Origin of the sequence: Sphingobium sp. TB-6, assembly GCF_012927365.1 — a bacterium.
Classification (GTDB): Bacteria; Pseudomonadota; Alphaproteobacteria; order Sphingomonadales; family Sphingomonadaceae; genus Sphingobium.
Genome location: NZ_JABBGL010000016.1, coordinates 1 through 57,671, shown reverse-complemented (window position 1 = coordinate 57,671; position 57,671 = coordinate 1). Strand labels below are relative to the sequence as shown.

Genomic DNA, 57,671 nt, shown 5'->3' with positions numbered 1-57,671 from the left:
GAAGCGCGCGAGCGCCGCGTTCTCGGGCTACTCAAGCTGGCCGATCCGGGCGGCAATCCGACCGAGATCTTCTTCGGCCCCCAGGTCGATACGCACAAGCCGTTTCATCCTGGCCGTCCGATGTTCGGCAAGTTCCTGACCGGATCGCAAGGCGTTGGGCACTGCATTCTGCGCCAGGACGATGTCGAGGCGGCGGCTCGTTTCTATGAACTGCTGGGTCTGCGCGGTTCAGTCGAATACCACCTTCATCTGCCGAACGGCATGGTTGCCCAGCCCTACTTCATGCACTGCAACGAACGACAGCATTCTGTTGCTTTCGGTCTTGGGCCGATGGAAAAGCGCATCAATCACCTGATGTTCGAATACACCGAACTCGATGATCTCGGCATGGCCCATGACGTTGTGCGTGCGAAGAAGATTGACGTCGCGCTCCAGTTGGGCAAGCACGCCAACGACCAGGCCCTGACGTTTTACTGCGCTAACCCGTCGGGTTGGCTGTGGGAATTTGGCTGGGGTGCGCGCCAGGCGCCGAGCCAGCAGGAATACTACACCCGTGACATCTTCGGTCATGGCAACGAGGCTGCTGGTTACGGAATGGACGTTCCGCTGCTGTGACAATCTTCGTGTAAATCAATTCTTGACAGGAAAACAACCCCATCATGTCGAACCAATTGCGCCTTTGTGAAGTTGCCGGCGTAAAAGACGGCGAGCCGGTCGCGGCGTTCGCCGAAGGAATGCCCGCCCTCGCAGTATATAATGTTGATGGCGAGATTTTCGTTACCGACAATCTTTGCACTCACGGCAATGCCATGCTGACCGACGGATATCAGGATGGCGACATCATCGAGTGTCCGTTCCATGGCGGCTCGTTCGACATCAAGACCGGCGCAGCCAAGGCCTTTCCCTGCCAAGTGGCGATCGCGTCCTATCCGGTCGAAATCGAGGATGGTTGGGTCTGCATCACGAAGCCCGAAGGAGCAGCCTGATGGGCCTTCCCACCCTTGAGCAGATGCAGTTTCAGCATGCCGCTGCGCAACTTAATGCGCTTCATGCGGAACTGATCGATGACGACCGGTTGGAAGAATGGCCTAACCTGTTTGAAGAAAAGTGCCAGTACAGTGTGATCTCAGCGGAGAACCACAATCGTTCGCTGAACCTGGCTGCGGTGTTCTGCGACAGCCGCGGCATGCTGGTCGATCGCATCGTCTCTTTGCGCCGCGCCAATATCTTTCCCGCGCACAGCTACCGGCATATTCTCGGTCCGACCCGCGTGAAGTCGACCAGCGGGCAGATCGTCACCACACAGACCAACTATGTGGTCCTGATGACGCGCAACGACGGTCAGACGTCGATCTACAATTCCGGAAAATATGTCGATCAAATCGACGTTTCCGGCGCTGGCTCGCGCTTCCTTTCCAAGACCGCAATCTTCGACACCCACCTCATCGATACGATGATGGTCCGCCCGATCTAGCTGCAAAGTTGAAAGCACCCAATCATGTCCATTGCCCAGCAACAAGACACCTTGGATCAAGCCCCGTCCACTGCCGGATGCCGGGTTCCGTACCGCGTTTTCACCGATCGCCAGTACTATGATCGCGAACAGGAGAAAATTTTTAAGGGTGACTGCTGGTCCTTCGTCGGACTTGAAGCTGAAGTTCCGAAGGCAGGTGATTTCAAATCGACCTTCGTGGGCGAAACGCCGGTGATCCTCACGCGCGACAGCGACGGCTCGGTGCATGTCGTGGTCAATCGCTGCGCCCATCGCGGTGCCCTGGTCTGCCGCGAAATGCGCGGCAACCGCTCAAGTCTGGAATGCGTCTACCACCAGTGGGCCTACGACCTGAAGGGTAAGCTGATCGGCGTGCCCTTCCGCCGCGGCCTCAAGGGGCAAGGCGGGATGCCTGGCGATTTTGACATGAGCCAGCACAATCTGAGACAGTTACGCACCGAATCGGTCAACGGTCTGGTCTTCGCTTCTTTCTCCGAAACGGTTGAATCCTGCCGTGATTTCCTCGGTCCGATCGTGGTCGAGCAGATCGAGCGGATCATGTGCAAACCCGTCACCGTTCTGGGCGACCAGCGCCAGCGCATCCGCGGGAATTGGAAGCTTTACGCGGAGAACACCCGCGATCCCTACCACGCGAGCCTGCTGCACCTATTCCACAACACGTTCGGTCTGTATCGCTCAACCCAGACCGGTAAGGCGCTTATGGATGCCAACAAACGCCACTCGCTGCTCTATTCGATCGCGGCCAGCAACGACGATGCCGCCGACAAGCAGGCCTACGGCGATTCCCGCACCTTCGACACCGAATTCAAGCTGCAGGACATGTCGCTGCTGAAAGGTCGGCAGGAGTTCGCGGACAATGTCACTCTGGTGATCCTCGCGGTCTACCCCAACCTCGTCCTCCAGCAGATCCAGAACACGCTCGCCGTACGCCAGACCGTGACTTACGGCCCAGACGAATTCGAATTGGTCTGGACCCATTTCGGCTACCAGGACGACGACGAGGAAATGCAGGCCATCCGGCTAAAACAGGCTAACCTGATCGGACCTGCAGGACTCATTTCGATGGAAGACGGCGAAGCGGTGGAAATCGTCCAGAACGCCATCGTCGGCGAGGCAAGCGCGACGTCCTACATCGCGATGGGTGGCGGTCGAGCCGAGGATGCCGACCATCTCGTCACCGAGGGCGCGATCATCGGGTTCTGGGACAATTATCGCAAAATGGTCGGCTTTGAGGTGGAACCGGCATGACCCGCACGATCGACTTCTACTTCGATTTCATCAGCCCGTTCAGCTACCTTGCCCAGCTCAAGCTGCCGGAGATCGCGCGGGCAGCGGGAAGCACGGTGGAATACTGGCCGATTGACATTCCTGAAGCCAAAATTGCCGCCGGCAACTATGGCCCGTCCAATCGCGAAGTCTTGCCCAAGATCAAGGTCATGAAGGCAGACCTTGAGCGCTGGGCCGAACGTTATGGGGTGCCCCTCACCTTCCCGGCGAGCTTCGCTTGCGCAGACTGGAATTGCGCGGTGCTGTTCGCCCGCGAGCACGGTAAGGCCGAGGCATTTGTGACCGATGCCTACCGCCGGATCTGGGGCCAGGGGATCGATCCGGGCGACCGCAACGAGCTGGCCGCATGCGCCAAAGCAGCGGGTCTCGACGCTGAGGCGCTGATTGCCTTCGTTGAATCGCCGACTGGCCAGAACGAATATCGCAAGGCCCGGAGCCAGGCGATCCAGCGCGGCGTGTACGGTGCGCCGCTGATGTTCGTTGACGACCAGGTTTTCTGGGGGAATGACCGATTGGATTTTCTTGCCGAGTATTTGAACAAGTCAAAATAAAAAATTCGATTACACAAGGGGGGATGCATGAAAAGGTATGATTGCTTTTTTGTCGCCTTGTTGGGAGTGACCGCGCTGACGCCGCAGATGGCCTTAGCACAAGACTTCACAAGCGAAACGGACGAATCCCAGCCTGCCAGCACGGGTCTAGGTGACATTATCGTCACCGCCACTCGGCACGAGGCCAAGCTGCAAACCGTGCCGGTTGCAGTTACTGCGGTTACCGGCGATGCTCTTGCTTCCGCCGATGTTTCAACGGTCCGCTCCCTCACTCAGGTTGTGCCAGGCTTCATCGGCAGCCGTAATATGGGTGTCTTCCAGCCGGTCGTACGCGGCGTCGGCTCAACCGGCATTTCGGTTGGTGATGAACCCAATATCGCAACCTACGTCGACGGCGTCTACCAACCGGAATCGGCCGCCAACTGGATCGACCTGGTCGAGGTCGAGCGGGTCGAGGTGCTGCGCGGGCCGCAGGGCACGACCTTCGGTCGCAATGCCACCGGCGGACTGATCAACGTCATCACCCCCGATCCCAGCTTCGACTTCCGCGGCAAGGCTTCGCTGCGCTTGGGCCGGATGAGGCGCGATGCCGGCGATTACGACGCCCGGCTCTATTTTACCGGGCCAATGAGCGACAAGGTCGCGGCTGACTTTGCCGCGCTTTTCCGCAAAAACGACGGATACATCGACGATCTGGTCCGTGGAGGCACTCTGGGCAACCAGCGCGTCATCGACCTGCGCAGCAAGTTGCTGTTCAAGCCGACCGACAATTTCAAGGTTGTTCTGACCGGGGAATACTTCAACCAGGAAAGCACCACCAATTCGCCGCAGCCGCTGGATGGCAACACCGCAGGCAACAATTGGCCGGGCGTGATCGTACCGACCCGTGCCTGGCAGGCCTCGTTGACCGAGGTGCCGTTGCTCAACCTCACACGTTGGAGCGCGGCACTGCACACCCGGCTCGATCTGGGTAGCGTCCTGCTTGAAACCACCACCGGTTTTCTCAACCTGCGCTGGCGGCAGACGACCGATGGCGATGCCTCGAACATAAAGCTGTCGAACTTTCCGGCAGTGTTTGAATCGGAGTCGGGCAGTCAGGAAATCAAGCTGAGTTCGGCCAATCCCGGCCGCTTCCAGTGGCTGGTCGGCGGGTACTTCTACCAGTTCGGCGGTGGTGCCCCGGTCCTCGAGCCTTGGACCACCACCAACCCAGCTCTGCCCTTGGCAGGGCCGTCGTTGACACCCAAGCTTGATGGACGCTCATTCGCGGTCTTTGCCGAAGGCACCTATGAGGTTCAGCCGAACCTGTTCATCACGCTCGGCGGCCGATACACTACCGAGACGCGCTGGTTTAGCCAAAGTAACAATGGCGTATTGCTGGTCAATGACGTTTCAAAAACGTTCAAAAAGTTTAACTACAAAGTCGGTATCCGTTATGAGGTGACCGACAAGACTAACGTCTACGCCACCTACAGCACCGCGTTCAAGAGCGGGGTATACAACATGGCGGGAATCAGCGGCACCCCGGTCAATCCGGAGAACATCAAGGCGGCTGAATTCGGGATCAAGTCCGATCCATTGGAATGGCTGCGCACCAACCTTGCCGCCTATTATTACGACTACAAGGGCCTCCAACTTCAGTCGAAGGCTCCGACCGGTCCCGGATACATCCTGCAGAATGCAGCCAACGCCGAAATCTATGGCGGCGAGTTTGAGACCATCATCAATCCGGTCCGCGACCTAAGGCTGCGTGCGGCGGTTGCCTATACCCATGCCCGCTACAAGGATTTCCCCAACGCCCAGGGCTTTACGCCGATCGTGAATGGCAACGGCAACTACGCCGGCAACGTGGCTGCTCCCTACGATGCTTCAGGCAAGGTCATGACCCGGGCGCCTGAATGGTCGGGCAATGTGGGGTTTGATTGGAGCCATGACGTCGGCAACGGGCGCGTCACTCTGGCCGGAAATCTGCTGTGGAGTTCCAGGGTATACTACGACTTCGCCAACATATTCTCGCAGCGCCCCTACACCCTGTCTAACCTCTCGATCAATTGGCAGCCTGGAAGCGAAGCCTTCAAGGTCGGCCTGTGGGTGACGAACCTGACCAACGAGAAGGTGCTGCAAACCGTGCGCCCCGGAACGTTGGGAACCGACGGGTTCTATGAACAACCTCGTAAGATTGGAATAACTATAGAAACGAAAATTTAAACAATAACTTTAATCAAGGAGGATGCCATGAAGAAAATTAATCATCCAAAAATAAAAAATCTACTGCTGTCGAACGCGCCCCCGATGCTCGCGCTCTTACTGCTAGCGCCGACCCATGTGTATGCACAAGACAGATCGGATAGTAACCCACAATCCGAGACAGCAGTTTCAGGACTTGGTGATATTATTGTTACAGCTCGGAAACGCTCTGAAAATCTGCAGGAAACACCCATCGCGATCACGGCGATGACTGGTGAGATGCTCGAAGAAAAGCAGATCGTCAACGTAGCGGAAGTTGCCAAGTTCGCTCCCAATGTCAACATTTCGCCGGTTGCTAACATCTCGGGTTCGAGTGCCTCGATTACCGCTTTCATCCGCGGCGTCGGACAGACCGACTTCAACATCACTGTCGATCCCGGCGTTGGCGTCTATGTAGATGGCGTATATGTCGCGCGTTCCGTCGGAGCGCTACTCGACATGGCAGACGTTTCAAGCGTCCAGGTCTTGCGCGGTCCGCAGGGTACGCTGTTTGGCAAGAACACGATCGGCGGAGCGATCGTGGTCAATTCGGTTGAGCCGCAGAAGGATTTCGACCTGAAGCTCGAAGCGGCAACCGGCCGGTTCAATCGCGCCGATTTCAAGGGCATTATCAATGTACCGCTGAACGACAACCTAGCGATGCGGGCTGTTGCTTCCTATGAAACGCGCGACGGCTATCAGAAACGTCTGTTCGATGGCGGTCGCCAGGGTAACAAAGATAGCTTTGGTGGGCGTGTCGCCTTTAAATGGGAACCGACAGACAAACTCACGGTCAATCTCAGTGGGGACATCAACATCCGCCGGGAGGAGATGGCCGCATCTACTTTAGTTAACCTTTTTGAATCGCCCAACCTGCTTCAGATCGTCAATCGGAATGGGCGGATCTTAGCATTCCCAAGCTCTACATATGCATGGAACAAGCTACAGGGGGGGGCCGGTGTTTGTGGCGCGGACGGTCAGCTTGCCCCAGTCAACAATCCCCTGTGTGCAACTACCCAATGGGTAACTGGCAATATCGACTCGACTTGGTCGGGCACGAAAAACCAGTCGGATTTCGATTTGTGGGGCACCAACCTGACACTCGACTATGATTTCGGTGGCATTAACCTCAAATCAATCAGCGCCTATCGCGACCAAAAGGCAACAATCCAGTTCGACTTTGATGGCACGCCCCATCCCTATCTGCAGCTGACCAACAATATCGACTTATGGCAGGCATCACAGGAGTTGCAGCTGACCGGCAGTTTGTTGAACGACCGGTTAAAGTTTGTGCTCGGCGGATACTATCTGAAAGAAAAAGGACAGGACAAGAATGATCTGCGCTTCGGGTTTGCGGATTTCTTCAGTGGTGGCAAGATTGACAACGACAGCTATGCCGCTTACCTGCAGGCCACTTTCAAGGTAACCGACCGATTTTCCATAACACCGGGAATTCGTTACACGGACGAAACAAAGCGTTTTGACCCGTCGTTCCAGACTATTAACCGTGATTACACGGCACCTCTCGGGCAGGCAGGAATTCTTCCCTATCCAGATGGTGTATTCATCGCTTTCAGCCAATGCGTTACTGGCCAACCCACGCCATTGCTAGTGACCGACCCAGCCAGCCCACTATTTGGTTTCCCACTACCTGGTGGATGCGCTCCTGCCGCCACCAACCCTGGCGGAAACCACACGATGCCGGCTGTTCAAGTTGCTGTAAAGGCGAAGGAGTGGACACCGGCAATTTCAATGGACTATAAGATTAGCGATGATGTTCTCGCATATGCATCATATTCTAAAGGCTTCAAAAACGGCGGATTTACTCAACGAATATTTCCTGCTGAGCAAGTTGCCCCTTCTTTCACTCCTGAATTTGTAGAATCTTATGAGATAGGTCTTAAAACAGAGATTTTTGATCGTCGACTTCGCGTTAATATCGCTGCGTTTCTTTCCGACTACAGCGACATCCAAGTTGTTGTAAACGAAGGCATCGCGCCTAGGGCGCGCAATGCTGGCACTGGTCGAATTAAGGGCTTCGAGATTGAAGGCGAAGCAGCTCCTGCCGATTGGTTGCGACTGACATTCGGTGTTGGTTATCTGGATGCTTATTTTCGTGAAATCGATCCGGCGGCATTCCCGATAGGCCTCAATTCGAAGTTTGCCTTCGTGCCGGAGTGGACTGGCTCGGCTTCTTTCAACGCCGATGTTTATCGAGGAGACAGGGGCAAGCTGACTCTTCGTGGCGATTGGTCGTACCAGAGCACAACGTACAAAGATGCGCTAAACAGTTCTGAATTAAAGCAGCCTGGCTATAGCGTATTCGGCGCAAGCGCATCATTTACTGAGAGTAGCGAGCATTTTACAGTGACAGCTGGTGTAACTAACCTGACCGATAAGCGGTATATTCAGGGCGGATATGTCGACCGTGACGTCGCGGGGACAGCGCTGGCAACTTACTCACGTCCGCGTGAATGGTTCCTTAAGCTGGCCTACAAGTACTAACGCAAGAGCAGAGGGCGGCGGTTCGCTGCCGTCCTCACCGTTTCGGACGTGCTTGCTTCGGAAGCACCGCCTAACCGACCAACATCCGCTTGGCATCTGGTCCTGCGGCCACAGGAGTTCAGACATTGGCTGTCACAATCCCTCCACTCCACCGCAGCGATTTTCTGACCAACCAGTCGATCATCAACGGGAAATCAGTAGAAGCCAGCTCCACCTTTGATGTCACGAACCCCGCCACCGGCAAGACGCTCGCAACAGTTGGCCTACTGGGCGAAGCCGAAACTCGCCAGGCGATCGAAAGCAATTCCCGCACCTATGCCGATTGGCGAAAGCGATCCGCGCAAGAGCGTGTCCGACTGCTGCAGGGCTGGCTAGCACTGGTCCAGCTGCATCGCGAGGATCTGGCCCTGCTGATGACCGCCGAACAGGGCAAACCGCTGGCCGAAGCGCTGGGCGAGGTCGATTACGCCGCAAGCTTCATCCAGTGGTTCGCCGAAGAGGCGCGCCGTGTCTATGGCGAGGTCATTCCGGCCAGTTCCGAGCGGCGGATTATCGTGATCCGTCAGCCGGTCGGCGTGGCTGGCGCCATTACGCCGTGGAACTTTCCCGCCGCGATGATCACCCGCAAGGTCGCGCCTGCACTGGCGGCGGGCTGCACCGTGACCCTCAAACCGTCCGAACTCACCCCGCTGACCGCTTGCGCTCTGGCAAAGCTCGCTCTCGAAGCGGGCATTCCGCCCGGCGTGTTCAACGTGGTCTGCGGGGATGCACCCGCGATCGGATCGGTCCTGACCAGCCATCCCGATGTCACCAAGTTCACTTTCACCGGTTCGACCGCGGTTGGCAAGCTGCTGACTGCGCAATGCGCCACCACCCTGAAACGGGTTTCGATGGAACTGGGCGGCAATGCCCCGCTGCTAGTGTTCGACGATGCCGATCTCGATCAGGCGGTCGAGGGGGTGATCGCATCGAAATTCCGTAACACCGGACAGACCTGCGTTTGCGCCAACCGGATCCTGGTGCAGAGCGGCATTCATGACCGCTTCGTCGAGGCGCTGGCCGCCAGGGTCTCCGCGTTCCGGGTCGGCAACGGCCTTGAAGGTGCAACCGACCAGGGACCGTTAATCACCGCATCAGCCTTGGCCAAGGTTCACGGGCATGTCGCCGACGCCGTGGCGCAAGGTGCCCAGCTGGTCACAGGCGGCAAGGGACACGAGGCCGGAGAGCTGTTCTTCCAACCAACTGTTCTGACCGGAGCGAGCCCGGCGATGCGGCTAGCGGACGAGGAGACTTTCGGGCCGGTTGCCCCGGTGTTCCGTTTCGAAACCGAGGTCGAAGCGCTAACGCTTGCCAACGCCACGCGCTCGGGGCTGGCGGCCTATGCCTTCACCCGCGACATTGACCGCGCCTGGCGGGTTTCCGAAGGACTTGAGACCGGGATGGTCGGCTTAAACAGCGGCATCGTCTCGACCGAGACCGCACCGTTTGGCGGCATCAAGGAATCGGGACTTGGCCGAGAAGGTTCGCGACACGGTATTGAAGAATTCTTGGAGATGAAGACCATCAGTGTTGGGGTCCGGAACGAGAGTCCGGTGTAAGCGGAATGCGGTCCCGAGGAGTCAAGATTTTCGTTGCTCAATGCGGAATGCATTGTATGATGTCGGCAAAAGAGTGGGAGACGGAATTCAGCATGCCCTTCAGGGTTAGGCCTTATGCTACCTTGACCGCCCAGAACGCGCAGGAAAGTGTCCTGCCGTGAAGCGCATGGTCGTGGGGATGACCGGCGCAACCGGCTCGGTCTATGGCCTTCGCCTGCTTGAGCTACTGCGCGAGACGGGCGGTTGGGAAACCCATCTGGTGATGTCTCCGGCGGCGCTGCTCAACATTCGCGAGGAACTGCCCGAAGGCAAGGCCCGGCTCGAAGCACTGGCCGATGTGGTGCACAACGTCCGCAACGTCGGCGCCTCGATCGCCAGCGGTTCGTTCGTGTGCGAAGGCATGGCGATCGCGCCCTGTTCGATGCGCACGCTGGGCGCGGTGGCGCACGCCCTGTCCGACAACCTTATCACCCGTGCGGCCGACGTGATGCTGAAGGAACGGCGCCGCCTTGTGATGATCACCCGCGAAACGCCGCTCAACCTGGCGCACCTGCGCAACATGACGGCCTGCACCGAAATGGGGGCGATGATCTTCCCCCCGGTGCCGGCTTTCTATGCGCGGCCGACCTCGCTGGCCGACGTGGTCGATCACAGCTGCATGCGGGTACTGGATCTGTTCGGGCTTCATTTGAAGTCGGAGAAACGCTGGCAAGGCCTTAGCAAAGAGGCGGCAAGCCTTGTTTCGGGTGCTGGGCAAATGGAAGGGAATTGAGAATGGCGTGGGATGTCAGCCGTCGCACCGTCGTGAGCGGTGGCGCCGTGGGTGCTGTCGTTGCCGGTCTGGGAATCGGCCGCAGCGCTTTTGCTCAGCGGCCGCGCAAGATCATCGTCATCGAAGAGACGCACGTTCCCGAAAGTCGACTATTTGCCGAAACCTTTATCAATTCGGGGCGCGCAGCGCAGGTTGTCCGGATCGACCGGAGCTTCAACGGCCTGCTGCATGAACTTGAAGCGGTTGAAGGCGTGCTGGTCGGCCTTACTTCCGATCCCGCGGCGATGATCGCCGGGCAGATCCTTGTGGCCGGCGGCGCCCGCCCGCTACTGCAGTGGACCCATCAATACCGCAAGCTGCGCTGGGAACACCAGACTGTCGGCGCGCCAACGCTGCTTGCGCGGGCCAGCGTCGGCTGGCCCAGCGTTCTTGCCCACCACATGCAGGATGCGCTCGTCGGCGATCGCCAGGATGCCGAACTGCGGTGCCAGTCAGGACATTGCGGCCTCGGTGGCAAGAGCCCCGGCATGCTGGTTTCATGGGCATTCGAAGTGGGAGTACAGCAGTCGTGAGTACGCGCATGCCACAAGGGGTCGACGCCGCAACCTTTACCAAGGCTCTGGACGAATTAGCGGCTATCGTCGGCAAGGAATGGGTCTTCGTCGATGAACTGCCGCTGTCGGCCTATCGCGACGCCTATTCACCGCTGGCCGATGGCGAGATGCTGCCCTCGGCTGCCGTGGCACCGGCCAACATGGAACAGATTCAGCAGGCGCTGAAGGTATTCAACGCTTACAAGCTGCCGATCTGGACATTCGGCAACGGCCGCAATTTCGCTTATGGTGGCCCGGCCCCGCGCCAGTCCGGTTATGTCATGTTCGACCTCAAGCGGATGAACCGCATTCTCGAAGTCAACGAGAAATACGGCTATGCGCTGGTCGAACCAGGCGTGTCCTATTTTCAGCTTCACCGCCATCTGCGCAAGATCGGCAGCAAGCTTTGGGTCGATCCTGCGGCACCAGGTTGGGGCGGCGTCATGGGCAACGCGCTTGAACATGGCGCGGGTTACACCCCCTACGGCGATCACTTCGTCATGCAGTGCGGCATGGAAGTGGTCCTTGCCGACGGTAAGGTCGTCCGCACCGGTCAGGGCGCGATCGAGGGGTCGCAGCATTGGCAATCCACCAAGCATGCCGCCGGTCCGCATTTTGATGGCATGTTCACCCAGTCCAATTTCGGCATTGTGACCAAGATGGGTATCTGGTTGATGCCCGAACCGCCGGGCTACAAGCCGTTCATGATCACTTACGAGCGCGAGGAAGACCTTGCCGCAATCTTCGATGCGGTGCTGCCGCTGAAAATCAACCAGGTTATCCCGAACGCCGCTGTGGCGGTCGATCTGTTGTGGGAAGTGTCCGCCAAGACCACGCGTCGCCATTACTTCGACGGCAAGGGCCCTATCCCGGATTCGATCCGCAAAAAGATCGCGTCGGATCATGGGTTAGGCATGTGGAACTTCTACGCAGCGCTCTATGGCCCGCCACCGATCATCGAGAACAACTGGAAGCTCGTCGAGGCAGCGATGATGAGCATTCCGGGTGCCAAACTGCACCTTGACCGCGAGAACGACCCCGCCTGGGACTATCGCGTCCAGCTGATGCGCGGTGAACCCAACATGACCGAGTTCAGCATCATGAACTGGATCGGCGGCGGCGGGCACATCAACTTTTCGCCAATCTCGGCACCCGACGGCAAGGAAGCGCTGAGCCAATACAACTTGATCAAGCAACGCTGCCACGATTTCGGGTTCGACTATATCGGCGAATTCCTGGTCGGCTGGCGCGACATGCACCACATCCTGATGATCATGTACGATCGCGCCGACGACGGCATGCGCAAGAGCGCCTATGACCTGTTCGGCAAGCTGGTAGACGAGGCAGCCGGTGCGGGCTTCGGCGAATACCGCACCCACCTCGCCTTCATGGACCAGATCGCCAAGACCTATAAGCACAACGATGGGGCGCTGTGGGACCTGCACCACCGTCTCAAGGACGTGCTAGACCCCAACGGCATCCTCTCCCCCGGCAAGCAGGGGATATGGCCCCAGGCGATGCGCAACCAAGCGCAATCACACGGCCGGCTGAACAAAGACTTCAAGGATTGACGACCATGACGCAAATTGAGCACTGGATTGGCGGCACCGCCGTGGCTGCAACGGGCGGGGCCTATTTCGACGATCTCAACCCGGTCGACGATTCGGTCTATTCCCGGGTCCCCGCCGGCACCGCGGAAGACGTGAACCGCGCCGTGGAGAACGCGCATCAGGCCTATCTCCAGCATCGCGATCTGCCCGCCGCAGTGCGCGAAGGGTGGATCGCGAAAGCCGCCGAAATCATGGAGCGCGATACCGCCAAATTCGCCGACGTGCTGGTCGACGAAATCGGTTCGCCGATCGCCAAGGCCGGGTTCGAAACCCGCTTCGCGGTCAGCTTCCTGCGCGCGGCGATCGGCGTGCCGCGCCGGATTCGGGGGGAAACGATCCCTTCGGACACCCCTGGGCGGTTCAGCATGAGCCTGCGCCAGCCGGTCGGTGTGGTCGCCGGGATTACCCCGTTCAACGTGCCGCTGATCAAGGGGATCAAACAGTCGGCCATGGCCCTGGCCACAGGCAACGCCTTCGTGCTGCTACCCTCGGAAGCCGCGCCAATGATCGCCGATCTGCTCGCTAAATTGTGGAAGGAGGCCGGCGTTCCCGACGGCTTGTTCAACGTGGTCTACGGCAATGGCGCGGAGATCGGCGACGTGCTGACCGGCCATCCCAAGGTCGCATCGATAACCTTCACCGGGTCCTCGCGCGTCGGCAAGCACATCGCCGAAATCGCGGCCCGCAACCTCAAGAAGTACACGCTGGAGCTGGGCGGCAAGAGCCCGCTGGTGATCTGCGCCGATGCCGATCTGGACAAGGCGGTCAACGCCGCGCTGTTCAGCATCTTCATGTACCAGGGCCAGGTCTGCATGGGGGCTTCGCGGATCTATGTGGAACAGTCGATCTTCGACCAGTTCGCCAAGGCCTTCGCCGCCGCGACAGGCCGCGCCAAGAGCGGCGACCTGCGCGATCCTACCACCATGCTGGGCCCGATAATTTCCGAACGCCAGCGCGACCGGGTCTGCCGCCACATCGACGATGCCCGGTCCAAGGGCGCAGAACTGCTAGCCGGTGCTGAGTGGAACGGAAACGTATGCTCAGCGACGGTACTGCGCGGCGTTACAGCCGAAATGACCGTGTTCGAGGAAGAGACCTTCGGCCCGGTCACCTCGCTCTTTCCGTTCAACACACTTGAGGAAGTGCTCGAACTCGCCAACAACACCGAATACGGCCTCAGCGCGTCGATCTTCACCCGCGATCTCGACAAGGCTCTGGCCTTTGCCCAACGTGCCGAAGCGGGGATGGTCCACATCAACGCGCCGACCCTTCACGACGAGCCCCACGTCCCGTTCGGCGGAACCAAAGCGTCAGGTTTCGGGCGCGAAGGGACCGAAGCCGATCTCGAGATCATGACCGAATGGAAATGGGTCACGATCCAGTCGGCGACTGAGGGCGGACACTGACAGGCGGGAACGAATGACCATGAACGATCTCCCTAACCGCGCCCGCTCGATCTCGTCGCTGCGCGACTTCCTCGAACTGCTCGAGGATGCCGGCCAGGCGATCACCTGGAGCGATGCGGTGATGCCCGAACCCGGCGTGCGCAACATAGCCGTCGCCGCATCGCGCGATGCCAACGGCGCGCCGGCGATCGTATTCGACAATATCACCGGTTACCCCGGCAAGCGCTTGGCGGTGGGCGTCCATGGTTCGTGGGACAATATCGCCCTGCTGCTGGGCCGACCTAAAGGCACGACCATCCGCGAGCTTTTCTTCGAGATCGCCGGCCGCTGGGGCGATCAGGAAGCGCAAATCAGCTTTGTCCCAGAAGCCCAGGCCCCGGTGCACGAATGCCGGATCGAACAGGACATCAACCTTTACGATGTCCTGCCGGTCTATCGGATCAACGAATATGATGGCGGGTTCTACATCGGCAAGGCCTCGGTCGCCTCGCGCGATCCGCTCGATCCAGACAATTTCGGCAAGCAGAATGTCGGCATCTATCGCCTGCAGATCCAAGGGCCGGACAGCTTCACCCTGATGACGATCCCCTCCCACGACATGGGACGTCAGATCATGGCGGCCGAACGGGAAGGCGTTCCGCTAAAGATTGCGGTCATGCTGGGTAATCATCCCGGCCTTGCGGTGTTTGCTGCCACCCCGATCGGCTACGAGGAATCGGAATATTCCTATGCCTCGGCGATGATGGGCGCGCCAATCCGGCTGACCAAATCGGGCAACGGGATCGACATCCTGGCCGACAGCGAAATCGTGATAGAGGCCGAACTGCAACTGGGTGAACGCGAGCTGGAAGGGCCGTTCGGCGAATTCCCCGGTTCCTACAGCGGCGTGCGCAAGGCGCCGATCTTCAAGGTCACGGCGGTGTCGCACCGGCGCGATCCGATCTTCGAGAACATTTACATCGGGCGCGGCTGGACCGAGCACGATACGCTGATCGGCCTGCACACCTCCGCCCCGATCTATGCCCAGCTGCGCCAGAGCTTCCCCGAAGTCACCGCGGTCAACGCGCTTTACCAGCACGGACTGACCGGGATCATCTCGGTCAAGAACCGCATGGCCGGTTTTGCCAAGACGGTCGCGCTGCGCGCGCTGAGCACGCCGCACGGCGTGATGTACCTCAAGAACCTGATTATGGTCGATGCCGATGTCGATCCGTTCGATCTCAACCAGGTGATGTGGGCGCTTTCGACCCGCACCCGTGCGGACGATATCATCGTGCTGCCCAACATGCCTGCCGTGCCGATCGATCCTTCGGCAGTGGTCCCGGGCAAGGGGCACCGCCTGATCATCGACGCGACCAGCTATCTCCCGCCCGATCCGGTGGGTGAAGCGCACCTTGTCACCCCGCCGACCGGGGACGAGATCGACGCCCTGAGCAAGCGGATCCGCGAAATGCAGCTGGGAGCCCTGTCATGACCACCACCGTCTGCGGGCGCTGCAAATCGAGCGGCGCTGTCACCGATCATCAGGGCAGGCAGGACGGCGCGGTCGTGTGGACGATCCTGCGCTGCCCGACCTGCAACTTTTCCTGGCGCGACAGCGAACCGGCCCGCGCTATCGACCCGGCTGTGCGCTCGGCCGATTTCGCCGTCGATGCCGGCGATCTCCAGCGTTATCCCAAGATTCTCCAGCAATAAGGCTCCCAACGCCATGATCGATCAAGCCCGCCAGACGGCCACGCTCGGCACCCTCGCCCAGGCACTCGGCAAGGCCGCCGTCGATACCAGCCCGCAGACCCTGGCCCGCTATGCTGTCCCAGGGATGGCACCGGCAGGCGTGGTGCTTCCGGCCGATGAAGCCCAGCTCGCCAAGGTGCTGGAAGCTGCGCGCACCAGCGGCGGTGTGGTCCAGACGGTCTGCAACGGCGCCTACGGACTTGAAAAAGCCGTACAGGACAAGGTGATCGTGCTTGACCTGCAGAAGATGAACAAGGTCCTCGAGGTCAATGACGAACTGGCCACCTGCCTTGTCGAACCGGGCGTCACCTTCCGCCAGCTCGATGCCCACATCAAGGAAAAGGGAATTAAGTTGTGGGTCGACTTTCCCGGCAATCCCGATGAAAGCGTGGCCGCCAGTTTCATCAACCGCCGCCCCGGCTACACCCCCTATTCCGATCATTTCCTGATGCAGTGCGGGCTCGAGGTCATGCTGGCTGATGGCAAGATGGTGCGCACCGGCATGGGCGCCATGCCCAAGAGCACCTGCTGGCAGCTGTTCAAGTTCGGCTATGGCCCTTGGGTCGATGGCCTGTTCACCCAGTCCGATTTCGGGGTGGTGACCAAGGTGGGCATGTGGATGATGCCGCAGCCCCCGGCGCACCAGACCTTCATGGTCTCGGTCCCCAAGGAGGACGATCTGGGCGCGTTGTTGGACGTGCTCGGGCCGCTCAAGCTCAACATGGTGGTGGCCAATGGCGTCGCGGTGGGCAATGCGCTCCACGAAGCGGCCCTGCTCGGCAAGCGCCGCGCCGATTTTGAGGGCCAGGGGCCGATGGCGGCAAGCGCGGTCAAGGCCGCTGGTGAGGTGCTCGGACTAGGCTACTGGAACCTTTACGGCTCGCTCTATGGCCTGCCCGGCAACGTCGCGATCCTGTGGGACATGGTCAAGGGCGCGTTCTCGTCGATCAGCGGCGCAAGGGTGATTACCGATGGCAAGGGCATCGATCCCAAGCTGTGGGCCTGGCGGATGGGCACTATGACCGGTGTGGTGGCCGATCCCCCGGCCAGGACAGCAGGCTGGAGCGGCGACATGGCGCTTACGGTCAACCCGGTCAGCCCTGTGGATGGCGAGGAAGCCGTCAAGCTCTATGAACTGTCGCGCGATATCTGTGCCAAAAACGGCTTCGACTTCGTTGGCGAAACCACCGCGATCTGGCGTTCGGCCAACCATCGCCAGGTGCTGCCCCATGCCGCCGGGAAGGGCGAGGATGCGGTACGGGCCAAGACCTGCGCCGAAGCCCTGATCGCCGCGCAGGCCGAGGCCGGCTTCGGCCAGATCCTGACCGACCCCGGGCTGGGGGCGGCGGTTGCCAAGACCTATGAAAAGGGTGGCCGCTCGGCCCTGCATGCGCGGGTCAAGCAGGCGCTTGATCCCAACTCGATCTTTGCCTCGGTCTGAGCCGATGCGTCGCCATGCCTGCGGAGGTAAAATGAATAAGTTCCTCGCCCTTTCGCTTTTCGCTGCACTTGCTGCCTGTTCGTCCGCACAAGGCGAATCAGTGGTGGACGGTGCGGAGAATTATGAGCGTTACTGCGCAGGTTGCCACAACCCCGGCCCGGGCCACGGTGGCACCATGCTGCTGGCCGAAAAAGGTGCTCCGGTGCCTTCGCTCATCGGTCGCAAGGACTTAGATTACGATTACCTACATTCGGTCGTTCGCCAGGGCCTGATCGAAATGCCGCCGTTCCGACCGACCGAATTGTCGGACGCGGAGATCAAGCAGATCTACGATCACATCGTGGCGCAGAAGCTTCCCCCCGCAAAGGCCGAACCCGCCAAAAACAAGGCACTTTGAGGTCAAATCAAGCTGGGCGGAAAAGGTCGACAGGGTTCGTAAGGCTGAAATTGCTAGGGTGCCAACGGAGTATGCGGATAGCTGGTTGCTTTGGTGAGCACGCACCTTGTGTTTGATAGTCGTCATTATCGATAGCTACGGTACACAAGTGATCGCTTAGTTACGCTGTTGTCTGGTTCCGCTCGCCGCACCACAAAAGCGCTTTCGGTCCAGCTTTCCTCGCTGGCCCGGTTGGCCTTGTGCTCGGCAGCGTAGCCTTCCTGGGAATTTCAGCTCGCTACAACCGCATGCGGGTATTTGCGTGGATTGTTTCACTTTCAGTCTTATCGCCCAAATCACAAAACTCGCGGTAACGGTTGAAGAACTCCTCGCCATTACGGGATATGAACTTAATTTCATTATATGACGAGCTGAATGTATGACTGAAATGGCACGCTTTAATTGGAGCGATCCCTTCAACTTTGACGATCAACTGACTGAAGAAGAACGAATGGTGCGTGATGCGGCTCATGGCTTCGCGCAAGGGGAACTTCAGCCCCGGGTCATCAATGCCTTCCGCGAAGAGCTGGATGCAGCAGAGTTGTTTCCACTCATGGGACAAGCCGGCTTGCTTGGAGCGACGATCCCACAGTCTTATGGCGGTGCTGGAGCTGGCTATGTCTCCTACGGCCTGATCGCGCGTGAGATTGAGCGCGTGGATTCGGGCTATCGGTCAATGGCATCGGTGCAAAGCTCGCTCGTCATGTATCCGATTTTTGCTTTCGGCTCGGAAGAACAGCGGTTTAAATATCTGCCTGGCCTAGCCGCAGGCTCGCTGATCGGCTGCTTCGGCCTGACAGAACCTGATGCGGGATCTGATCCTGCGGGCATGCGCACAATCGCGAAGAGGATTGATGGTGGCTATGTCCTTTCCGGCATAAAAACATGGATTTCGAATGCTCCTTTCGCCGACGTCTTTGTTGTCTGGGCAAAGAGCGAAGCACATGATGGGGCCATTTGCGGCTTCGTGCTTGAAAAGGGCCTGAAGGGGCTTTCCGCTCCCAAGATCAAGGGCAAGCTCAGCCTGCGTGCCTCGACCACCGGCATGATCTTGATGGACGAGGTTGAGGTTGACGAAGAAGCCTTGCTCCCCGGGGTCCAGGGTCTCAAGGGCCCCTTCGATTGCCTAAACCGCGCACGCTATGGGATCAGTTGGGGAGCGCTCGGCGCCGCGGAATATTGCATGCACGCAGCCCGCCAATATGGACTTGATCGGCACCAGTTTGGAAAGCCGCTTGCCGCCAACCAACTTTATCAAAAGAAGCTCGCCGATATGCAAACGGACATTGCGCTAGGGTTGCAAGCCTCATTGCGTGTCGGCCGCCTAATGGACGAAGGCAGGTTCGCGCCGGAGATGGTCTCTCTCGTCAAGCGTAACAATGTCGGAAAATCGCTTGATATTGCGCGCCATGCCCGAGACATGCACGGCGGTAATGGCATCAGCGATGAATATCAAGTCATGCGGCACATGGTGAATCTGGAAACCGTCAACACCTATGAAGGCGCGCACGATGTACACGCGCTCATCCTTGGTCGAGCACTCACTGGCATTGCCGCATTCTAGGGTAGGCCACCTTTCTTCTTCAGTGTTGCGCTGCCTGGTCGCAGCAACAGTCGTTGTGTCGAGTGAGCGGAAACGACGGAGCGTGGTGGCCGCCTCAATAGCTTCGCGGTAGTTTCAGGACATGCTCTGCGATGAATGACAATATGAGATTGGTCGAAACAGGTGCCACCTGATAAAGGCGGGCCTCTCGAAATTTCCGTTCGATGTCGTATTCCTCAGCAAAGCCATATCCGCCATATGTCTGGATGCAGGCGTTGCCCGCTTCGACTGCTACGTCCGCGGCAAGCATTTTTGCCATGTTCGCCTCGGGTCCATGTTCAAGCCCCGCTTCGTAAAGGCGCGCGGCCTCATGGACCATGAGCTCGGCAGCGCGCATATTTGCGTGGGCTCGCGCGATCGGAAAAGAGACGCCCTGGTTCATGCCAATGGGGCGATCGAACACCACCCGTTGATTGGCATAAGCAATGGATTTTCGGGTGAACCATTTCGCATCACCGACGCATTCGGCAGCAATAAGAACTCTTTCCGCATTCATGCCCGAAAGGATGCAATGAAAGCCCTTGCCTTCTTTGCCTAAGAGATTGGCGACCGGGATGCGCATCCTGTCGAAGAAAAGTTCCGTCGTGGCATGGTTCATCATGGTGCGGATAGGCCGGATCGTTAGCGAACCCGCGGTGCGAGCCTGGTTCATATCGACGATGAATATGGAAAGACCGTCGGTTTTCTTCGTCACTTGATCGCGCGGCGAAGTCCTCGCTAGCAGCAGCATGAGATCGCTGTGTTCGGCGCGACTGGTCCAGATTTTCTGGCCGCTCACCACGAAATAGTCCCCATCGCGAACTGCCGTCGTCCTTAACGCAGTGGTATCGGAGCCGCTTCCCGGCTCGGTTACGCCGAAAGCCTGCAAGCGCAGTGCGCCGCTTGCGATCGCGGGCAGATAAAGGCGCTTTTGCTCATCCGATCCATGTCTAAGGATGATGGCCATGTTATACATCTGGGCATGGCATGCCGCTCCGTTGCAACCCATCGCTTGAATCGTCTCAAGGATGGCAACTGCAGCCGAAAGGCCCAGACCTGATCCGCCATATTCCTCGGGTATAAGTACCGAAAGATAGCCAGCGCTCGTCAACGCATCGACAAAAGAAGTCGGATATTCGCGATCAGCGTCGAGCTTGCGCCAATATTCACCCGGGAACTTTTCACAAAGCCGGCGCACACCGTCGCGGATTTCGTGAAAGTGTTGAGGTTCGAAAGGACTAAGAAACTGCATCGCCCTCATCCGGAGAGATTGTGAAAAACCCTTGATCTGCAACGATGACGTCGCGCTCGAGCACCGATGCCCGAAAAGCGCCGTTATTCCAGATTTCGGTTCTGATGGTTTCACCAGGGAACACCGGTGCGGCGAAACGCAGTTGCACTGCGCGCAGGCGCTCGGTCTGGTAGCCGAGCCGCCCGCGGAGGATGGCGTGAACGATGATGCCCATCGTGCCCAGGCCGTGCAATATCGGCATCCTGTACCCGGCGCGCGCCGCGATTGCTGGATCGCTGTGCAGCGGGTTGAGATCTCCATTTAGACGATAGATCAGGGCCTGTTCGGGACCGGTCGTCAGGTCAATGACAAGAGCGGCATTGCCTTCCGCCACGGGTACCGGCGAACTTCGCGGAGCTTCGCCTTCCCCTCCGAACCCGCCGCCGCCGCGAATGAAGATCGTACGTTCAAGACAGGCAAAGCAGGTGCCGCAATCATCGCGGATATTGGTTTCGGTGAATATCAACGCGGCCTTGCCCACGCCTTTGTCGACAATGTGGGTGACGCGGGTTGTGCTTTCGACTTCGCCAGTTGCCGGAACCGGGCCAAGCAGTACCATGGATTGACCGGCATGCAGGACGGAAACCGGATCCACACCGGAATCAGGGTGCCCCAGCCAGAACCCGGGACTCGCGAGAACGAGCGCCATGCCGGGCATGGCAACCGGTCCACGAAGGGGATCCACGAATGGCAGCTGCGCGAGGTCGGTAGGATCTCGCCCCATCCCGATCGATAAGGCGTAAAATGCAGCATCGCGTGGAGTGACGGTCTGACGAACCGCAGGAATACGAAAGTTGAGCAATTTTTGCGGATCGATTGTCACTTTCAATTTCCCTGGAAGGTGGTCAAAGGGTGGCGCTGGCAACCATGATCGGACGGCCGTCGCGCGCATGGGCGACGAACTGAACACTATTACCGTTCGCGCGAAGCGCCAAATGCAGTTCCTCGCCGCAGATCGCGGCAGACACCGCTCGGCAATCGAAGCACCGAAGCGCATTGTCGCCGAAGTGCTGCTGGGCGAGTTCCAGCAGCAGTGTCGCCGTCAACGGACCGTGAACGACGAGGCCGCGATACCCCTCGATTTCGCAGGTGTAGGCCCGATCATAATGAATCCGGTGACTGTTGAAGGTCAGCGCCGAAAATCGGAACAGCAAGGCTTCCGAGGGGACCAGCGCGCGGTGCGCAACCCATCGAGATCCGTCGAAGGTCATGTCAGGCGGCCGCGGCAGCTCTGCGGGCCCCAAAGGCATGGGATCCCGATAAACGATCGCTTGGGTTTCGCGAACGAAGATTTCGCCTTTGCAGTGGATTTCCTGTGCCATCTCGACAAAAACAAGCTTGCCGGTCGCGCCTTGCTTTTCGGCGATGGAATTGATCCGCGATCTGCGCTGCACCTTCTGGCCGATGAGCAACGGCGAAAGAAATTCGATCCTGCTCGATGCCCACATCCGGCGCGACTGAGGAAGTGGTGGCATGAAGCTGCTTTCGCCGCCGCGCACCGGATGTCCATCCACGCTCAATGCGGCTGTTGGCGCGTCTGGCAGGCAAAGGCACCAATGATAGCCTTGCGGCACGCTGCCATCTGCCGGCGCAACGCGGTCGAAAGTCGCCAGCCACCGTCGTGCGGCAGCGGGTTCCAGATAGTCGTGACGCAATTCTTCACGACCAATCCAGCTTTGCCATTGTACGTACGGCTGGGTGGTCATATATCATCCCCGGTCAGGCCGCGGGCAATCACCTGAGCCTGAATTTCCGCAGCGCCCTCGAAAATGTTGAGGATGCGCGCATCGCAAAGGATGCGACTGATCTCGTATTCAAGGGCATAACCATTGCCGCCGTGGATCTGCAGCGCAGCGTCGGCGTTCGACCAGGCGGCGCGAGCGGCAAGCAACTTTGCCATGCCGGCCTCAATATCGCAGCGCTTGTCCGAATCCCTGGCTCGCGCGGCAGCATAGCAGAGTTCACGCGCCATCACAAAATCGACAAGGCTCATCGCCAGCTTGTCCGACACGCGCGGAAACCCGACGATGGCCCTGCCGAATTGCTTGCGAACCAAGGCATAGTCGAGGCCCAGTTCGATGGCCCGCCGCGCGACGCCGATAGCCCGCGCGGCGGTCTGGATGCGTGCGCCCTCGAAGGTACGCATGAGCTGCTTGAACCCTTTCCCCTCCTCGCCGCCCAGCAGGGCGTCTGCCGGCGCGGTCATGGCATCGAACTGCAGGGCATATTCGCGCATCCCGCGATAACCGGGGACCTCGATCTCGCTTCCGGTCATGCCAGGGGCTGGGAAACCGTCATCGCTCGTGCCCCGAGGCTTGGGCACCAGCAACATCGACAGCCCGGCGTAACCCCTGGCTTCAGGTAATGTTCGCACCAGCATCGTCATCAGATCTGATCGGCTGGCATGGGTAATCCAGTTTTTCGCCCCGTTGATGACCCAGTGATCGCCGTCGTGCCGTGCGCGGGTTTGAATGGAGCCAAGATCCGATCCGGTGTCGGGTTCGGTGAAGGCTGCTGACGGCAAAACCTCGCCGCTTGCGATCCTGGGCAACCACCAGGCCTTTTGCGCTTCGGTGCCGTTCAAGCCGATCAGTTCGCCGGCGATTTCCGACCGCGTGCCAAGCGAGCCCGCGCCAATCCAGCCCCGCGACAATTCCTCGGTTATGATGCACATCTTTAGCTTACCGAGGCCAAGTCCCCCATAGATTTCGGGTATGCAGACTCCGAATGTACCGAGATCGGCCATGGCCTGAATCACTGCCTCGGGGATCAGATCATTCGCCAGATGCCATCCGTGAGCCTGGGGCACGATGACAGCATTGGTGAAGCGACGGTATTGCTCGCGGATCGTGTCGGCTTCGGCATCATCGAGCGACTCGCTTGGCCATTGCCCCTGGGCCAGGGCTGCAGCCACTTCGCCTCTGGTTGCAGCATAGTCCACATCGAGTAGGTCCACGCACCGGTCGAAAAGCGTGCGGGCAGCGCTGCCAAGTCCGAGGTCGCCGGGGCGGAAGATTTCGTTCTGGCCCATCGGCAGGCCGCCACCGATCTGGCCAATGCATTCAGCGAAGGCCAGAGTGGCGATCCTGGCGTCAAAGTCATTCTTGCTGCCCCTGGCTTCGGACCATTCGAGCACCGCTTCAAGCGCAGCCACAAGCGTGGCCACCCAGGCATAACCGTGCGCGGCCCGCTGCTCCTCATCAATCCTTCCGGACACCAAGCGCGCGCCCAACGCTGCCTTGACCGAGTCGCGATAGTCTCTCGCGGCGTTCAGGGCCTGGCGCAGATCAGCCACCTTCAGGCCGCGCGCTCGAAGATTGCGGCGATGCCTTGTCCGCCGCCGATGCACATCGTCTCAAGACCGTAGCGGCCTTTCGTGCGCACAAGTTCGCGGGTAAGGTTGGCAAGAATACGACCACCGGTTGCACCGATCGGGTGGCCAAGCGATATACCCGAACCATTGACATTGAGGATTTCGTTCCGGCCGTCGTCATCCGACCAGCCCCATCCTTTCAGAACCGCCAGGACTTGCGGTGCGAAGGCTTCGTTCAGCTCAACCAGATCAATATCGCCCCAGCCAAGGCCGCTGCGGGCGAACAAGCGTTGCACTGCAGGAACGGGACCAATTCCCATACGACTGGGATCACAGCCCGCCGCGGCCGAGCTATGATAAAAGGCGATCGGTTCCACCCCCAGTTCGTCGAGTTTGTCTTCGGCCACCACAAGGCAAGCGGCAGCGGCGTCGTTCTGCTGACTGGCGTTGCCAGCGGTTACGACGCCGCCCTCAATCGCCTTCAGCGCGCCGAGCGAAGCCATCGTCGCGTCGCCGCGATAACCTTCATCGTGTGCGAAGATGGCAGGCGCGCCCTTTCTTTGCGGCACCACAACCGGCACGATTTCGTCGTCGAACATTCCATTCGCCCAGGCGGCCGCGGCCCGCTGGTGGCTGCGCACGGCATAGGCATCTGCCTGTTCCCGGCTGATGTCATAATCCCTGGCAAGATTTTCGGCCGTTTCGATCATGCCGGAGATAACACCAAAACGCTCCGTCGGCTGAGACATAAGGCGTCCGCGCGTCAACCTGTCGTGAAGGGTGATACTGCCGGAACGTTTGCCCCCGCGAAGGTCGGTTGAATAATGTTCGACGTTGGACATTGATTCGACCCCGCCGGCGACAACAACGTCGGACATCCCCGTCTGCACCATCATCGCGGCGTTGACGATCGCCTGTAGCCCCGAACCGCAGCGCCGGTCGAGCTGATAGCCGGGGACTTCAAGCGGCAGGTCGGCAGCCAGCCATGACCAGTGGCCGATGGCCGGCGCCTCGCCGTTGCCATATCCCTGACTGAACACGACATCGTCGACCCGGGCGGGATCGATCTTCGTGCGCTCGATCAGGGCCTTGAGGATGACTGCGCCAAGCTCGCCTGCAGTCATCGGCGAAAGAGAGCCGCCAAACTTGCCCACCGCAGTGCGGATCGGCATGACAATGGCTGCGCGACGAAGGGTCATTTCGGGTCTCCACTCGCCATGTTGCCCACAATACCTGCGTCGATCAGGCGGGCGATTTCGGCGGCAGGCAGCGAGAGCAGATCCGCCAGGACTTCTTCGGTATGCTGGCCATTGCACGGCGCGGGACAAGGATCCCGACGGTGCATTTGGGGAACGGTGGCGAATGTGCCCGCGGCGGGATAGTCGAAGCCGCTGGGATTTGGCACCATCCCGAAAATCGGATTGTTCGCTACCAGCGCTGGATCGTGAACCGCATCAAGCATCCTGCGATAGGGCGAAAAGACGATTCCCCCCGCATCGAAGGCAGTAGACAGATCGGCGTAATCACGCGACCGGATCGCCCGTTCAAACAAGGGATAGAGCATGTCACGCAAGGTATATCGGAGGCCGTCATCCTGTTCGAAAGAAACACCGCGCTCTTGTTCGATGGCCGCAACATCTTCGGAAAGGCCCAGCGCCCCCAGCAAATGGGCCCACTGGCGATGCGTGGCAACGACAATCATTGTCCGCACCCCGTCGCGCGTGGTGAAGTCGCGACCGAACAAACCATAAACTGCATTGCCAAGGCGCGGACGATCCCGGCCCGTATAGAGCATTTCTGCAAGTCCACCGAGGTTGGCGACCGTGCCAATCGCCACGTCTGACAACGGCAGCCGGATCTCGCATCCTTCGCCACTGGTGCTTCGCCACTGCATCGCGGCAAGCATGGCGAATGCTCCGTATGCGCCGGAAATGAGATCCCATGCGGGCAGGACATGATTGACCGGATCGGGGCCCGTTCCAGTCAGCATAGGGTATCCCACGGCATTGTTTATGGTGTAATCGAGCGCGGGCGAGCCATCGGCCCATCCCATTATCCGCAAGGTGACAAGATCCGGACACCCCTGCGCGAGGAGGGCATGGGACAGGAAACCATCCACCGGAAAATTGGTGATGAACTGGCCGGTTGCCCTCACGAGTTCCTGCACTATTTCACGCCCCTCAGGCCTGCGAAGATCAACCGCGACTGACTTTTTTGCACGATTGAGATTCTCCCAATAGAGCGAATCATTCGCCGCCGTCACAGGCCAGCGCCGGTAATCGGGGCCGCCGCCAATCTGGTCGACGCGTATCACCTGTGCGCCAAATTGCGCGCAATAAAGGCCCGCCGTGGGAGAGGCGACGAATGACGATGCCTCAATGATCGATAGGCCATCGAGAAAATTATACATGGCGTTTGATCCGGCCCGCAGGCGAATTGGCCATGCGCCAGGGCGGGGCGGAATGAACCCCCTGGCCGCCCATGGTGCAGCCTGCGGATGAAGTGCAACCCACGAAGGTCAATTCGCCGCCGCAAATTCACGCAGCATGTGCTTAGCGATCTGGAGTTGCAGGATCTGGGTCGTGCCTTCATAAATCCGATATATGCGCGCATCGCGGAAGAAACGTTCGGCATCGTATTCGGCAAGATAGCCGGCACCGCCGTGGATCTGGACGCAGGCATCCACCACGCGGCCGCACATTTCTGTCGCGAAAACCTTGAACGCCGCTGCTTTGCGCAAGATGTTCTCGCCTGCGTCGGCGCGCCGAGTGACATCGTCCATCATGCATTCGGCGGCATAGATTTCGATCTCGCTCTGGGCGAGCATCTGCTGGATCAACTGGAAGTTGGCAATCGGCTCGCCGAATGCCTTGCGCTCGGTCGCGTATCGGATGGCGCTATCCAGCGCCCGGCGGGCATAAGCGGTCGCTGCGGCGCCCACCGACATCCTGCCGTTGTCGAGGCTCATCATCGCGAATGCGAAGCCCTTGCCAAGTTCGCCGCCGAGCAGAGCCTCGCTGCCAACGTGGACATCTTCCAGCCCGATATCGGCGATATGGCTACCCGACTGGCCCATCTTCCTGTCCGACTTGCAGATCGTCACGCCGGGTATGTCAAGCGGGACGATGAATGCCGATATATGGGCGTTTTTGGGCAGATTTTCCATGGCCGTCCGCGCCATGATCAGTCCAACCTTCGCAAAGGGCGAGTTGGTAATATATCGCTTGGTGCCATTGAGAAGCCAGCCGTCGCCGGTCGGCACCGCAGTCGTCTGCAGACCCGCCGCATCTGATCCCGAACCCGGTTCGGTCAGGCCGAAAGCGGCGATTTCACCCGCGGCAATGCGCGGCAGCCATGCAGCCTTCTGCGCTTCTGTTCCACCATTCTTGAGGGCTGAGGCGAACATGCCGACATTGATCGAGATGATCGAGCGGAATGCCGGCATCGCATAACTTAGCGTGTGCATGGTGCGGATATACTGGCTGATGTTCATGCCGGCGCCGCCATGCTCTTCCGGTATGGTCAATCCAAACAGACCCATGTCGCGCATCGCTTCGAGGACGTTTTCGGGGATGAGGTCGGTTTCAATAATTTTGCGCTCGACAGGAATGAGCCGGTCGCGCACGAAGCGTTCAAGCTGTATCAAGAATTGTTCGAAGACTTCTGCATCCATGCCGGCGTTGCTCATCGGTTACCTGTCAGATTGGATCATAAGGAAAGACATGCGCCGAGACTTCATCGGCGCGCGCGAAGCTGCTGCGAAACGAAGGTACAAGCTCGTGGGCAATTGCCTCCGGCGTCCAGCCTTCGACCTTGGTCATCGACCGGATCGGCCGGGGCTTGCAAAACAGGGCGATTTCATTCTTGCGAACCGCGAAAATCTGGTTGGTCACGTCCTTGGATAGGTCGGATGCCAGATAGGCAACCAACGGCGCGATCTTGTCTGCCGACATGGATTGCAACCGTTGGACACGTTCGTGTTCGGCAGGCGTTGTCGCGGGAATTGACGAGGTCATGCGGCTCCACGCAAAAGGCGCGATGCAGTTCGAGCGGACGCCAACTCGCGCCATGTCGAGCGCGATAGACTGCGAAAGCGCGACGACGGCCAACTTTGCCGCCGAATAGTTCGCCTGCCCGATGTTGCCGATCAGACCGCTCGTCGAAGTGAAATGAACGAAACTGCCCGCCTTCTGTTCACGAAAATAGGGCGTGGCGGCCTTGGAAACGTTGAAGACACCAGTAAGATTGACCGCGATGACGCTGGTCCAGTCCGCGTGACTCATCTTGTGCCAGATGCTGTCTCGCAAGATGCCTGCATTGTTCACGACCGCATCGATTCGGCCAAATTTCCGTACCGCATCCTCGATAATGCTCTGCGCCTCCGCCGGATCTGCAACATTACCGAAGTTGGCCGCCGCTTTGCCCCCGGCACCGATGATGTCGTTAGCGGTGTTCTGAGCGAATGCGGTATCGCCGCCGTTGCCCGCCTGCGCCACGCCAGGATCGTTGACGATAATTGCCGCCCCCTGCGCGGCGCAATACAACGCCAGTTGGCGACCTATTCCGCGCCCGGCACCAGTGATCGCGACAACTGATCCATCCAGGCACCGATCCATATCCCGTTCCTCAAATGCAATTAGCCCGACAGGCAGGACTGGCTCAATGCCAGGCTCTGGCAACAAGCTCACCCAGTTCCTCTGCCACTCCGCCAGATGTGCTCGCCAAGGTACAATAGTTGGCAAAGCTTGCCTGGACTGCTGCTTCGGACGACTCGGCACGGGTCAACTGGTCCAGGTCCAGCCCAGCGAGCATTTGGGACTGGACCAGACGTTCACCATGCAACTCTGCCGTCTTCAGCGCCGCATAGGCTGCGGCGTTAATTTCCGACTCAGGCGTACATTGGCACCACTGCTTCATCCAGCGCCGCACCGAACGGACCGGTTGCACGAAGCGTTCATTCGCAGTTGCTGCCGAGTGCTGCGCGGCCTCGATGTCCGAAACAGCGAGAATGGTGCAACGCGCCCCTGCCAACCAAAGGCAAAGCAACACCGTGTTGACGTCACACCCATGCTGATCCTGCAAGGCAAGGCAGGAAGCTGCCACGCCCGGCTTGGCATAAATGTGTAAGGAATAGTCCCATAACGCCGCCGCGTGCTGCTCCACCTGAATTGAAGCTTCATCACCCACTGGCGGCACGGCCGGGCCTTGGTCCGACCGTGCCGAAGTACCCAATCGCGGACCTTGGTGAAAATGCTGACCAGACATGCAACGAGGCCAACCGCCTAGAACGTGCGGGCGCCGAAATGGATTTCCATCATCGGACGCATGACATCCCACCGTTCCAGCTGCGACCAGTGGCCCGAACGGTCGAGAACGTACAGTTCGGCATGCTTGAGATGCTGGATCAGGTATAGGCTGGTGTCGAGCGGCACCACCCGGTCCTGACGGCCATGGAAGATCAGCACTTCGTGCGGCATTTTGCCCAGCAGTTCGGGCGGCATGTTGAGCGTCTCAATGCCGTTCTTCATCGAATCGATCATCTTGACCGCGGTCTTCATGATTCCCGGATCGGTGGCGATCTTGTAACGGTTCTCGACGATTTCCTCCATGCCTTCGAACTTCTCGGCATCGTAGGCGAAGCTGTGCATCACCTGGCGATAGCGGGCATATCGTGGGTCGGAATAGAACGAGAGCAGGCGGATCAGTTCCGGGGTGCGCGGGCCGGGGGCTCCGATCGAACCCATCAGCACCACCTTGTCGATTGTGTCGGGCTCCTCGCTCATCATTTGCAGGGTCAGCGCGCCGCCCATCGAATTGCCTACAACGTGGGCCTTCTTCACACCGAGCGCCTCAAGCAGGCCAAAGCACTGGTCGACCCGGGTGCCGATCCAGCCCATCACGCTGTCAGGCCACGGATCGGGAATCACCGACTGGCCGAAACCGATCAGGTCGGGCGCGATCACGAAGAAGTTTTCGGCGAGGTCCGGCATCAGGTGATACCAGTTGGATGCGGCATGTGCGCCCGGACCCGCACCGTGAAGCAGCAGAATTGCCGGCTTGGACGGATCGCCCGCCAAGAGGGTGTGCGAGGTCAAGCCGCGGCCCGTGATCTTTTCTTCCCTGATAACCCCTTCAGCAGCCATGACATTCTCCCATGTGATCCTGACGATATATTCGCGCGACTCCTTGCCGGAGTTCACAGTCAATTTTGCCGGAGCCTAAGATATCGTTTGACATTGTGCAATGAGTTTTCCCAAGTGTTGCGCATTGGGAGCAGGACACATGACAGGCGAGACATTCGACGATCGACTGGTCGCGCAATTGGCGCAGGAACTCGACCATGCCGAGCAGACCCGCGAACGGATCCGGCCGTTCTCCGTGCGCTATCCAGGCATGCAGATCGAGGATGCCTACCGCATCAACCAGGCCTGGGTCGATCTCAAGCGAGAGCGCGGCCGGGCCGTCTTTGGTCACAAGATCGGCCTGACCTCGCGCGCGATGCAGCAGGCAGCCGGAATCACCGAACCCGATTACGGCACCTTGCTGGATGACATGGTGTTCGAACAGGGCAGCGACGTGCCGACCGCCCGGTTCATCACGCCCAAGGTCGAGGTCGAACTGGCCTTTGTGCTCGGGCGCCGCCTGGAAGGAGCACAGACGACGATTTTCGACGTCCTGAGCGCCACCGACTATGTGGCTCCGGCAATCGAGATCATAGACACCCGGGTGCATCCCAAGGATGCCGAAACCGGAGTGGCGCGCAAGGTCCTGGATACGATCAGCGACAATGCCGCCAATGCCGGAATCATCGTCGGCGGTCTGCCGGCGAAACCCGACGGGCTCGATCTGCGCCGCATCGGCGCCCTGCTCAGCCGCAACGGGGTGATCGAGGAAACCGGCCTTGCGGCAGGGGTGCTTAACCACCCCGCCAACGGCGTCGCCTGGCTGGTACGGCGGCTCGCGCCTTGGGGGCAAGGGCTCGAAGCCGGAGAAGTCGTGCTTGGCGGATCGTTCACGCGCCCGGTCGAAGCGGCGCCGGGCGATGTCTTCAACGCCGATTTTGGCGAGTTTGGTTCAATCGGGTTCCGGTTCGTTTAAGGGGCGAAAATGCAGACACCGGTCAACCGCTTCAAGGCGGCCTTGCGCGAAGGTCCGGTCCAGCTTGGCTTCTGGTTGGCCCTGGCCCATCCAGACATTGCCGAAATCTGCGCGGGCCATGGCTATGACTGGCTGCTGATCGATGGCGAACATGGCCCGCAAACCCTGCCCGGCATCGTCGCGCAGCTGCGTGCGGTCGAGGCGACGCCGCCGTGTTCGGCGATCGTCCGGATTGCCGGCCACGATCCGGTAGCGATCAAGCAGGTTCTCGATCTTGGAGCGCAGACTCTGATGGTTCCGATGGTCGAGACCGCCGAACAGGCCCAGGCCATCGTAACTGCGTCCCGCTATCCGCCTGCAGGCGAACGCGGCCTCGGCGGCGCCCGTGCCGCGCGCTGGGGTGGCTATCCTGCCTATGTCGCAGAAGCCAATGCGCAGGTTTGCATCATCGCCCAGATCGAGACCGCGACCGCCGTCGACAACATTGAGGCGATCGCCGCAGTGGACGGAATCGACGCGCTGTTCCTTGGACCTGCGGACCTGGCCGCGACCGAAGGTTTGCTGGGCGCAATCAATTTCGATGCCCTGTTCAAGCTGACCGGCGAAGCACTGGCGCGGATCGTCTCAACCGGCAAACCGGCCGGGATCCTTTCGCGCGACGAACGCCTCGTCCAGCAGTTCCTCGATGGCGGTGCCCGCTTCATCGCCAACGGGATCGACAGCTTCACGATGGCCAAGGGCGCGGGCGACGGACTCCGGGTCTGGCGTGAGCGTATCGCGGCACAGGGCGGCAACTGAGGCTATGGCAAAACCGGCTTGGCAGACGCCTCGTTCCAGTGACCCGGTCAAACCGCTTGATGGCGTCCGGGTGCTTGAATTAGCCCGCATCCTGGCTGGCCCATGGTGCGGACAGCTGCTGGCGGACCTTGGCGCCGAAGTGATCAAGATCGAACGGCCCCGCGTAGGAGACGATACGCGGCATTGGGGGCCGCCGTTCGTGACAGCAGAAGATGGCACCAATTTGGGAGCGGCTTATTTCCATTCGACCAATCGCGGCAAGCGGTCTTTCGCAATCGACATCGCCAGCGCGGAGGGCCAGGCCATCATTCGCGATCTGGCAAGCGGCGCAGATATCGTGATCGAGAACTACAAGGTCGGCGGGCTGTCGAAGTACGGGCTTGACCATGCCGCGCTTTCCGCACTGAATCCGCGCCTGATCACCTGCTCGATCACAGGGTTCGGACAAACCGGGCCATACGCCCACCGCGCAGGCTACGATTTCATCGCCCAGGCCATGGGCGGCATGATGTCGATGACCGGCGAACCCGATGGCGAACCGCAGAAGGCGGGCATCGCCGTGGCCGATCTGTTCACGGGCATGTACAGCACGGTGGCGATCCTCGCTTCGCTCAACCGCCGGGACCGCACCGGCAGCGGCGCCCACATCGACATGGCACTGCTCGACACCCAGGTGACTGTCATGGCCAATCAGGCGATGAACTGGATGACATCGGGTAATGTGCCGCGCCGGTTCGGCAACGGTCACGCCAATCTGGCACCCTATCAAGCCTTCCCCACGCTTGACGGGCCCTTGGTGATTGCGGCCGGCAACGACGGCCAGTTCGCCAGCTTGTGCCGCGTTTTGCGGTGTTCACTGCATGAAGACCCACGCTTCGCCACAAATCCTGCCCGTCTCTCGAACCGGGCGGAACTGGTCACAACGGTCGAGGGGCGCACGGCCCAGTGGAACCGACAAGCGCTGTTCGACGCGCTTGAAGAGGTTGGCGTGCCAGCCGGACCAATCAACGAACTCGACGAAGTGTTCGCCGATCCACAGGTCATCGCCAGGGGCCTCGCCGCAATGGCCGGAGGGCGCAAAGGCGTCGCCAGCCCGATCGTGATCGACGGGGTGCGAATGGTTTCGGATCTGGCCGCGCCGGGAAGTCCCGAGTCGGTCGGAGACGAATAGGCGGCGCAGTCAGTTCGCAGCCTGAACCGGTATAGGTCCCCCGAACAATCGCCAGCCTTCGCTGAACAGTACAAGCACGATGGTCACGCTCGCCACCCCGAAGAACGAATAGGCCAGAGGCAGCGGGGAACCATTGTAGGCCTGCCCGATCAGTGCGCCCAGCCCCGCGCCAAGCACCAAACGGAAGAACGTCTGAACAGAGGCCGCGGCCCCGGCCACCTTGCCGAATGGCTGCAGGGAAATCGCAGTGAAATTGATGAAGACCGTGATCAGCAAGCACATGTTCGCGGATGTCAGAAGCACGAACTGAAGCAGGGTTTCGCCCGGTCGGGATGCCACATAGATCTGGCCGATCGACACAAGGAAATGGCACAGGATGGCGGCATGGCCGATCCCTCGGATGCCGAAACGGTGTACGATAGCGGAATTGGCAATGCTGGCCAGCATCATCGAGCCCGCCATCAAGCCAAAGATTACCGAATAGGCCCCACCGGCCCCGAAATGTTCGCCGATCAATTGCTGCGAGCTGTTGATGAAGCCGAAGTGAGCGCCGAAAATCAGGGCCATGCCAATGACGTAACCGATCGACCGGCGATTTGTCAGAACGAGGCGGATGTTGCCGAACAATTCACTCGCACCATGAGACTGCCGCCGGGAAAGCGGCAGCGTTTCTTCCATGCGGAAGAAATACCAAGCTGACACTCCCATCGACAGCACCCCGATGACGATGAAGACGGCACGCCAGCCGAGCGCTGTAAAGATCACATAACCCAAACTTGGGGCGAGGGTCGGGACTGCCATAAACAGCATCGCGACAAAGGCCTGCAGCTTGGCCATGTCTTCGCCCTGATAGCGGTCGCGAACGATCGCCAGAGGAAGGACGGTCAGGGCGGAAGAGGCACAGCCAAGCAGCGCGCGGGCCGCCAGCAGGACCGAAAAGTCAGCCACGAAAGCACAAAGCAGATTGATCAGGGCGAACAGAACCATGCAAACCAGCAGGACCGGCCTCCTCCCAAGCCGGTCGGAGATCGTCCCCGGGACGAGCGAAAACAGGCCCGAGCAGATCAGGAAGGTGCCGATGACCCATTGCCGCTGGTTTGAACCGCTTGCTCCCAGATCGGTTGCCATGGCACCCAAAGCCGGAAGCAACGTTGTAAACCCAAGTGACTGCAATGCCTGGATCATCGCCATCATGGCGATGAACTCCCGTTTGCCGATTGGCTCTTTATCGGACAGCGACAACGTTCATACCTTCCGGATGGTCGGGCCTGGCAGCGCCCCCGCCATGAAGCCGGTCCACCAATATGGAGGCCCGTCCACTTCTGATGTAAAGCCGCAGGAGCTATCCTTGCCAGCCGATCGCACGACTCGCTGCTATGGCCGCCGAAAGGATCTTTTCGATCTTCGTCTTCGAATAAAAATGCTTGTCCTGAACTCGCGAGAGAACGCTCATCGTCGCAACAAGCCTGTTCGCGGAATCAAACACAGGTACACTCAAGGCAGAGAGACCAGGCACAACCGTACCCTGTGTGGTCGCGTATCCCAGCTCGCGCGCTTGGACTATCTGCCTTTCCAGTTCGTCGTCGGAAACCACCAGCCCGCTGGCGCGCTCTTGCTCGATGACGGGCTGGGTCAAAGTTCGTGAACAATGGGTCAAATACAGGATGCCAGTCGACGAAGCCTGCAATGGCAAAACAGAGCCGACGTGCAAACTGGTAAACAGGGGCAGACCGCCATCGATCCAGCGAATCACCGATGGCCCGTAATTACCCCAGACCGCCAGCAACCCTGTCGTTTGCAGTTCTTCCAGCACGCTCGCCAGATTATCGCCAGCGATCCGTACCGGCTCCACCCGCGCCAGCGCGGCCATGCCAATACGAACTGAAAACTCACCTAGTGCATAGCGGCCATTCTGGACATTCTGCTCGACCACGCCTGTATTGACAAAAGCCAGCAGGTAACGGTGTGCCTGGCTGCGTGACAGACCCGATTTCTCGGCAACTTCACGCAGATGTGCGCCATCCCTTGGGCAATCCATCAAGGCCCTGAGGACGCGAACACCAATTTCCACGGACTGGATAGCCTTGCGCGGCGAATCATTCGCGCTCAAATCTTCGGGAGGCAAGCGCTCGTTAGCCTGATGTTCGATTTCATCACCTTTAGCTGTAAGCTGGCTAGCCTTGCGTGCGTTCATCGGTATTCCCCTTCACCAGCCACTCCCCGGCCCCAAAGCCCCTTGCATTATGGGAAAGGAGTTGCATATTGTCCAACGAATAGTGTAAGGTGCAAACGCGTGCAAGGGGATGATCTGAGTCAATTGCGACAAAGAGGCCGAGCGTCAACCCAACCAGGCGCTTAAAAACCAGTGAGAGGAAAGGAAGTCGGGTAATGGCTGCAATCGCGTTTCCCAGATCGTCCGAAGAGCATTTCGAAGAGTTGCGAAAGGCGCCCGTTCTCGCCCTGCCGACAGCTCTCTTGTTTGTCGTTTCCATGGCAGGGATCGCAACGACCTGGTACCTGGCGCTGAACGCTATGCTTCCGCTTTGGGTCGGTGCGATCTCAAACGGCCTCGTCACCTATCTGCTTTTCAGCGTGATCCACGACGCCTCGCACAAGTCGCTGTCGAGCGTTGGCTGGATCAACGAATCGATCGGCGCGATCGGCTTGTTCTTCCTCTTTCCCTATGCCCCGATGGTCCTGCTCCGCTGGGTCCACAACAAGCACCACACGCATACCAATGGACCCAAAGACCCCGACCGGTTCGAGCATGAATCGCCCTGGTGGCAGGTTCCATTCCGCTGGACCTTCTTCGATGGTGCCTACATCTGGTATTTCGTCAAATATGGTCAGAACGTGCGCAAGAAACATGGCACCGAACTGCTTGTCTTCTATTCGCTCCTCGCGCTGCTGTTCGTTGCGGCAATTTACTTCGGCTTCGGCTGGGAACTGTTCATGCTGTGGTTCGTGCCGTCACGGATCACGCTGTTCATCATCGCCATCGTCTTCGTCATCCTGCCACATCATCCCGCGATCATCGCGCAAGACGAAGACCCTTACATGGCGACAACCATGCGGTTCGGCTGGGAATGGTTGCTCAACCCGCTGCTGGTTTATCAGAATTACCACCTGATCCACCACCTCTGGCCTGAAATCCCGTTCTACCGGATGCACAAGGCCTATTACCTCAAGTACGATGAAATCAACGCCAACCGCATCCCGCGCCAGAAAGCCTTCGCCCTGAAGCCCGAGAACTATGACGACCACTTTGCGGTTCGCCGGGAACTCGACCAGGCGCAAGGCAAGGCAAGGCCTGCCTAACGAAATAACGGCCGGACCGTTCGGTATGGTCCGGCCGTACCTCCAGACCGGGAAACGCACTGATGGCCAAGCAACTTCACCTTGGCGCGTTCATGCGCCCGGTCAGCATCCACACCGGAGCCTGGCGGTATCCAGGTGCCTTACCCGACGCGAACTTCAGCCTGGCAGCGATCCAGCGCTTCATCCGCAGCCTTGAAGCTGCCAAGTTCGATTATTTCTTCATGGCTGATCACCTCGGCGTGCTCAACCTGCCACGCCAGGCGCTGATGCGCAGCCACACTGTGACCTCGTTCGAGCCATTCACGTTGCTTTCCGCACTGGCCGGGGTGACTGAGCGAATCGGCCTCGTCGCAACGGCCTCGACCACTTACGACGAGCCGTTCCATGTCGCGCGCCGCTTTGCCTCTCTCGATCACATCAGCGGCGGGCGGACCGGCTGGAACGTGGTGACCACTTCGAATCCGGACAGCAGCCGCAACTTCGGCCTGGAGACCCAGCCAGATCACGCCGCGCGCTATCACCGCGCCCGCGAGTTTCATGACGTTGTGACCGGGCTGTGGGACAGTTTCGCCGACGATGCCTTCGTTATGGACGCAGCAAAGGGCATCTATTTCGACCCCGCCCGGATGCGTGCGCTGAACCACAAGGGCGAGCATTTCTCGGTCACCGGGCCGCTTAACATCGCCCGTCCGGTTCAAGGCTGGCCGGTCATCTTCCAGGCCGGTGCCTCGGACCCGGGCCGCCAGCTCGCTGCCGAAACCGCCGAAGCCGTATTTGCTGCGGAATCGACGCTGGAAGGCAGCAAAGCCTATTACGACGACGTCAAAGGGCGGGCGGCGACGGTAGGACGCAATCCCGATCACATCAAGATCATGCCGGCCGTATTCCTGGTTGTTGGAGACACCGTCGAGGAAGCCCACGCGAAGCGCGCGAAACTGGACAGCCTGGTCCACTACGACAGCGGCATCCATTCACTGTCCGGCATGCTGGGTCACGACGTATCGGGCTTCGATCCCGATGGCCCCCTGCCCGACATCCCCGAATCCAACGCCAGCAAAAGTTCGCGGCGGTTCATGATCGAATTGGCCAGAGCTGAGAGCCTGACGATCCGCCAGCTCGCCGCGAAGGCCGGCAGCTATGGCGGTTTGGCTTTTGTCGGCACCGCCAAGACCATCGCCGACGAGATGCAGCATTGGCTTGAGCAAGGCGCTTGCGACGGTTTTACCACCATGTTCCCTTACCTGCCGGAAGGCCTGGAAGACTTTGCCGGCAAGGTTGTGCCCGAACTGCAGGCGCGCGGCCTGTTCCGCACCGAATACGAAGGCGAAACGCTGCGCGACCATCTAGGCCTGCCGCGCCCGGACAACCGCTTCTTCGCCTGATGCGGTGAGCCGGTTTGTCATCATCGGCGCCGGGGCAATCGGCAGTTTCCTGAGCACGCGGTTGCACAACGCCGGGCATGAAGTTCTGCTGATCGCCCGAGGAGCGCGGCTCGAGGCCTTGCGAAACACGGGCGTGCTGCTGTCCGAAGGCGGGGCCGAGCGGCAAGTGCGTGTGCCGGTGTCCGCAGCATGCGATCCCGCAACGCCGCCGGATCATGCCATCCTGGCAACCAAGACGTTTCAGATCGAATCGGCGCTTGCCCTGCTCGAACCACTGCGCGGAAGCCGCTTCACGCTGCTGACGGTGCAGAATGGGGTCGAAGCACCCGGCATCGCCCAGGCCGCCCTGCCCCGCGCTGTCGTGCTTGGCGCACGCATGCACGGCTTCTTCGAGCTGGAAGACGGGATCGTGCGCCACACCGGCGTCCCCGCCACGCTGCTGGCCGGCCCGGTCGCCGATCGCGCAACCGACCCGGCTGCCGGACAGGCCTCGGCAATCCTTGCGGGCGACCTTATTGCCGCTGGGGTCCCCACCACTCTGACAGGCGACATGCGCCCAGCGTTGTGGGACAAGTTCCTGATGGCCGCGACGATCGGCGCGGTGGCCCCGGCGTTCGGCCTGAAGGTCGGTCAGGTGCTGGGCCATCCCCAGGCCAGCGCGCTTTTGCGCGAGGCCATGGCCGAGGTCGAACGGATCGCAGCGGCGTTGGGCATCGAATTGCCGCCCGATTGCATATACGAGAAGCTGGACTTCATCGGCCGCTTTCCACCCGACGTCACCAGTTCGCTGCAGCGCGATCTCGAAGCGGGCAGACCGTCGGAATTCGTCCACCTCAGTGGGGCCATACCCCGCTTCGCGCGACAGGCCGACCTGCCCTGCCCGGCCACAGACGAAATCCTCGCGCGGCTGCGCGCCCGCGGGCTTCAACCTGATTGATCAGACGATATCCCGCTCCATCGCGCGCCTGGCAAACCATGCACCCGCCATGATCACAGCATGCGCGGCCAAGGTCGTCAAGCCGACCCACAAGGCTTCGCCGCTCCAAACGACGCTATAGATGTCCCAGGCGGAGCCGACGAGTTCGGTCAGCACGATCACCGGAACCAGCGCCCAGTAGCGCAACGGATCGCGCGCGCCCCACAACGCCACGAGGCCGATTGCTGCCAGTTGGATGCCAACGATCAACCAGGCATCAAGCAGCAGGCCGAAAGACGGCGTCCCCTGCCCCAGCGCAATACCGGGGTAGATCAGCCGCAGGGCCCCCGCATAGACCGGCGGCCAGAGCAGCACGAGATTGCAGAGATACCAGATCCCCACGGCGATCAGGTAAGTGCGCAGAACCTTCATGGCGGCCTCCTCAGGCGATCGCGAAGATATCCGATGTGGCGCAGGCGATGCGCGCATCCTTGTGCGGCGCATAGTCCGGATCGTTCATGAAGGCGTCGATCGCCTCCATCGAAGGAAACCGGATCACCACGACATAGTCAGGTGCGGCTCCCTCGCCCTCATAACGGACGAACTCGTGCGAACGGCAGACCATTTCCCCGCCGTGGCGTCCGACCAGCGCCGGAACTGCGGCCATATAGCCTGCCACCCAGGTTTCGTCGTGCGATTTGATCGATCCGATGAAATAGGCAGCCATCACTCCGTTTCCTTTGGTCAGCGCCGGGACCGCCAGCTTTCCCGCTAGAGCCCCAGCAAGGTGTTGCGAACAGCTTGCGCAAATCCCGCAGTTGTCCCGTTTCCGCCAAGATCGGGGGTCCTCGCGATATCGGGCGCAATGAGCGCCGTTTCGAGTGCGCGCATCACCAGCGCGGCGGGCTCGGTTTCGCCGAGATGCTCCAGCATCATTGCACCCGACCAAATCTGGCCGATCGGATTGGCGATGCCCTGCCCGGCGATGTCCGGGGCAGACCCGTGGACCGGCTCGAACATCGAAGGGAACCGCCGTTCGGGGTTGAGGTTAGCAGAAGGAGCCACAGCGATGGTGCCAGTGATTCCCGGCCCCAGATCGGAAAGGATATCACCAAAAAGATTCGAACCAACCACCACATTGAACCGTTCGGGCGACATCACAAAGCGTGCGGCGAGAATATCGACATGATACTGATCGGCGGCAACATCGGGGTATTCGGCGCCGATCGCGGCAAAGCGCTCGTCCCAGAACGGCATCGAATGATAGAGTCCATTGGACTTCGTCGCGCTGGTCACATGCCTGCGCCCGCTCCGCCGAGCGAAGTCGAAGGCATAGCGCAAGATGCGGTCGGTGCCCCGGCGGGTGAAGATCGCCTGCTGGACGACGATTTCGTTCTCGCCAGTTCCGGTCCGACCGCCGATCTGGGAATATTCGCCTTCCGAGTTTTCGCGCACCACCCAGAAATCGATGTCGCCGCGAGCCTTGTCGCGCAGGGGCGAAGCGATGCCCGGCAGCAGCCGCACCGGACGCAGATTGACGTACTGCTCGAACTCGCGCCGGATCGGCAACAGCAGCCCCCACAGCGAGATATGATCGGGTACCCCGGGAAAGCCGACCGCGCCGAGGAACACCGCATCATGATCGCGCAACCGGTCTAGCCCATCATCGGGCATCATCTTGCCGGTTTTGAGGTAGGTCTGGCAGCTCCAGTCGAAGTGCCGGAATTCGAGCACGAAACCGCACTTGGCCGCTGCCGCCGTCAGCACCGCGATTGCGGCAGGCACCACTTCGCGGCCAATTCCATCTCCCGGAATGCTGGCGATGGAATAACGCCTCATGGTCAATCTTTCCCTACAGATAGCTGTTCAAAGTCTTGAGCACCCGATAAGCGCTGAGAAAGGCTGGCGCAGGAACCTGCAGTTGCTCCGCTGCCGCCGCGAGCGGCCCCAGGACCTCGTCAACTTCCATCCGCCGGCCCGCCACGAGATCGTCATGCATCGAGGTGCGGACGGGACGGTTTTCCGGCTTGAATCTGGTGCCCATCGCCATGACACCGTACACTGCCTCTTCAAAGCTTTCACGGTCAATCTCGACCAATCTGGATACAGGCGCGAAATAGTTCTGCGGTTCGTAGCCAAGTGCCTTGTAGATCGCCAGCAGATCCTTGACGACGTGGACATAGTGTTCGGCGCCTTCGCGAACCGCCACACCATCCACAAAATCGAGCTTTGGAAGCGCGCCCAGCGTACTGGCGCTCCACGACGATGCTCCACCGACCTGAACCACTTTTTCCCAATGGACATGGACGATATCGGGAGTTGAGCGCGAACCCATGCCCGCAGCGTCGAGCGCTACGGCCATGATCCGCGTGCGCTCGCTCTCCCCGCCTTCCAGCTCGCCGAAATAGGCGGTGACGGGAACCGCCATGTGATTGAGCGCCTTGCCCGGTTCGAGCAGGGTCGCCCCGTCCATGATCGAGCCGCCGATCACCTTGTCCTTGCCAAACGCGGCCTGGAGTTTGCCTTCCTTGCCCACGCCGTTCTGCAAAGTCAGCGCGCAAGCGGTGCGATCGACCAACACCTGCGCATCGGCCAGCGCCTGATCGGTACCCTTGGCCTTGGTCAGCAGGATGTAATAGTCGATGTCGCCTTCAACCTCCTCGGGCGTTTCGACCGCGAAGAGGTTTTCGCGCTGGACGAATTGCGCCCGCACACCCGAAATACTCAGGCCATCCCGGCGGATCGCCTCGACATGGGGCTTGCGCGCAATCAGCGTGACCTTGTGGCCGCCGCGCGCCAGGAATCCGCCGATGACCGAGCCTAGCCCGCCGGCACCGTGGAAACAGAAATGCAATTGCTTGGACATGCTTTGGGATTCCCGTTGGTTCGGCTCAGGCAATGCCCAGTTCGACCAGCTTGGCCCTGATCTGCTCTTTCTTTTCCGGCGTCACATCAGCCACCGGCGGCAGGATCGGGCCAGCCTTGAGGCCAATCGCTTCGTACCAGGCCTTCACATTGGCAAGTGCGCTGGCATAGGTCGCGGTGCGGGCGATATCCCACAGGAAGTTGTCGTGATAGAATTCGCGGACTTCGCTGAGCTGATCGGAAGCGGCCCGCGCTTCCTCCCATTTTCCTTCATGCGCCAGGCGGATGTATTCCTTGGCGAAATGGCGCTTCTTGCCGTACAGCATGTAAGACAATTCACCCCAGCAAACGGTGCCGCCAAGACGCAGATCGTCGAGGAAGAAGTATTCGAATGGCTCCATCGTGTTGAAGCCTTCGGGCATTAGCTGGCGGATTTTGATTGTCTCGGCACGGCTCATGGCACCTTGTTTGACGCCGATCACGGTATCGATATCGGCCAGGCGGCGCATCAGGTCCCAGCTCAGCACGGTTCCCGAAACCGGGGTCCGGTAGAGGCAGACGGCCAGATCGGTGTTGTCGGTCAGGAACTTGAACCAGGCATAGATTTCGTCGTCGCGCTTGAGCTGCACAACCGGGTTGATCACCTCAGCCCCGTTATACCCGAGCTTCTCGACGAACTGCATCTTCTCGATCGCGGTATAGACGCTGGGATCGAGCACGATGGTCCACAGATCGAGCCGCCCGGCATTCGCCTCGGCGACGATCTCGTGATAGCGAAACCAGTCTGACGCTGAGACGTTCCAACATTCGGAGATGAACCCGCCGACGGCCAAGCCATCTACGCCCATTTCGACATATTTATCGATGTTGTAGCGGATACCGTCCACATCGAACTTGTAATCGGCGGTCATCGGGGTAATCGGACACTGATAGAAGCCCCTGACGGTCTTCGTAGCCCAAGCCTTGGCGTCCTTACGATCATATTCCATTGATGTGCACCTCATCTCGATTTGGTTCAGAATTTCAGCTTGCATCTGCCGTTCATGAAGGCGCCAGCGCCGCCTGGGCCGCAGCCAGTCGGGCAATCGGCACCCGGAAAGGCGATGCGCTGACATAGTCCAACCCGATCTCCTCACAGAAAGCGATCGTGGCCGGATCGCCGCCGTGCTCGCCGCAGATCCCCAGTTTAAGGTCGGGCCGAGTTTCGCGCCCTTTGCGCGATGCCATTTCGATCAGCTTGCCGACCCCTTCGATATCGAGAGTGACGAACGGGTCCTTGGCGATAATGCCTTTTTCCACATAAGCACCCAGGAAACGCGCCGCATCGTCGCGGCTGATGCCCAGCGTAGTCTGGGTCAGATCATTGGTTCCGAACGAGAAGAATTCCCCGCTTGCAGCGATTTCGTCGGCAACCAGGGCTGCCCGCGGCAGCTCGATCATGGTGCCAACGCTAAAGGCGATCCGCTCGCCTTTTTCGGCGAACACGACTTCAGCTACCCTGTACAGGGTATCCTTCAGTGATTCGAGTTCACGCGGCAATCCGACCAGCGGGATCATGATTTCGGGACAGACCGCCATGCCCGCCTCGCCCGCGACTTCGAGCGCAGCCTCGAAAATCGCGCGAGCCTGGATTTCGTATATTTCGGGATAGACCACGCCAAGTCGGCAGCCTCGATGCCCCAGCATGGGGTTGGTTTCCGCCAATTCGATTGCGCGATTCCGAACCTGCTCCACGTCAATACCCATCGCCCGCGAAAGCTCGGTGAACTCGCTATCCGTATGCGGCAGAAACTCGTGCAGCGGCGGATCGAGGAGGCGGATGGTGACTGGCAAGCCTTCCATGATCTCGAAGATTCGTCGGAAGTCGGCGCGCTGTTCGGGCAAAAGCTGGTCGAGCGCGGAGCGTCGTTCCTTTTCGCTGTCGGCCAGGATCATCTGCCGCATAGCGAGGATCCGACTTTCATCGAAGAACATGTGCTCGGTTCGGCAAAGCCCGACCCCTTCGGCCCCGAACCGGCGGGCCATTTCGCAATCGAGCGGGGTTTCCGCGTTGGTCCGAACCTTCAGGCGGCGATGCTTGTCAGCCCATGCCATCACCGTTGCGAAATCGCCCGAAAGTTTGGGCTGGATTGTCGGTAGTTCGCCCAGGAACACTTCGCCGGTCGAACCGTCGATCGTAATGAATGCGCCCTCTTCGAGCCGCTGGCCGCCGATCTCGGCGACCCGCGCGACCGGGTCGATCTTGAGACTGGCGGTGCCCGCCACGCATGGCCGGCCCATACCCCGCGCGACCACGGCCGCGTGGCTGGTCATGCCGCCGCGCGCCGTCAGAATGCCGGTTGCGACGTGCATGCCATGGATGTCGTCAGGCGACGTCTCATGCCTGACGAGGATGACCTTCTCTCCAAATTCGGCCCACCGTTCCGCTGTTTCCGCATCGAATACCACACCCCCCGAGGCTGCCCCGGGCGAGGCAGGCAAACCCTTTCCGAGCAGCACCCGCGGCGCATTCGGATCGAGCGAGGGGTGAAGCAACTGGTCGAGCGAGGCCGGGTCGAGGCGGAGCAGCGCGGTCACTTCGTCGACCAGGCTCTCTTCGACCATGTCGACGGCAATCTTGAGCGCGGCCATGGCAGTGCGCTTGCCCGAACGGGTCTGAAGGAGGTAGAGCCTGCCGCGTTCGACTGTGAATTCGATGTCCTGCATGTCGCGATAGTGGCGCTCCAGCAGTTCGAACACCTCAGCAAGTTGAGCATAGGCCTTCGGCATCGCTTCCTGCATTGAGGGAAGCCGCGCACCTGCGGCTTCGCGGGCAGCCCTGGTCAGATACTGGGGCGTGCGGATGCCGGCGACAACATCCTCACCCTGGGCGTTGGCCAGCCATTCGCCGTAGTAGGCCTTCTCGCCGGTTGCAGGGTTGCGGGTAAAGGCGACACCGGTAGCGCTGGTCTCGCCAAGATTTCCGAACACCATGGCCTGGACGTTAACCGCCGTGCCCCAATCTCCGGGGATATCGTTCAGGCGCCGGTAGACCTTGGCTCGCGGTGAGTCCCATGAGAGGAACACCGCCTCGATTGCCGTCCAGAGTTGTTCATGTACATCCTGAGGAAAGGCCGCGCCGTGATGGGCAAGCACGAGATCCTTGAAGGTCGCGATCAGGCCGCGCAGATCGTCCACTCGAAGATCGATATCCTCATCGACGCCGCGATCTTCCTTGATGCGGTCAAGGGCTGCCTCGAATACGCCATGCTCGATTTCGAGCACGACACTGGAATACATCTGGATGAAGCGGCGATAACTGTCGAGCGCGAACCGCTCATCCCCGGAGGACTGGCCCAGGCCGGTGACGGTCGCATCATTGATGCCAAGGTTGAGGATCGTGTCCATCATCCCCGGCATGGATACCCGCGCTCCCGAACGCACCGAGACCAGCAGGGGATCGCGAGGATTGCCGAACGTCTTGCCCGTCGCCCGTTCGACCAGCCCCAAAGCAGCCGAAACCTCATCGCGGATGCGATCAAGTGAAGCTCTGCCGTGGTCAAGATAAGCGAGGCATTCGCCGGCGGAGATCGTGAATCCAGGCGGGACGGGCAGCCCGATCCGCGCCATCTCGGCGAGGTTGGCCCCCTTCCCGCCCAGGACGCGCTTGTCGAGGTCAATCTGACCTGCGACCAGAACGCCGGAACCGAAGGGAAACACACTCGACATTGTTAAATTCCTGAGGTTCAGGTGCAGGTCCAAGGCGGCGCAATTCGATTGGTGCGCCGCCCCAGAAGCGATCTACATTTTGAGAATGGCCTTGATCGCCTTGCCGGTCTTTTCGGTATCCTCGACGGCCTGGTTGATCTGGTCGAGATCATAGAAGGTGCAGAGCTTCTCGAACGGGAACAGCCCGGCCTTCTGCATCGCAATCAGTTGCGGGATGAAGACCTGCGGGGTGCTCGATCCTTCGACTACGCCACGCAACTTGCGGCCAAACAGCATGTTGTTCATGTCTAGCGAAAATTCGGTGCCCAGCTGCGCCCCGCCGACCACTGCGGTTTCACCCATGTTGTGCGTGCTGTCCACCGCCGAGCGCAGCACCGCTGGAATGGCGGTAGTATCCATGGCATAGTCGGCGCCGCCACCGGTCATCGCGACGATCGCTTCCTGAGCGTTGACCGTGTTGGCGTCGATCACATCGGTGGCGCCCAGTTCACGCGCCAGTTCCAAGCGGCCTGCGTTGCGGTCAACCGCGATGATCTTGAGGCAGCCCGAGGCCTTGGCGGCCATCACTGCGCTGAGGCCCACCGACCCGGCCCCGAAGATCGCGATCGAGGAGCCAGGTTCGGGACAAAGCGCATTGAGGATGCTGCCCGCCCCGGTCTGGATGCCGCAGCCCAGTGGGCCCAAAAGTTCGATCTGTGCGTCGTCGGCAACCTTGACGCAGTTGTTTTCCGACGCGATCGAATAGGTCGCGAACGAGGATTGCCCGAAGAAGCAGGCGTTGACCTCTTGGCCGTGGCGGGTAATCGGCGTCGAACCATCCAGGCGGCGGCCCATGAAATTGAGCGGGAACAGGCTCGGACAGTAGGCCTGATGCCCCTTGAGGCACGATGGACAGGTGCCGCAATAGCTGAAGGAGAGCACGACCTTGTCGCCTGGCTTGACAGTGGTCACGCCGCGTCCGACCTTTTCGACAACGCCCGAACCTTCATGGCCCAGCACCGCCGGCAGCGGCGTCGGGTAATATTGATCGCGAACCGTCAGGTCGGTATGACACATGCCAGCTGCAGCAACCTTGACCAGCACTTCGCCGTCGCGCGGATCCTCGATTGAGACGTTATCCAGAACGAATTCACCACCCTGACGCTCAATAATTGCCGCGTATGCGTCCATTATTTCTCTCCCGTTTCCTGATTTCTATTTGATCGAATTTGCTTATGCGAAGAAATAGAGATTCTTGTCCTGCACGACGCGCGCGTCGATATTCAGCTTCCTGCTGAATACCTTGAAGCCGCTGTCTGTTTTCCGCAGCTTGTCTTCGCGTCCCAGCGTGTGCACGTAAACTTCGCTCTGTCGGCGATTGCGGTGCACCAGAACATTGGAGAACACCTCGAATTCAAACGGTGCAATTTCGAATGCTTCGACATTGGTAACGAAATAGCGGATTCGTGATGGCGGATCTTCCATCCATACCTGGCCCGTCAGCAACCGGTCGACCCGCTGCTGCAGCTCGGCATAGTCATCGTTGTAGATTGCGGCATCCCCCGGGGTTGGATCCGGGCGGCGGTCACGTGCAAACCGCTGTTCGTAAACTGGCATCCAGTAATGGATATCTTCGGCGATTACAGTATCGAACCATTGGCGATATTGCTGGTTTTGCAACATCCGCACCTCGGCGGAATAGTGACTGACGATGGCATGATGCAGTTCCATGCCTACGGGCTTGCGTGTTTCGGTCATCTTGCGGTCCAGATTGCTGTCGGGATCAGTCTTGCGGCTCGGCTTGCTTCGCCGACAGACGTTCAGGCCAGAAATTACGGTTGGTCCACATTGCATCCCAGGTATCGTCATTGGCCCGGATGGCGGCCCAATCTGGCGCATCGAGAATTTCTTGCCAGAAACGATAAAAGCCTCGATACGAGGTTTCGCCGATGAAGCTGACCCCGACAATTCCTGGATAGACGGGGTGCGGCCCTTCGCGGTCCTTGCCCATGCTCGAATTCATCCGCCCCTTTCGGGTGATGATACCGTTGTTGTTGTAGGTGGCCGACGACATGTTTTCGCCATCGTCGCTTTCGAGCGTTCCCGCCGTACCAAATGAACGGATCGCTTCGCGCTGGATCGACCGCTTAGTTTCGGTGTCGGCATTCTTCGGCACCATGGTATAGGTCCAGACCTCGATTTCATGCGGCCCGCGCGGATGCCAGATCTTGAAGGTGTTGGTTCCGTAGAGGAACGAACAGTTGGGGAAGATCGACGTATTCCAGTGACCGACATAGAGCCGTTCGCGCTCCGGCCCGAATTTTTCGCGAATTCCGCCCCGCGTCTGCTCGAGATATTTGACGTACCCGTCGCGCTTGACGTGGATCGCAGTCGCCGCATTATCGATCAGGCCAAACCCGTGGCCATGCCGCATGGTGAATTGCAGACCAAGGTCGTCAAACGGCATGTCGGCGCGATTGCCCGACAGGCCAGCCAGCTCGCCCCCGATCATCTGGAGAGCGGCGGCATGCGTCCAGCCCACGTGATACCCATCGCCGACGAAGTTCTCGGTCGGGACTTTCCAATTGCAGGCGAGGGTGCTTTTCAACGGCGGCCCGACCAGTTCCAGACCACCGTCCGGACCGTCCCAGATCGTATCGAGGTACCAGCAGAAGTCCCCCAGATAGTCCTCAAGCGATGGCGCTTCGGGATCATGGCAGCCGAAGATGAAGCCCTTGTAAGTTTCGACCCGGATCGGCGCGAGCCCTAGCTTGGATTTGTCGAGATCGCTGTGATAGCACCGCTCTTCCATCGGAACATCGACGAGCGAACCATCCTGACCGAAAACCCAACCATGATAATTGCACACGAACGCCTTGGCGCTGCCGCTGTCAGCATGACAGATCTGGTTGCCGCGGTGCGTGCAGGAATTGATGAACGCCTTCAGCGAACCGTCCGGCTGCCGCGACAAGATGACACGGTCTTCTGCCATGTACGTCGTAATGAAGTCGCCCGGTTTGGGAACTAGCGAATCATGCCCGAGCATGAGCCAGCATCGCGAGAATATTCGCTCCAGCTCCAGCTGATAGACATCTTGATCCCAGAACACCCGGCGAGACTGGCTCGCACCGGCGTTATCGACGAGTGCCGACGATCCATTCATCGCATCGCTCCCATGCTTTTTGTTACGAGTGCCGCATAGTCGATTCGTGCTATACATGCAACGCGATGCACCATATGCAAAACCTACCGTTGGCGCAAGGACGATTCTCAAGGGGCGTTTGTGGGGAGAATGTTAGGTTGCAAGATGCCGATAGCAACACGTCCAGCATCCTTGGTCTTGGGTCCAGGCTCTGGCAATCACCAGCCCTATTGCTGTGTCTGGCCTCGTTCTTTTGGGCCCTGAATCCGATCGTCGGGCGGGCGGCCAAGGACTTGCTCTCACCTGTGACTCTGGCGTTCTGGCGGTGGGTGGTGGCGCTGGTCTTCGTGCTCCCTTTCGCTTGGCGGCACCTCCGCGACGACCTGCCCGCCATTGTTGGCGGCTGGCGGTTCCTTGGGCTCCTCGGGGCTGTAGGGGTGGGGCTGTTTTCTTTTCTCGTCTATCAAAGCCTGCAGTTCACCACCGCGACCAACAATCTTCTGTTGCAATCGACCATGCCGGTGATGACCCTGCTCATGCCAGTTGTGCTGTTTCGGGAGAGGGTGCGCCCGATCCTCCTCGTTTGCGCACTCCTTTCGATCACCGGAATCGCGTGGATCATGACCAAGGGGCATCCCGACTATCTGCGCTGGGATGCGCTGAACCGAGGCGATCTGCTCGCCATCATTGCGGTTTTTCTCTATTCCGCCTATGCCACCTTCCTGCGCCGCGCACCGGCGATGCACCACCTCAGTTTGCTGGCTGTCCTGTTCGGGGTCGGGATCGCGGCTTTGAGTGTGCCCTATGCCTGGCACCTCTGGTGGGCTGGCCTGACCGTGGCTTCACCTGCTGCGCTCGCATCGCTGCTCTATATCGGGATATTTCCTTCGCTGCTGTCCTACGCGCTGTTCAATCGCGCGGTCGCCTTGGTCGGCTCGGGCCGCGCGGGGGTCTACATGAACCTGCCATCGGTGCTCGGGGTCCTGATGGCCGTACCTCTGCTTGGAGAACGGTTCGCAAAATACCACCTAATCGGTTCGCTGTTGGTGGTTGCATCAATCCTCTTATCGCGTCGGGTCAAGACATAAGGTCAATGAGGCCCTGGCTGCTGCGGCGTATAGCAGAGCAGTCGCGGAATTTATGGTTCGCTCAAAGTCCTTGGCGAGGCGTCGGTTTCGATTGCTCCATGCGAAGTTCCGCTCGACGACCCATCGCCTTGGATGGACGACGAAGCCGGTCTGATCGGCGAATTTCCGGACGATTTCGACGGTCATGGCGGTAGCGTTGCGGACGCGATCGCTGTTGTAGGCGCTGTCGGCGAAGATATGTTCAACGCAAGGGTGGCGCTGGCGCGATTGCTTGAGCAGCGGCACAGCGCCATCGCGATCCTGCACCTCAGCGCTATGGACCAGCAAGGCGAGTGTCCGGCCAGGGCTTGCGGCCAGACAGCGCGCCCATTCGCCTCGTCCAGCGCGTGGCTGGAATTAGGCCGAGATTTGATGAACCGGACGATCTCCTTGGGACTAAAACTGAAGGCGTTGGCACGTCGCTTCCAAGCCGCGCCTTCATGGCGGCGTCGGCGGCGTTGAAGTCATTACAGAGAAGTACACGCGCGAACCGCGCGATGAGCGGACGCGTCGCGGAGCAGGCGCGTCTATTACCCTGGCGTATCCGGCGAGCTGATCGAGGAGCTTCACCACGCCCGCGGCTCCCGTCTCAGCGGGATCGCTCGACGCTTCGCCGGTGACGACTACTGCTACCGAGCGGGCTGCCGGTTTGGCGGACACCGAGATAGGTTCAACCAGGCTACGCCAGCTTCCCGTTCGAAATCTATGGGGCTGAGATAGCCAAGGGTCGAGTGCCGCCGGGTCCCCGCCTTGCGCCTGCTCAGGCGATTGGCGACGGGGCCATGAAGACCGCGCGCGATCGGGGCGAGAGCGCGCGAATGGTAGGAACGATTGGGGAGGCGTCGCGCCAGCTCGTCGCAGATCTGATCAAGACGGGGGATCGATGGACAATGAAATCGGCTGCGTGCCTCCGGCGCCGGAGGCACGCGATAAGAACCGCCGCCGCTAATTGCATCGAGAGGACCGCAATTGGCTATGCTGATATCAAAGCATATTTCAGAGCCCGATCCGAAAGTTGTTGAGCAATACCAGCATGTTGTGATTCACGCCTCTTTGCGACAAGAAGGAGTGGATGGTGGCATGGACTGGTATTGCCCGGCGTGAGCATAGTCGGGAAGGTTTGCGATATCCATCGGATATGACGGACACGGAGTGGGTGCTGGCAGCACCTTTCGTTCCACCGGCGAGGCGAGGTGGCCGACGCCGGACTACCGACATGCGCGAGGTTCTGAACGCGATGCTGTACATCGCGGCAAGCGGGTGGGCGTGGCGGCTTCTGCCGAAGTGCTTTCCTCCGGTATCGACGGTGCGGCGCTATTTCTATGCCTGGCGCGATGCCGGTCTGTTCGACGCGATCAACACGGTGCTGGTCATGAACCTGCGGGAAATCGAAGGGCGTGAAGCTTCGCCCAGCGCCGGAGTGATCGACAGCCAATCGGTCAAGACCACCGAAAGTGGCGGAATCTCGGGCTATGACGCGGGCAAAAAGGTGAAAGGCCGGAAGCGACATATCCTGACGGACACCTGCGGCTTCCTCATCTTCATCCTCGTACATGCCGCCGATATTCAGGACCGAGATGGGGCCGTCGATGTGCTGGCAGCCATTCGCAAACGGTTTCCCTGGCTGCGACACATCTTTGCCGATGGCGGTTACGCAGGCGATAAGCTACGATCCGCCTTGGTTGGCATGGGCAAATGGACGATCGAAATCATCAAGCGATCGGACAAGGCGAAAGGCTTTCAGGTGCTGCCCCGCAGATGGGTGGTCGAACGGACTTTTGCCTGGCTCGGGCGCTGTCGTCGGCTCGCAAAAGACTGGGAGCGATCCATAGCCTCGTCCACCGCTTGGGCCCTCGTCGCCTCAATCCGCATGCTCACGCGCAGAACCGCAAGGCTTTGTCAGAATTGAGAAACTTCCGAATCCGGCTCTTAATCCCGACGCTCACCGTGGTACCGCTGCCTTGGATGTCAAATCCTCACAGTGCAAGGTTCGCGCGGCAATTAGTCTGTCGCGAGTTCGATTGTCGCTGTCTACCCGCCCCATACCAGCAGGTAAACGCCTTGACCTGACGCACTCAACTGGCCCGGTCGGACATCAGTGATATGCGCGCGAACAACTAAATTACCTACCCGCTTATTATCGACCGCACGAGCGATCTTTGAGAGAAGCTTGTCATGGTCGAGGATAGTCAGCGATAACGGGTATGGCGAAAAGAATGCGACCATGTCCGAGCTGGGTGCGCGTCATGTCGCTGAGCTGCTGGCGCTGCGGATCAGGCGGCCGATCGCCGACAAAGGTCTGCCCCCCGCCGTCACGCGCCGGGCCGATTTACCCAGATTAGACCCAAAAAGGGAACCGTTCCGTTTCCTTATCGTTTGAGCCGTTGATCTTGGTCAATGTCTAACAAAACCAACGGATGATTTCGATGAAGATTGCGATATTTGCCGCGCTGCTTACCCTGGCGCCAGTTCCGGTGTTGGCTCAGGCTGTTTCGCCGGCGACTTCGGGAACGATGACCAGCGCCGACATCGGCGTCTCGCCGATCGCAAGCCAGAGTGGACCCAACTACGTGCTCGCCGCGGCCGACGCCAATCTTTACCAGATCAAGGCGTCGCAGCTCGCCGCGACGCGCGCGCAGCGTGATGACGTCAAGGCCTATGCGAAGCGCGTTCTGGCAGAGACGCAAAGTAGCCACAAAGCGCTGCTGGCGGCGTTGAAGAACGATCAGCGCACGATCAAGGCGCCGTCCTCGACCCTTTCCGCCGACCGCGCTGCCCTCCTCAAGCTGCTCCAGAAGGCGCCGAAGAGCGCTTTCGACAACCTCTATCTCACCCAGTCGGCGCAGGTTCAGCAGGATACCTGGGCGGTGCATAAGGGTTACGCACAGGACGGAACCGACCCGGCGCTGCAGCAGGTCGCCGGTACCGCGGTCCCGGTGCTGGAGAACGAGCTCGCCACCGGCAAGTCGCTGACCCCCACCGGGCTTGCAGGATAGGTGATACCCGCCGGGCCAGGTCGACGCAGCCCCCCAGACCTGGTCCGGCACCTGTTTACTGCCATTGATGCTGCGGTTGTAGCCGGCGGCATTGCTCGCCTGATCCGGCCAGCAGAGATGCTCCATCACTGTCAGCAGCCGTAACGGCCGATACGTTTGCTGCCCCAGTAAGCATTCGCCAGGTTGGGCCTGAGATCTTCGAAAAGCGCTTGCGCGAGAGCACGTCCCTCTTCGGTGAGCGAGGAGAGCTTCTGCCGACGATTGCGCTCCCCGACACGCCCGCAAGGTCACCATCGCTGATGGTGTGGCTGCGCGGCGACATTTACGATGGCCGGTTCAGCGGCAACTATGATGGCCGGTAGGATCGGTTGTCTGGCCTGATCGCAGGGAGGGGCGGAGCCCCGACCGGAGAGCAGGCCAGACAACCGATGGCGATCTTTTCTCCCCTGGGCGGGAGTGCGGATCGGGCTGCGGCGAGCGGTGGTATCGGAACACTCATCGAACATTGAAGCGATGGGTTGCGATGCCGGGCCACCACCTTTCCGATCAGCAGGTATTTCTTTTCATGGTTGAACGTCGCCATCACACCCAGTCCGTTGCGGCCGCCAAGGCCGGTATTAGCGAGCGTAGCGCACGCCGGATCGAGAACGATCCGCGCTTGCCTTCCCAGAAGAAGCAGGGACGCCATTGGCGCACCCGCGCCGATCCTCTTGAGCCTTTCTGGCCCCGTATCGAGGAGTTGCTCAAGATCGACGGCATTCTCGCCGTCACCATCTTCGAGACGCTACAGGACGAGTTTGGCGAAGAGGCCGTTCCCGACAGGATCAGGCGCACGCTCGAACGTCGGATTGCCCGCTGGCGGGCGCTGCATGGCGAGGAGAAGGAGATATTCTTCCCGCAGCGCCACGAGAGCGGGCGGCAGGGCCTATCGGATTTCACGGTCTGCGACGACCTGAAGGTCACCATCACCGGCGAGCCTTTCGCCCACCGGCTCTATCATTTCCGCCTGGCCTGCAGTGGCTGGGAGCATGCCGCTGTCGTACTGGGGGGCGAGAGCTTTGCCGCCCTGTCCGAGCATCTGCAGGATGCGCTGTGGAAGCTGGGCGGCGTCCCGGTCGAGCACCGCAGCGATTCCCTGTCCGCTGCCTACAAGAACCTCGACGCCGATGCGCAGCGGGATTTCACCCGCAGCTACGACGACCTTTGCCGTCATTACGGCATGATCGCGACCCGCAACAACCGCGGCGAGGCCCACGAGAACGGCTCGATCGAAGGCCCTCATGGCCATCTCAAGCGACGCCTCGACCAAGCCCTGCGTCGCCGGGGCAGCCGGGACTTCGACAGCCTCGGCGCCTGGCGCGATTTTGTAGAAGCCGAAGTCGCCAAGCAGAACCGCCGCAAGGCCAGGCTCGTCGACGAGGAACGCCGCCTGCTGGGACGCCTGCCAGCACACCGCACCACAGACTTTGCCATGATCGCGGTTGATGTCAGCCGTAACGGCACCGTTCCTATCGACAGGGTCATCTATTCGGTCCCCTCCCGCCTGGTCGGTCGTCGGCTGCACGCCCATCTCTTCGATGACCGCATCGATCTATTCCTCGGCCCCGACAAGGTGATGACCACCCCACGGGTCCGTATGCCGCATCCCCAAAGAGGCCACCAGATCGATTTTCGCCACATGATCGCCAACCTGAGGCGCAAGCCCGGGGCATTGCGGAACCTGGTATACCGCGACGCCCTGTTCCCCGCCCACGCCTACAGGCGGGCATGGCAAGCCTTCGACGACCAGCTTGATGCCCACCAAGCCTGCCGTGACACCGTCGCCCTGCTCGATATCGCGGCAAGAGGAGATTGTGTCGACGCGCTGGCTCTGCGCATCGACGCGGCACTCGATGCTGGTCGTCTCCCCGATGTCACCGCGCTCAGGCAGGAGTTTCTTCCGACCCTTCGAGCCAGGCACGAGGTGACGATCCCACCACCGGATCCGCGCGGATATAACAGCCTGCTTACCAGCATGGAGTTGCGCTGATGACCCGGACCAAGGATCAAGCCGCAGCCGTGCTGCCCACCATGCTCAAGGCCCTGCGCCTGCCCAGCATCAACCGCAACTGGAAGCGGCTTACCGATACCGCCGATCGGGATGGATGGCCTGCTGTTCAACTGCTCGCCTCGCTTCTCGAGATCGAGATGGCCGAACGCACCACGCGGCGTATCCAGCGGCATCGGGACCAGTCCGGCCTGTCAGCAGGCAAGACCTTCGCCACCTTCGATTTCGACGCTGCCCCTGGTGTGCGCAAACCCCATCTGCTCTCGCTCGCAACAGGCGATGGTTGGATCGACAATGGGGGCAACCTGTTGTTCTTCGGACAGTCGGGCACCGGCAAGACGCACGCCATCTCGGCGATCAGCCATACGCTTATCGATACTGGGCGCCGGGTCCTGTTCTGCTCCACCACCGATATGGTCCAGAAACTTCAGGCTGCGCGCCGCGATCTCAGTCTGCCCTCCATGCTCGACAAACTCGACAAGTACGACCTCATCGTGCTCGACGATCTGTCCTATGTCCGCAAGGATCAGGTCGAGACCAGCGCCCTGTTCGAGCTCATCGCCCATCGCTACGAGCGCCATTCGATCGCGATCACCGCCAACCAGCCATTTTCCGCTTGGGACAACGTTTTTCCAGATCCCGCCATGAGTGTCGCCGCCATCGACCGCCTCGTTCACCACTCAACCATCATCGAGATGAACGGCGAGAGCTACCGAAAACGCTCCGCCATCAGTCGCATCGAACCAGCCAATAATCACCCAACCGGCCCGGCATCGGACCGGCCATCGTAATTGTCGCCAACCTCGCGTCCAGGGAGCATTCCGCATAAGGCATTGCGACACCAGGTAATTGTCGCCACCGTCAATTACTCCCGCAATGCCACAGCTGCCTTCACCACCGGCGCCAGCGACAATTACCAACATCCGGTTGCCCAAGGCCCGTTGCCACTACAAGGCTCGCGTGATACCCAAATCCCACCACTCGGTGCGGCCGCTTACCGGCCATCATAATTGACGCCAACCGGCCTCCGTAAATGTCGCCCTACAGTGTGGCGGATCAGCAGGCCGCGGGTCCAAAGACCCGATTTGGTCTCATCATATTCGTCGGCGTCGAGATCGGCGAGTTCGCAATAGGCCCAGTCATGAAGCCGTGCGCCTTTGGTGCCTTCGCCCGCGGAGAGGCGCTGCCATGCATCGGGAGCAGGAGTATGGGCGATCTCCTTGTGAGCGTGGCGAGAAGACCGCGGCTCAGGCGGCGTTGGCGATCTGCTGCTGATCTGGCCGCCAGTTACATGGGATGAGTTCATCCCAGCGGGCAGCGGGCCAGTTGCCTGCGATCCTGGCGATGACATCCGCGATATAGGCTTGCGGATCGAGGCCATTGAGCTTGGCGGTCTCGATGACGGAGTAGATGGCGGCAGCGCGATCACCGCCTGCCTTTGAACCGGCGAATAACCAGTTTTTACGGTTATGGAAATGTATGCATAACCGTAAGAATGCCCTTTTCGCCGGCTCCGATGAGGGCGGCGACAACTGGGCGGTGATCGCTACGCTCATCGAATGCTGTAAGCTCAACGCCATCAATCCGCCTGGGGTTACGCCAGTCGATAGCCTCCAACATGCAGGCCATCTGCGAAGGGGAGATGGCAATCACCCCGTCCACGGCCGAAGGCCAGATGTACTTCCCGCGCTCGAGACGCTTGGCATAAAGCGACATGCCGACACCATCATGCCAGATGATCTTGCAGAGGTCGCCGCGGCGTCCCCTGAAAATGTAGAGATCCCCGGCGAAGGGATCACATCCGAAGCTCTGCTGCACCTGCAGGGCCAGGCTGCGCATGCCGCGCCGCATGTCCGTGTGCCCCGTTGCAATCCATATCCGAACGCCGGAGGGGACTGGGATCACGGCTTGACCGACCGCAGTACTGCCGACACCAGCCCCGGCGAGGCGCCAGCAGTTATCCGCACGATCGCCCGCTCGAACTCCACAGTGATCGCCGATCCGGTCACTGGCATCGGATCGGGCTGCACCTGCACTTCTGCAAAGCCTTGGGCTGCCTGCCCCATCTGCCGCCGCCATCTGTAGATCTGGTTCGGCCGCAGATCGGCACGGCGGGCAATCTCCGCCACGTTAGCACCGGGCGCCGAAACCGCCGCGACGAGTGTGCGCTTCTGCTGGTCGGTCCATACACGTCGCCGCTCCGGCCCCGAAATTACCGTGATCTGACTCATCGCACCGTCCTTAGTATCGGTGCAAACACCGGCGCTTGCACCGGTACCATCTCGAAATATCAGCCGATCACCGCAAGGCGGCCCTCACCGGAGCGATACGACCGGGCGATCATCGACATCGGGATTGACCGCCGCCATGTGCATGGTCGAACCGATATCAATGGCTGCCGCGCCAGGCGACAGCATGGGTAGAGCGTCAATGCCGCCCGATTTTGATTTGTTCACTCCATTCCTCCATCACAACTGGAGGGTATGGGCGATGCAAACCGTCATCTTCCTAACCGGGGTCGCCGAGGACGGCGCCACCACTCTCAAGTACGCAAATGCCCACGGGCCACGTTTTTTAACGGGGTATCACACCACCAATAAGCTAACGGCCGCGACCCTCCGCCTGCCATCATACCACGGCCCGTTTCTACCGCGAACAGGCGGGCCAAACCCGCGATCGTTTTTTAGTATATCGCGCTCCTCGGTCACCCGGGCCAACTCGCGCTTCAACTGACGGATCTCGGCATCCTTGCCGGCATCGCCAGACACCACCTTCGCCAGTTGCCGCTTCCATGCGTACAGCGAATGCTGGCTGACGCCGAGCCGCTCGGAAACCTCCGCTACCGGATACCCGCGCTCGGTGATCTGGGCCACCGCATCACGCTTGAACTCATCGCTGAAATTGGGCTTCCCCATCGTCGTCTCCTGTCCTCAAAATTAGGATAGAAGGCGTCCAGAAATCTAGGGGCTACTCACCGTGTATTGACGAGCGACACCGCAGGAGGACTTGCCCTGCTTGAGAAAGCCGGTCTCATTGATGACCAGGACCGCGTCAGCTGTGGCAAGGTTTTCCACGACATAGTCACGCACGATGTCACGCAGCGCATCCGCGTCCCAGCGTCCGCGACCCAGAATGGCCCGCTGTCGCCAGGGCTCAGGATCTCCGGCCGCCTCTGCACGCATCCATCCTGTTTTGCGCCGTTTCTCACCCAACAAACCATCCAGGAAAAGATTGGCCGATGCCGCAACGCGTTCCTGGGTGAATAG

51 protein-coding genes and 6 pseudogenes (1 of these 57 running past the window's edge) are annotated in these 57,671 nt (G+C 60.1%); 28 read left to right on the top strand and 29 right to left on the bottom strand.

Going from position 1 to position 57,671, the window contains the following annotated elements; genetic code table 11:
• The 17 genes from bphC to HHL26_RS18360 form a co-directional block, all read left to right on the top strand.
• On the top strand, positions 1-615 hold the 3' portion of the coding sequence (gene bphC / locus HHL26_RS18440; protein WP_008828128.1) for a biphenyl-2,3-diol 1,2-dioxygenase. 285 nt of this gene lie to the left of the window's left edge; 615 of the gene's 900 nt are visible here — the last part of the coding sequence; the start codon falls outside the window, past its left edge; its stop codon occupies positions 613-615.
• Positions 616-659: 44 nt separating this feature from the next.
• Positions 660-986, top strand: a complete 327-nt coding sequence (locus tag HHL26_RS18435) for a non-heme iron oxygenase ferredoxin subunit (protein WP_008828127.1) — start codon at positions 660-662, stop codon at positions 984-986.
• A complete protein-coding gene (locus HHL26_RS18430; protein WP_008828126.1) occupies positions 986-1,474 on the top strand; it encodes an aromatic-ring-hydroxylating dioxygenase subunit beta in 489 nt (162 codons plus the stop codon). Before HHL26_RS18435 ends, HHL26_RS18430 begins: the two co-directional genes overlap by 1 nt.
• A gap of 24 nt (positions 1,475-1,498) precedes the next feature.
• Complete coding sequence (locus HHL26_RS18425) at positions 1,499-2,761, top strand: Rieske 2Fe-2S domain-containing protein (RefSeq protein ID WP_008828125.1); 1,263 nt, start codon at positions 1,499-1,501, stop codon at positions 2,759-2,761.
• Entirely contained in the window at positions 2,758-3,351 is a 594-nt protein-coding gene (locus HHL26_RS18420) for a 2-hydroxychromene-2-carboxylate isomerase (RefSeq protein WP_008828124.1), read from the top strand. Before HHL26_RS18425 ends, HHL26_RS18420 begins: the two co-directional genes overlap by 4 nt.
• A 27-nt stretch (positions 3,352-3,378) precedes the next feature.
• Entirely contained in the window at positions 3,379-5,559 is a 2,181-nt protein-coding gene (locus HHL26_RS18415; RefSeq protein WP_169576413.1) for a TonB-dependent receptor, read from the top strand.
• A 27-nt stretch (positions 5,560-5,586) separates the two neighbouring features.
• Complete coding sequence (locus HHL26_RS18410) at positions 5,587-8,082, top strand: TonB-dependent receptor (protein WP_169576411.1); 2,496 nt, start codon at positions 5,587-5,589, stop codon at positions 8,080-8,082.
• Between the two features lie 125 nt (positions 8,083-8,207).
• Positions 8,208-9,680: an NAD-dependent succinate-semialdehyde dehydrogenase gene (locus HHL26_RS18405; RefSeq protein ID WP_008828121.1), complete on the top strand. Its 1,473-nt coding sequence runs from the start codon at positions 8,208-8,210 to the stop codon at positions 9,678-9,680.
• 166 nt (positions 9,681-9,846) lie between these two features.
• Entirely contained in the window at positions 9,847-10,452 is a 606-nt protein-coding gene (locus HHL26_RS18400; RefSeq protein WP_206377528.1) for a UbiX family flavin prenyltransferase, read from the top strand.
• A 2-nt stretch (positions 10,453-10,454) separates the two neighbouring features.
• Positions 10,455-11,024, top strand: a complete 570-nt coding sequence (locus HHL26_RS18395; RefSeq protein ID WP_008828119.1) for a hypothetical protein — start codon at positions 10,455-10,457, stop codon at positions 11,022-11,024.
• A gap of 8 nt (positions 11,025-11,032) precedes the next feature.
• Complete coding sequence (locus tag HHL26_RS18390) at positions 11,033-12,616, top strand: FAD-binding oxidoreductase (protein ID WP_008828118.1); 1,584 nt, start codon at positions 11,033-11,035, stop codon at positions 12,614-12,616.
• Between the two features lie 5 nt (positions 12,617-12,621).
• Positions 12,622-14,061, top strand: a complete 1,440-nt coding sequence (locus HHL26_RS18385; protein ID WP_008828117.1) for an aldehyde dehydrogenase family protein — start codon at positions 12,622-12,624, stop codon at positions 14,059-14,061.
• 19 nt (positions 14,062-14,080) lie between these two features.
• Positions 14,081-15,535: a non-oxidative hydroxyarylic acid decarboxylases subunit C gene (locus HHL26_RS18380; RefSeq protein ID WP_226869789.1), complete on the top strand. Its 1,455-nt coding sequence runs from the start codon at positions 14,081-14,083 to the stop codon at positions 15,533-15,535.
• Positions 15,532-15,756, top strand: a complete 225-nt coding sequence (locus HHL26_RS18375) for a non-oxidative hydroxyarylic acid decarboxylases subunit D (protein WP_008828115.1) — start codon at positions 15,532-15,534, stop codon at positions 15,754-15,756. The genes HHL26_RS18380 and HHL26_RS18375 overlap by 4 nt, the downstream gene beginning before the upstream one ends.
• Before the next feature lie 13 nt (positions 15,757-15,769).
• A complete protein-coding gene (locus HHL26_RS18370) occupies positions 15,770-17,236 on the top strand; it encodes an FAD-binding oxidoreductase (RefSeq protein WP_008828114.1) in 1,467 nt (488 codons plus the stop codon).
• 31 nt (positions 17,237-17,267) lie between these two features.
• The gene (locus HHL26_RS18365; protein ID WP_008828113.1) at positions 17,268-17,633 is read left to right on the top strand and encodes a cytochrome c; all 366 of its coding nucleotides are present in this window, start codon (positions 17,268-17,270) and stop codon (positions 17,631-17,633) included.
• 418 nt (positions 17,634-18,051) lie between these two features.
• A complete protein-coding gene (locus HHL26_RS18360; RefSeq protein ID WP_008828112.1) occupies positions 18,052-19,236 on the top strand; it encodes an acyl-CoA dehydrogenase in 1,185 nt (394 codons plus the stop codon).
• 94 nt (positions 19,237-19,330) lie between these two features.
• Here HHL26_RS18360 and HHL26_RS18355 read toward each other — a convergent pair whose 3' ends face one another.
• From HHL26_RS18355 to HHL26_RS18310, 10 genes are all read right to left on the bottom strand, one after another.
• Complete coding sequence (locus tag HHL26_RS18355) at positions 19,331-20,506, bottom strand: acyl-CoA dehydrogenase family protein (protein WP_031308881.1); 1,176 nt, start codon at positions 20,504-20,506, stop codon at positions 19,331-19,333.
• Positions 20,493-21,368: a MaoC/PaaZ C-terminal domain-containing protein gene (locus tag HHL26_RS18350; protein ID WP_037517491.1), complete on the bottom strand. Its 876-nt coding sequence runs from the start codon at positions 21,366-21,368 to the stop codon at positions 20,493-20,495. Before HHL26_RS18350 ends, HHL26_RS18355 begins: the two co-directional genes overlap by 14 nt.
• A 22-nt stretch (positions 21,369-21,390) precedes the next feature.
• Positions 21,391-22,251: a MaoC family dehydratase N-terminal domain-containing protein gene (locus tag HHL26_RS18345; protein ID WP_024018969.1), complete on the bottom strand. Its 861-nt coding sequence runs from the start codon at positions 22,249-22,251 to the stop codon at positions 21,391-21,393.
• Positions 22,248-23,840, bottom strand: a complete 1,593-nt coding sequence (locus HHL26_RS18340; protein WP_008828108.1) for an acyl-CoA dehydrogenase family protein — start codon at positions 23,838-23,840, stop codon at positions 22,248-22,250. The genes HHL26_RS18345 and HHL26_RS18340 overlap by 4 nt, the downstream gene beginning before the upstream one ends.
• Before the next feature lie 2 nt (positions 23,841-23,842).
• Positions 23,843-25,057 (bottom strand): acetyl-CoA C-acetyltransferase, encoded by a 1,215-nt coding sequence (locus HHL26_RS18335; protein WP_008828107.1) that lies wholly within the window; start codon positions 25,055-25,057, stop codon positions 23,843-23,845.
• On the bottom strand, positions 25,054-26,268 hold the full coding sequence (locus HHL26_RS18330; protein WP_008828106.1) for a CoA transferase: 1,215 nt from the start codon (positions 26,266-26,268) through the stop codon (positions 25,054-25,056). The genes HHL26_RS18335 and HHL26_RS18330 overlap by 4 nt, the downstream gene beginning before the upstream one ends.
• Before the next feature lie 108 nt (positions 26,269-26,376).
• Positions 26,377-27,546, bottom strand: a complete 1,170-nt coding sequence (locus HHL26_RS18325; protein ID WP_008828105.1) for an acyl-CoA dehydrogenase family protein — start codon at positions 27,544-27,546, stop codon at positions 26,377-26,379.
• A 10-nt stretch (positions 27,547-27,556) separates the two neighbouring features.
• Complete coding sequence (locus HHL26_RS18320) at positions 27,557-28,474, bottom strand: SDR family NAD(P)-dependent oxidoreductase (RefSeq protein WP_024018971.1); 918 nt, start codon at positions 28,472-28,474, stop codon at positions 27,557-27,559.
• A gap of 43 nt (positions 28,475-28,517) precedes the next feature.
• Positions 28,518-29,045 (bottom strand): TIGR02444 family protein, encoded by a 528-nt coding sequence (locus tag HHL26_RS18315; RefSeq protein ID WP_229710705.1) that lies wholly within the window; start codon positions 29,043-29,045, stop codon positions 28,518-28,520.
• 95 nt (positions 29,046-29,140) lie between these two features.
• Positions 29,141-30,001: an alpha/beta hydrolase gene (locus HHL26_RS18310; protein ID WP_008828102.1), complete on the bottom strand. Its 861-nt coding sequence runs from the start codon at positions 29,999-30,001 to the stop codon at positions 29,141-29,143.
• A 139-nt stretch (positions 30,002-30,140) separates the two neighbouring features.
• Between HHL26_RS18310 and hpaH the strand changes: the two genes are divergently transcribed.
• Genes hpaH through HHL26_RS18295 form a run of 3 tightly spaced genes read left to right on the top strand, consistent with a single transcriptional unit; the run spans position 30,141 to position 32,925 of the window.
• The gene (gene hpaH, locus HHL26_RS18305; protein ID WP_008828101.1) at positions 30,141-30,956 is read left to right on the top strand and encodes a 2-oxo-hept-4-ene-1,7-dioate hydratase; all 816 of its coding nucleotides are present in this window, start codon (positions 30,141-30,143) and stop codon (positions 30,954-30,956) included.
• 9 nt (positions 30,957-30,965) lie between these two features.
• Complete coding sequence (locus HHL26_RS18300; RefSeq protein WP_008828100.1) at positions 30,966-31,754, top strand: HpcH/HpaI aldolase/citrate lyase family protein; 789 nt, start codon at positions 30,966-30,968, stop codon at positions 31,752-31,754.
• A gap of 4 nt (positions 31,755-31,758) precedes the next feature.
• On the top strand, positions 31,759-32,925 hold the full coding sequence (locus tag HHL26_RS18295) for a CoA transferase (protein ID WP_024018973.1): 1,167 nt from the start codon (positions 31,759-31,761) through the stop codon (positions 32,923-32,925).
• 9 nt (positions 32,926-32,934) lie between these two features.
• Here HHL26_RS18295 and HHL26_RS18290 read toward each other — a convergent pair whose 3' ends face one another.
• Complete coding sequence (locus HHL26_RS18290; RefSeq protein ID WP_024018974.1) at positions 32,935-34,167, bottom strand: multidrug effflux MFS transporter; 1,233 nt, start codon at positions 34,165-34,167, stop codon at positions 32,935-32,937.
• A gap of 100 nt (positions 34,168-34,267) precedes the next feature.
• Positions 34,268-35,119: an IclR family transcriptional regulator gene (locus HHL26_RS18285; RefSeq protein ID WP_008828097.1), complete on the bottom strand. Its 852-nt coding sequence runs from the start codon at positions 35,117-35,119 to the stop codon at positions 34,268-34,270.
• A 194-nt stretch (positions 35,120-35,313) separates the two neighbouring features.
• On the opposite strand from HHL26_RS18285, the gene HHL26_RS18280 reads away from it, so the two are divergent.
• From HHL26_RS18280 to HHL26_RS18270, 3 genes are all read left to right on the top strand, one after another.
• The gene (locus tag HHL26_RS18280; protein WP_008828096.1) at positions 35,314-36,243 is read left to right on the top strand and encodes a fatty acid desaturase; all 930 of its coding nucleotides are present in this window, start codon (positions 35,314-35,316) and stop codon (positions 36,241-36,243) included.
• Between the two features lie 62 nt (positions 36,244-36,305).
• Complete coding sequence (locus HHL26_RS18275; protein ID WP_008828095.1) at positions 36,306-37,625, top strand: LLM class flavin-dependent oxidoreductase; 1,320 nt, start codon at positions 36,306-36,308, stop codon at positions 37,623-37,625.
• 4 nt (positions 37,626-37,629) lie between these two features.
• Positions 37,630-38,562 carry a 2-dehydropantoate 2-reductase gene (locus HHL26_RS18270; protein ID WP_008828094.1) on the top strand — a complete coding sequence of 311 codons (933 nt, stop codon included), beginning with the start codon at positions 37,630-37,632 and terminating at the stop codon, positions 38,560-38,562.
• On the opposite strand, the gene HHL26_RS18265 is transcribed toward HHL26_RS18270, so the two are convergent.
• The 9 genes from HHL26_RS18265 to HHL26_RS18225 form a co-directional block, all read right to left on the bottom strand.
• Positions 38,563-38,973, bottom strand: a complete 411-nt coding sequence (locus HHL26_RS18265; RefSeq protein ID WP_008828093.1) for a BphX family protein — start codon at positions 38,971-38,973, stop codon at positions 38,563-38,565.
• Positions 38,974-38,983: 10 nt separating this feature from the next.
• Positions 38,984-39,268, bottom strand: coding sequence for a DUF1330 domain-containing protein (locus tag HHL26_RS18260; protein ID WP_008828092.1), 285 nt, complete (start codon positions 39,266-39,268; stop codon positions 38,984-38,986).
• A 44-nt stretch (positions 39,269-39,312) separates the two neighbouring features.
• Entirely contained in the window at positions 39,313-40,380 is a 1,068-nt protein-coding gene (locus HHL26_RS18255) for a tartrate dehydrogenase (RefSeq protein ID WP_008828091.1), read from the bottom strand.
• Positions 40,381-40,393: 13 nt separating this feature from the next.
• A complete protein-coding gene (locus HHL26_RS18250) occupies positions 40,394-41,407 on the bottom strand; it encodes a 2-dehydropantoate 2-reductase (RefSeq protein ID WP_024018975.1) in 1,014 nt (337 codons plus the stop codon).
• 25 nt (positions 41,408-41,432) lie between these two features.
• Entirely contained in the window at positions 41,433-42,395 is a 963-nt protein-coding gene (locus HHL26_RS18245; protein ID WP_008827669.1) for a dihydrodipicolinate synthase family protein, read from the bottom strand.
• Positions 42,396-42,447: 52 nt separating this feature from the next.
• On the bottom strand, positions 42,448-45,114 hold the full coding sequence (gene ppdK, locus HHL26_RS18240) for a pyruvate, phosphate dikinase (RefSeq protein ID WP_008827668.1): 2,667 nt from the start codon (positions 45,112-45,114) through the stop codon (positions 42,448-42,450).
• 72 nt (positions 45,115-45,186) lie between these two features.
• Positions 45,187-46,284: an NAD(P)-dependent alcohol dehydrogenase gene (locus tag HHL26_RS18235; RefSeq protein ID WP_024018976.1), complete on the bottom strand. Its 1,098-nt coding sequence runs from the start codon at positions 46,282-46,284 to the stop codon at positions 45,187-45,189.
• Positions 46,285-46,326: 42 nt separating this feature from the next.
• Positions 46,327-46,851 carry an aromatic-ring-hydroxylating dioxygenase subunit beta gene (locus HHL26_RS18230; RefSeq protein WP_008827666.1) on the bottom strand — a complete coding sequence of 175 codons (525 nt, stop codon included), beginning with the start codon at positions 46,849-46,851 and terminating at the stop codon, positions 46,327-46,329.
• Between the two features lie 25 nt (positions 46,852-46,876).
• A complete protein-coding gene (locus HHL26_RS18225; RefSeq protein WP_008827665.1) occupies positions 46,877-48,256 on the bottom strand; it encodes an aromatic ring-hydroxylating dioxygenase subunit alpha in 1,380 nt (459 codons plus the stop codon).
• Between the two features lie 137 nt (positions 48,257-48,393).
• Here HHL26_RS18225 and HHL26_RS18220 point away from each other — a divergent pair, with 137 nt between their 5' ends.
• On the top strand, positions 48,394-49,323 hold the full coding sequence (locus tag HHL26_RS18220) for a DMT family transporter (RefSeq protein ID WP_024018977.1): 930 nt from the start codon (positions 48,394-48,396) through the stop codon (positions 49,321-49,323).
• Here the strand turns inward: HHL26_RS18220 and HHL26_RS18215 are convergent.
• Positions 49,300-49,635 (bottom strand): annotated as a pseudogene (locus HHL26_RS18215) (transposase); the annotation flags it as partial. The gene HHL26_RS18220 and the pseudogene HHL26_RS18215 overlap by 24 nt on opposite strands.
• A gap of 799 nt (positions 49,636-50,434) precedes the next feature.
• On the opposite strand from HHL26_RS18215, the gene HHL26_RS18210 reads away from it, so the two are divergent.
• From HHL26_RS18210 to istB, 4 genes are all read left to right on the top strand, one after another.
• Positions 50,435-51,271 carry an IS5 family transposase gene (locus tag HHL26_RS18210; protein ID WP_024018979.1) on the top strand — a complete coding sequence of 279 codons (837 nt, stop codon included), beginning with the start codon at positions 50,435-50,437 and terminating at the stop codon, positions 51,269-51,271.
• Positions 51,272-51,788: 517 nt separating this feature from the next.
• Positions 51,789-52,358 carry a DUF4142 domain-containing protein gene (locus HHL26_RS18205; RefSeq protein ID WP_031308889.1) on the top strand — a complete coding sequence of 190 codons (570 nt, stop codon included), beginning with the start codon at positions 51,789-51,791 and terminating at the stop codon, positions 52,356-52,358.
• 565 nt (positions 52,359-52,923) lie between these two features.
• A complete protein-coding gene (gene istA, locus HHL26_RS18200) occupies positions 52,924-54,387 on the top strand; it encodes an IS21 family transposase (RefSeq protein WP_162833671.1) in 1,464 nt (487 codons plus the stop codon).
• Positions 54,387-55,196, top strand: a complete 810-nt coding sequence (istB, locus tag HHL26_RS18195; protein ID WP_024018982.1) for an IS21-like element helper ATPase IstB — start codon at positions 54,387-54,389, stop codon at positions 55,194-55,196. Before istA ends, istB begins: the two co-directional genes overlap by 1 nt.
• Positions 55,197-55,456: 260 nt before the next feature.
• Here istB and HHL26_RS18190 read toward each other — a convergent pair.
• From HHL26_RS18190 to HHL26_RS18160, 7 genes and pseudogenes are all read right to left on the bottom strand, one after another.
• Positions 55,457-55,609: pseudogene (locus tag HHL26_RS18190) on the bottom strand (IS701 family transposase); the annotation flags it as partial.
• A gap of 43 nt (positions 55,610-55,652) precedes the next feature.
• Positions 55,653-55,871 (bottom strand): annotated as a pseudogene (locus HHL26_RS18185) (transposase domain-containing protein); the annotation flags it as partial.
• A gap of 181 nt (positions 55,872-56,052) precedes the next feature.
• Positions 56,053-56,244: pseudogene (gene tnpB, locus HHL26_RS24330) on the bottom strand (IS66 family insertion sequence element accessory protein TnpB); the annotation flags it as partial.
• A 62-nt stretch (positions 56,245-56,306) separates the two neighbouring features.
• On the bottom strand, positions 56,307-56,636 hold the full coding sequence (locus HHL26_RS18175) for a transposase (protein ID WP_046766339.1): 330 nt from the start codon (positions 56,634-56,636) through the stop codon (positions 56,307-56,309).
• An 84-nt stretch (positions 56,637-56,720) separates the two neighbouring features.
• Positions 56,721-56,861: a hypothetical protein gene (locus HHL26_RS18170; RefSeq protein ID WP_157035906.1), complete on the bottom strand. Its 141-nt coding sequence runs from the start codon at positions 56,859-56,861 to the stop codon at positions 56,721-56,723.
• A 225-nt stretch (positions 56,862-57,086) separates the two neighbouring features.
• A pseudogene (locus HHL26_RS18165) lies at positions 57,087-57,320 on the bottom strand (transposase); the annotation flags it as partial.
• 51 nt (positions 57,321-57,371) lie between these two features.
• Positions 57,372-57,671, bottom strand: a pseudogene (locus HHL26_RS18160) (transposase); the annotation flags it as partial.

Coding starts and splice junctions, on each gene's coding strand:
- HHL26_RS18435 (WP_008828127.1), top strand. CDS start 660: ATGTCGAACCAATTGCGCCTTTGTGAAGTTGCCGGCGTAAAAGACGGC.
- HHL26_RS18430 (WP_008828126.1), top strand. CDS start 986: ATGGGCCTTCCCACCCTTGAGCAGATGCAGTTTCAGCATGCCGCTGCG.
- HHL26_RS18425 (WP_008828125.1), top strand. CDS start 1,499: ATGTCCATTGCCCAGCAACAAGACACCTTGGATCAAGCCCCGTCCACT.
- HHL26_RS18420 (WP_008828124.1), top strand. CDS start 2,758: ATGACCCGCACGATCGACTTCTACTTCGATTTCATCAGCCCGTTCAGC.
- HHL26_RS18415 (WP_169576413.1), top strand. CDS start 3,379: ATGAAAAGGTATGATTGCTTTTTTGTCGCCTTGTTGGGAGTGACCGCG.
- HHL26_RS18410 (WP_169576411.1), top strand. CDS start 5,587: ATGAAGAAAATTAATCATCCAAAAATAAAAAATCTACTGCTGTCGAAC.
- HHL26_RS18400 (WP_206377528.1), top strand. CDS start 9,847: ATGGTCGTGGGGATGACCGGCGCAACCGGCTCGGTCTATGGCCTTCGC.
- HHL26_RS18395 (WP_008828119.1), top strand. CDS start 10,455: ATGGCGTGGGATGTCAGCCGTCGCACCGTCGTGAGCGGTGGCGCCGTG.
- HHL26_RS18390 (WP_008828118.1), top strand. CDS start 11,033: ATGCCACAAGGGGTCGACGCCGCAACCTTTACCAAGGCTCTGGACGAA.
- HHL26_RS18385 (WP_008828117.1), top strand. CDS start 12,622: ATGACGCAAATTGAGCACTGGATTGGCGGCACCGCCGTGGCTGCAACG.
- HHL26_RS18380 (WP_226869789.1), top strand. CDS start 14,081: ATGAACGATCTCCCTAACCGCGCCCGCTCGATCTCGTCGCTGCGCGAC.
- HHL26_RS18375 (WP_008828115.1), top strand. CDS start 15,532: ATGACCACCACCGTCTGCGGGCGCTGCAAATCGAGCGGCGCTGTCACC.
- HHL26_RS18370 (WP_008828114.1), top strand. CDS start 15,770: ATGATCGATCAAGCCCGCCAGACGGCCACGCTCGGCACCCTCGCCCAG.
- HHL26_RS18365 (WP_008828113.1), top strand. CDS start 17,268: ATGAATAAGTTCCTCGCCCTTTCGCTTTTCGCTGCACTTGCTGCCTGT.
- HHL26_RS18360 (WP_008828112.1), top strand. CDS start 18,052: ATGACTGAAATGGCACGCTTTAATTGGAGCGATCCCTTCAACTTTGAC.
- HHL26_RS18355 (WP_031308881.1), bottom strand. CDS start 20,506: ATGCAGTTTCTTAGTCCTTTCGAACCTCAACACTTTCACGAAATCCGC.
- HHL26_RS18345 (WP_024018969.1), bottom strand. CDS start 22,251: ATGACCACCCAGCCGTACGTACAATGGCAAAGCTGGATTGGTCGTGAA.
- HHL26_RS18335 (WP_008828107.1), bottom strand. CDS start 25,057: ATGACCCTTCGTCGCGCAGCCATTGTCATGCCGATCCGCACTGCGGTG.
- HHL26_RS18330 (WP_008828106.1), bottom strand. CDS start 26,268: ATGTATAATTTTCTCGATGGCCTATCGATCATTGAGGCATCGTCATTC.
- HHL26_RS18325 (WP_008828105.1), bottom strand. CDS start 27,546: ATGAGCAACGCCGGCATGGATGCAGAAGTCTTCGAACAATTCTTGATA.
- HHL26_RS18320 (WP_024018971.1), bottom strand. CDS start 28,474: ATGGATCGGTGCCTGGATGGATCAGTTGTCGCGATCACTGGTGCCGGG.
- HHL26_RS18310 (WP_008828102.1), bottom strand. CDS start 30,001: ATGGCTGCTGAAGGGGTTATCAGGGAAGAAAAGATCACGGGCCGCGGC.
- hpaH (WP_008828101.1), top strand. CDS start 30,141: ATGACAGGCGAGACATTCGACGATCGACTGGTCGCGCAATTGGCGCAG.
- HHL26_RS18300 (WP_008828100.1), top strand. CDS start 30,966: ATGCAGACACCGGTCAACCGCTTCAAGGCGGCCTTGCGCGAAGGTCCG.
- HHL26_RS18295 (WP_024018973.1), top strand. CDS start 31,759: ATGGCAAAACCGGCTTGGCAGACGCCTCGTTCCAGTGACCCGGTCAAA.
- HHL26_RS18285 (WP_008828097.1), bottom strand. CDS start 35,119: ATGAACGCACGCAAGGCTAGCCAGCTTACAGCTAAAGGTGATGAAATC.
- HHL26_RS18280 (WP_008828096.1), top strand. CDS start 35,314: ATGGCTGCAATCGCGTTTCCCAGATCGTCCGAAGAGCATTTCGAAGAG.
- HHL26_RS18275 (WP_008828095.1), top strand. CDS start 36,306: ATGGCCAAGCAACTTCACCTTGGCGCGTTCATGCGCCCGGTCAGCATC.
- HHL26_RS18265 (WP_008828093.1), bottom strand. CDS start 38,973: ATGAAGGTTCTGCGCACTTACCTGATCGCCGTGGGGATCTGGTATCTC.
- HHL26_RS18260 (WP_008828092.1), bottom strand. CDS start 39,268: ATGGCTGCCTATTTCATCGGATCGATCAAATCGCACGACGAAACCTGG.
- HHL26_RS18255 (WP_008828091.1), bottom strand. CDS start 40,380: ATGAGGCGTTATTCCATCGCCAGCATTCCGGGAGATGGAATTGGCCGC.
- HHL26_RS18250 (WP_024018975.1), bottom strand. CDS start 41,407: ATGTCCAAGCAATTGCATTTCTGTTTCCACGGTGCCGGCGGGCTAGGC.
- HHL26_RS18245 (WP_008827669.1), bottom strand. CDS start 42,395: ATGGAATATGATCGTAAGGACGCCAAGGCTTGGGCTACGAAGACCGTC.
- ppdK (WP_008827668.1), bottom strand. CDS start 45,114: ATGTCGAGTGTGTTTCCCTTCGGTTCCGGCGTTCTGGTCGCAGGTCAG.
- HHL26_RS18235 (WP_024018976.1), bottom strand. CDS start 46,284: ATGGACGCATACGCGGCAATTATTGAGCGTCAGGGTGGTGAATTCGTT.
- HHL26_RS18230 (WP_008827666.1), bottom strand. CDS start 46,851: ATGACCGAAACACGCAAGCCCGTAGGCATGGAACTGCATCATGCCATC.
- HHL26_RS18225 (WP_008827665.1), bottom strand. CDS start 48,256: ATGAATGGATCGTCGGCACTCGTCGATAACGCCGGTGCGAGCCAGTCT.
- HHL26_RS18210 (WP_024018979.1), top strand. CDS start 50,435: ATGGTGGCATGGACTGGTATTGCCCGGCGTGAGCATAGTCGGGAAGGT.
- HHL26_RS18205 (WP_031308889.1), top strand. CDS start 51,789: ATGAAGATTGCGATATTTGCCGCGCTGCTTACCCTGGCGCCAGTTCCG.
- istA (WP_162833671.1), top strand. CDS start 52,924: ATGGTTGAACGTCGCCATCACACCCAGTCCGTTGCGGCCGCCAAGGCC.
- istB (WP_024018982.1), top strand. CDS start 54,387: ATGACCCGGACCAAGGATCAAGCCGCAGCCGTGCTGCCCACCATGCTC.
- HHL26_RS18175 (WP_046766339.1), bottom strand. CDS start 56,636: ATGAGTCAGATCACGGTAATTTCGGGGCCGGAGCGGCGACGTGTATGG.